The following is a 57671-nucleotide window of genomic DNA, read 5'->3' as shown; positions in this document are numbered from 1 at the left end:
CATCGCCGCGGTCGCGCTGCTGGACTGATGCGACGGCCCGCCGGTCAACGTGGCTGTCCGGATCCACGGCGCGAAATCCCAGAAGATCGCGGCCGTCGCGGATTCTCGCAGGCTGGCCGGGTGCGCGGACTCCGGGTAGCCCCGCCCGCGCCGTCACCGCGGTCATGGCACGAGTCGACGGAAGCCAAGAATCCAAGGGTCGGCGCCGTACCGGTTCGTTGAGCGTTTCCTTGACAGTGGCGGCAAAACACTCAAACCACCGCGGGCTCTGTCGCGGTACGGTCAGGTGGTCGTTGTCGGTATCTGCGGGAAAGTCGGAGAGAGAGGAAGGCCGTGTCCAACGGAATTTCACACCTGTTCATCCCAGGTCCGACGAATGTCCCGGATGTCGTCCGGCGTGCGATGAACGTGCCGATGCGGGATCACCGCGCGCCGGACTTCCCGGAGTTGACGCTGCCGCTGTTCGAAGACCTGAAAGAGATATTCGCGAACGAGACCGGTCAGGTGTTCCTGTTCGCGTCCTCTGGTACCGGAGCGTGGGAGGCGGCGATCAGCAACACGCTGAACCGGGGCGATCGCGTGCTCATGTCGCGGTTCGGTCAGTTCTCTCATCTGTGGGTGGACATGGCGGAACGCCTGGGACTCGACGTGGCGTGCGTGGATGTGGAGTGGGGGAAGGGCGTTCCGGTTGAGGACTACGAACGGCACCTGGCCGAGGACCCGTCCATCAGGGCGGTGTTCGCGACCCACAACGAGACGGCGACCGGCGTCACCTCGGACATCGCCGCCGTGCGCCGGGCCATGGATGCGCAGGGGAGCGACGCTTTGCTGTTCGTGGACGGCGTGTCCTCGATCGCGTCGGTGGATTTCCAGCAGGAGGCATGGGGTGTCGACCTTGCCGTCACCGGGTCACAGAAGGGCCTCATGCTACCTGCCGGGCTGTCGATTCTCGGGGTCAGCGCGAAGGCATTGGAAGCTTCGGCGCGAGCGGGAATGGAGCGCTGCTACTTCGACTTCGCCGACATGGTCGCTACGAACAAGAGTGGCTATTTCCCCTACACTCCACCAGTTCCGCTACTGGCCGGGCTGCGGGTCGCCCTTGACCTGCTGTTCGCGGAGGGCCTGCCGCAGGTGTTCGCGCGCCACCACCGTCTCGCCGAGGGGATCCGCCGCGGTGTGGAGGCACTCGGCCTGAAGCTGTGCGCCATGGGCCCGCAATGGTATTCGGACACGGTCTCGGCGATCAGGGTGCCCGACGACATCGACAGTGCGGAGGTGTGCCGCATCGGGTTCCAGCGGTACCGGACGTCCTTCGGTGCGGGGCTGTCGAAGGTGGCCGGCAAGGTGTTCAGGATCGGGCATCTCGGGGATCTCAACGAGGTGATGTGCCTATCGGCGCTCGCGAGCGCCGAGATGTCGCTCGCCGACGCGGGCGCCAAGGTCGAGCTCGGTGCGGGCGTCGCCGCCGCTCAGGCGTACTACCGGGCCGCACTGTCCGAACGGGAATCGGCGGTCGCGCTGGAGGAGGTGGCATCATGAGCCACACCCTGTACCCGGCGCGCCAGGCGCGGCTGCAGCGCAGCGAGCCGGCGGTGCCGGGCTCCAACCCGGTCGTCATCGAGAAGGCGGCGGAGTCTCCTGGACCTAGAGGACGCCGTCGCACCCGGAGACAAGGAAGCCGCTCGCAAGAACGTGATCGCGGCTCTGCACGACGTCGACTGGGCGACCAGGGGAAAGACGGTGTCGGTGCGGATCAACGGCCTCGATACGCAGTACATGTACCGTGACGTCGTCGAGGTGATGGAACTCGCGGGAGACCGGCTGCATACCGCGTCCAGGTGCCCAAAGTCGGATACCTGCTCGACCCGGCCGCGGTTCGATCGGCGCTCCGGCCAGGTACGAACTGAGAACGCTTTCCGGGTGGTCGCCGGCAGTCGTTTCAAGACGTTCGTGGCTTGGAGTTCGGCGACGTGCTGGGCGACGCGGCGCGCATCTTGGAGCAAGTAGTCGTTGGAGTCCATACGAACGTAATGATCACGCGGCAGCCGCGGGGCCAACCCGGAACCGGTCGCCCACACCATCCTGCATGTCACCACCGCCGCCGATGCCGCGGCCGTCAGCGCACAACCGACCGCAGCAGCAAATGGGCTTGTTTGAGCCGGATGCATGGAAACCGTAGTTCCGCGCGGCGTGCCGGGTTGCCTCGACGGCATCGCCATGGCAAACGGGCCGGAGGATCGGGCCAGCCGCCGCGGGGCTGTGGTTGCCGTCCGGGTGTGCCGTGCTGTGTCCGGCACGCTTGCCGTCGTTGCCGCTCAATGCGACTGGGCGACCTGCGGCACGGTCTCAGCGGGAACGTTGGACATCAGATGGACCGGCCCTCGGCCAGTCCGAACACGGGGCTCAGTGGGCGGGGAGTCTGGGCCAGGCGTCGGTGGCGAGTGTGGTCGCGGTCGAGCATCCGTCGGGGTTCGTGGGCAGGTATGTGGTCAGAGTGGCGAGTTCGTGCTCGCCTGCGATCGGAGCCGGGCCGAGGTCTGTTCTGATCACACAGGACGATGCGTCGGTCTGCACGGAGAGGGACGGGCGGCCGCCGATCATCGTGTTGATGTTGCCGGGCAGTACTCCGTATTCGAGGAGGAGCTCGATCTGGCTGCCGTTCGTCCGGTCGAGCCACGTGCATCGGTGGTGCGCGGGGACCGGGACGGACTCGAACGCTCCGGACAGCGGCAGCAACGGGCGGGGATTCTGGAGGATGGTGCAGGGATCCAGCGCCCCGAACGAGCCCGCTGGGTAGGTGACGTGGGTGGCCTTGTTGTGCTGGACGGCGCTGATCAGGCCGTCCAATACCGCCGAATCCACCACGCACAACCGGGCGAGCTGGTCCGGGGTGCCGGTGATCTGCGGCGAGAAGTCCGTTGCCGCCATGAGGTGGGTCCCGTCGGCGAAGGTCAGGTAGCGGATGCACGAGTAGTCCCAGGTCTTGCCCGGCCTTTCCACGCGCAAACCCTGGTCGAGGATTTTCGCGGGATCGCGCACGCGTCCTGGATCGGCGCTCCCGCTGGCGAGCGAGCCGACGATCAGATCGATCCCGTGGCCATCCAGCATCGCGTGCGCACCGCAATAGCCGAGCGACTCGATGCGCGAGCCGAGCTCGGTGGCGCCGGCTTTGCGTGCTGCGTCGAGATCGAGCAGGCTGCAGTAGTCGATGTTCGTCAGATTGCCGAGCGCTTGTTCTGCGGTGAGCGGCGCCGGTGCGGGCGGTGGTGCTGGTGCCGTTTGCTGCGGCAGCGTCGGGCTCACGGTGGCCGTGCATGCGGTGAGCAGCACCGCGAGAAGCGCTACCAGAGGTAACCGGGACACGGGTAGTGAATCTCCGGTATCCGCTCGACCGTTTCGCCTCGTAACCGAATCGTCACGCGGTTCAGATCGGCACGTGGCGGCTAGCACTCTGTTCGCCGGCTGTCCTGGCCGGTCGTGCAGCCGGGCAGACCAGCGCCGGGCGACTGGTGTCGACTATGATCGTCGCGCCTGTGACCGGGTGACCGCCTCGGTCCTACCGGAACCGAGGTGGCTCGTGATCGCCGCATGGGGCGGTATCGACGGATCAGCTTCGGCCGACCTTCTTGGCATGGTCGGGCTGGTGCTCCTGGCGGCCGTGATCCCGGTGCACACCTGGCGGCAGAGGCGGCGGCGACTCCGGCACGCCGTCCTGTATGTCGAGCTCACCGATGCGTGGCGATTGCTGGGACAGGGACGCTACACCGAGGCCGAGCGAGGTTTGGTGGCGGTGCAGGCCCGGTGCCGGCCGAAGCGGCGCGGTGACCAGGTGATCATGTTGCTGTCGATGACTCGGCAGACGTCCTGGGGTGGGCCCGGCACAACCTGGCCGAGGCGAACCTCCTCCTCGGTCAGCTCGATGAGGCCGAACAGGAGCTATGCGCGGTGCTGGCCGAGTACGAAGAGCGCGCGGAGAACTGGGCCAACACCGTGGGCGCACGATTCGGCCTGGCGAAAATCGCCGCCTTGCGTGGGCAGCGCCGAGAGGCAACAGACGGGTTTACCGAGGTGCTGGCGGAGTTACGCGCCACACTTGGCGAGGACGGGCCATGGACGCTGGCGACGCGTTTCGAACTGGCGAATCTCAAAGCACGCTTCGGTAACCCGGCCGAGGCGCTCGCCGAACACGAAGCCGTGCTGGCTGCCAGAACCCGCGTGCTTGGTCACGGCCACCCCGACACAGCAACAAGTCGAACCGCCCCGACCGAGTGCGGACGCTGAGAAGGCGACGATCACGCGGGTCCGGTACCGGCACCTTCGTGGTGAGGCCGGTCGAACGGCGGCTCATCGTCCCTTCCCGAGCCCGGCAGCGGGGAGACCGCCGGGGCGGTCCCAACCCTTGCCGCCGGGCAAGCGGTAGGCCGAATCACCAGCGTTCCGTGGGTGACGCTGACGGCCAACGGTGTGCCCGCCACCCCACCTCGATCCCCGCCGGAGGGAAACGCATTGTCTGCGGGTTGACCGTGATTCCGTGTGCTCGGTGCCGGGTCGTTTCGTCCGTCGCTCGCGCTGGCTTAGAGCCGGGCGGTGGCGGCTTCGAGTACTGGGCTGAGCGTGTTCATCCGCTCTGCCAGCACGTTTTCGATCTTGGCGTGGTTCTTGTCGAACATGGTGAAGTCGATCACCTGCTATCCGGCGCTGTTGCGATGCAACGACGAAAAACAGCAGTTCAGAACGTCAGCGTTATGCCGCTGACGTTGAAAATGTCAGAAGCGACGTCCGCTCCCGCATGAGCGGACAGTCTCGGTGCCAGGTTGGGATCAGCTGCGATGGGCGCATCGGGCGCGTTCCCAGGGTGCTTACGGCCGCCAGATGTCGCGAGCAGGTCAACGTGGAGCGCCCGCACGCGAAGCGTGGACCTACGACGTTGACGGGCGACGAGCGGCGGCCATGCCCGGCGACGAGGTTGGGGCCAGAAGTCACCCGTAGTCGACGGGGCGCGCCCGGGATCAGCTGCACATGAGGAGCCCGCATCCCGAGCAGCGTCACGCCCGCAGGTCTACTTCTCCAGCTTTTCGAAAGGGAATTCCTCGATTCGCATCCATTTGCCATCAAGTTCGCCCGTGTCAATGACCCAGACGGCGTCCGGATTGCTTTCCACGAATTCACGTTCGTCTGGGGTGAGGCCCGGGTCTTGTTCTTGTCTGGGCTTGATCCGGAGGCCATGCCGCTTGATTCGCTGCACGGCTTCGGCTCGGCTGCTGGCCGCTACTGCAACGCGGACAACTGTGCAGACGCCGTAGGGATTCGGCACCCAGAAGCTGAAGACCTTCACGGTGGTCACCTCCTCCTTCGGGCCTTGTAGTAGAAATGCCGCACATGGATTTTTTGATTATTATACCGGATGTCTACGTGTACGTGTGTGCGGGCGCTGCAGTTCCCGCGGACGATAGCTTTGCCTGGGCCGCGGTAGTTTTCGGCGTACCGCTTCGCCGCGCGCGTCGCCGTCGTGATGTTCCTGAATTTGCGGACGTCGCGGGAGTAGGAGACTAGTTTCTCGACGTTCTTGGCGTAGCGTAGGTATTTGACCCCGGGCACGATGGCCGCGGCGGCCCATGCGGCTTCTTTCCAGTTGCCTTGGATCATGTAGCCGACGGCGGCGACGCCGGAGGCGATGCTGCCGATGGGGCCGGGGATGTTCGAGACGACGTCGGCGACGGCGGTGACGACGTGGACGACGGAGTTGAAGACGCTGCAGAACCAGCAGTTGCCGTCGAGGTCGGTGTTGTTGATGGGGTCGCCGTTGGCGTAGTCGTAGTCGTTGGCGCTGCCGCCCTCGACGGGGTCGACTTGGAGGAAGCGGCCGAGCAGGGGGCTGTAGGTGCGGGCGCCCATTTCGACGATGGAGAGGGCTCCGGCGTGTTCGTAGGGGCGTTCGTGCTGGCCGAGCCAGCCGTAGTCGTTGCTGCCGGGCGTGTTGTCGGGGACGGCTTGGTTGTTGACCGCGCCGGTCGCGGGGTCGAGAGGATTGCCGTAGGGGTCGTACTGGTGCAGGTCACCGACCTGGTCGCCGCTGTTGTTGGTGGTGAGGACGAGGTCGCCGCGGACGGAGGGGGCGTCGTAGGTGTCGGGGTCGGCGCTGTTGTGGATGGATTCGACGACGCCGCCGGGGAGGTTGAGGGTCCAGGTCAGGATGTTGTGGCTGGCGTCGGTGGTGAGGTCGGCGGTGTCGCCCTCGCCGGTGTAGCCGTAGAGGACGGCGGTGGGGGTGTCGCCGGTGGCGTCGCGGCGGATGATGCGGTCGGTGGCGTCGCGGGTGTAGGCGATGGTGGCGTTCTGGGCGCCGGTTCCGCCGGTGGTGGAGAGTTGGATGTTGCGGTCGGCGCCGTCGTAGGCGAGGTGGGTGGTGATGCCGCCGGTGGTGTAGGCGGTGGTGTTGCCGTGGGTGTCGTAGCTGATGCCGCTGGTGGCGTTGGTACCGAGGGTGGCGAGCAGCCGGTCTGCGTTGTCGTAGCAGTAGTCGGTTTCCGCGGTGCCGGCCGAGGTTTGGTCGAGCAGTCGCATGCGGTTGGTGTTGATCCCGGCGTTGGTCGTGGTGCCCGTCGGGCAGCCTGCGGCAGCTGCGGAGGTGAAGTCGTAGGTGAAGTGGTGGCCGGCGATGTAGGCCTCGGTGAGGCGTCCGGCGGTGTCGTAGGTGTAGTCGTTGCCGCCCGGGTTGGGGTTGGATCCGTTGAGCGACTCGCCGATGATGGTCCCGGCTCGGGTCCGGGAGACCTCGGACACAACCTGGTTGTTGGTGCTGTTTTGCCAGGTCAGGGAGGTGACGCGGCCTGCGGGGTCTTTGCCGATGGCGGCGAGGCTGGTGCCGTTGCCGTAGGCGACGCTGGCCATTTCGCCGTTGGTGTCGTAGGTGACGGTGGCCTGTAGGGCCCCGTCCCAGGTTTCGGTGAGAAGGCGTCCGGCGTCGTCGTAGGTGTAGGTGGTGGTTTTGGCGGGGGCGGTGCCGAGGGTTTCGTCGACCGTGGTTTGGGTGACGCGCCCGGCCTGGTCGTAGAGCGTGTCGGTTTTGACGCCGTTGGCGTCGGTGTAGGAGACGACGCGGCCGAGCAGATCGACAGTGGTGGTGACGGTGCCGTTGCTGTCGGACACGGACCTGGTGAGCGGGTCACCGCCGACGGCATAGTTGTAGGTGACCGTGCGTGGACCGGTGGTGGCGTTGGCGGGGAAGGTTTTTTGCGTCGTGCGGTCGCGGTCGTCGTAGGTAGTGCAGGTCCAGTCGCCTGCGGTGGCGTCAGCGACCACGCGCCCGGAGGCGTCGTAGACGAGCTCGTCGGTGCGGGCGCTGCCGGTGGCGGGCGCCGGTGAGGTGGTGATCTTCGCGAGGCCGCCTTGGTTGATCGCGGGGCTGCCCGTCACGCACGGGTTGGTGCGGGTTTCGGTGTCGCCATAGTAGGCGTAGGTGGTCGTGGCCCCGGTGGGTTTCACTGTGCCGGTCTTGCGCAGGTACCCGCTGCCGGGGGTTTCGTAGGTGGTGGACTCGGTGAGGTTAAGACCGCCTGGGTCGGTGGTGGCGGTGGTGGCGAGCCCGTATCCGGGGTCGATCCCGGTGGGGGCGTAGCTGGTCGCGGTGATCTTGTCCGGCACCCCGCCGGATTCATCCTGGATGGTGGAGGTAGCCAGGCCATAGCGTGGGCGGAGCTGTGTGCCGGGCACGACCTGTTGGGTCCCGCCGGGTGGAATCCAGTCTAGTTCGAGTTGGGAGTCGAACTGGCCTTGGAAGTACTCGAGGCGGATGCGGTGCACGTCGCCGGCGGTGTTGGAGTGCACGGTCGCGGATGTCCACGTAGCGCCCTGGACCTGCCAGTCGTCGATGACCAGGGCGTCATCGATCCACACCCTGACCCCATCGTCGGAAAGCGTTTTCAGGGTGTAGTCGCCGGCGGCAGGAAATACGATCTCGCCAGTGGCGCGCAGGGAGAAGTTGTCGGCGGGGATACCGGCGGTGGGCGCGGTGTCGTGCCAGGGATGGTTGATGGAGCCGTCGGGGTTGCCCGTGCCGGTAGTCAGGGATTTGGGTGCACCGGCGAGGTTGGTGTTGTCGAACCATTGGGCGGCCAGGCCCTGGAGGTTCTCGTCGTAGTTGGTGCGGGTGTGGGGCACCGTGTCCGCACACGCGGCGGTGGGTTGCTGTCCGGTGAAGCAGGAGGTCGGCGCCGGGCCGTAGGAGTCAGTCGGCCGTTGCGCGTAGTCATAGACCGTGGTGCTTTCCCGCCCCGCTGGGTCGGTGGAGGTCAGCGGCAGGTCCCGAGCGTCCCAGGTGTTGGTTTTCGTTTTTCCGGTGGCGTCGGCGGTGGACAGCGTGCGATACGCGGTGTCGTAGGTGACCTTGCTGGCGAAACCCGTGGCCGGCGTCAGGCCGGCGATGTCGGTGAAGGTCTGCGAGTTCGCCGGGTCGTATCGGTAGGAGTGTTGTGGCCTGGCCGCCCCTGGGGTCGGCGCGGGGGCGGTCACCGAGGTGACCTTTCCGGCGGTGTAGGCGATCGCAAATCGGGAAGCATTGTTGTCGCGGGTGGCCGGGTCGGCCGCGACCCAATCGGCCGCCAGCGAGTCCCGCAGCGAATTCAGCAGACCGGTCGTGGTGTCGTAACCGAAATCGGTGACGGTACCGCCCGGGTCTTCGAAACGGGACAGTTGCGTGTTGGTGTACCACAGCACCGACTGCTTGCCGTCCCAGTAGGCCACGCGGCACAGCATTTGCGACGGGGCGTTGGCGTCAGCACCGGCTGGCGGCGTCAGGCCTGTATAGCAGGTGTCGCCGGGTCGGTTGTAGTACAAGGTCATCGAGCGGCCGGAGACCGGATCGTTGATCGTCTTCAGCCGGACCGGGGATGCGGAATCGTCGTAGATGTACTGCAGCGCGGCGGAATGTTTCACGTCCAGCGCGTTCGTCACCGTGTCGGGCAGCCCGTCGGACCGGAAACTGTAGATCATGTCGTTTTCGGTCAGCGTGATCCGGCCCGTGGTGTCCATCGCCAGCACGGCGTCCTCCCCAGCGGGCGGGGTGTAGCTCGCGGGGCCGGTGGCGGTCTTCTTCGTCCAGGTGTGCTGGGCCCCGGTGGAGTCAGTCAGAACGATGTTCTGGTCAGTGACCAACGCTCGGGTGTAGGCCTGCCCGCTCCCGTCGAGATCGGTCGACATCGACCAGCCCTGCGGCAGCGCGGGCAGCGCGGATTTGAACAGCCATGCGGCCGGCACGATCTGTGACGGCACCGTGGTGCCGTCGGTGGTGCGCACGAACAACTGCAGGTGCGCCGCGCCGATGCCCTGGGCGAGTTCAACCTTGATCGGCACCCGCTGCCCGGCGGTCAACGCCACGGATCCGGTGGCCTGCCCCGACGCCCAGCTCACATCCGACGGCGTGGCATAGCTGTAGATCTGCGTGTTGTTCAACGTGACGGTCAGACCGTCGTCATGGACCCCGGCGAACTGGTACGTACCGGTGGCCGGGGCTTGGAAGAAACCGTCCCACCGCACGACATACCAGCCGGCACCGATCGCGGGCGAGTACGGCGACTGGTTCCCGAAGTCGACGTTGACCTGAGGTTCCGTGCGCACCAGCGAGGGCTGGATGCCATCGTCGATCAGCCCGTTGCGGTTCGGATCGTTGTAGTACGACGCGGTCAAACCGTGCTCGTCGGTGGCCTGCGAGTTGTAGGTGAACGACAGCGACTGCGTACCGCCCACCGCGTTGTACGACATCGACGAGGTCGACACGCTCGCATTGCCGTTGGCCAAATTCACCGTCAGCGGACCGATGGTGTCGGTCGGCGCGGGCCCGTGCGCCCCGATGCGTTTGTCCACCTTGAGATGGCCGATCGCGCCGGTGGTCGTGGTTAAGCCACTGAAGGCGTCGGCCTTCCATGTATAGGTCACGCCGTCCTGCAGCACTCCGGCCGGGACAGTCCACGACGTGCTCGACTGGCAGCCGGACTGGGCCACCACGCCGGAGGCGGCGTCCGGACCGGTGGCGATCGCGAAACAATAGGTCACCGCCGTGCCGTCCGCGTCCGTGGAGGGGTTCACCGTCAACGTCGGCGTGGGCGTGGTCAGCACCGACCCGTCGGCCGGGCTCTTGATCGTTGCCTGCGTCGGGGCCGACCCAACGTCGACCAGCAGCGACGCGGTCACTCGCTTGTAGGTGTATTTGCCCGCGGTCTCCTGCCCGACGAACCCGAACAGCGCACCCCAGTTGCTCGCCGACACCACCCCGCGCAGGAAGTTCGTCAGCGCATCCGGTGTGTTCGCGGTCGTGGCCGGTATCCCAGACAGGGAACCGAAATCACCGATGACCCCATGCGCAAGGTACTCCGCGCCGGGAGCGCCGTTGAAGGACTGGTCGGTGGCGTGGAATAGGTCAATGTTGTAGCTGGTGTGCGACTGCGGCGCCGAATTCTCCCAGTTCACATCCACCCGTGACCCGACGACGTTCTGACCAGCCAGAGTGGACAGTGGGAACTGGGTAACCGTACGCAGGTACGTGTCGCCACCGTTGGTGCCGCTCTGGGAGTTGCCGACCTTGACCACCGTGTCGGTCCCGGAGGCGCCGTCGGACTTGTACCAGTTCAACGTGGACGGGCTGTAGGTCATCGTCGGGTCCACCGTCACCGGATAGACCCGCTTGGCGTCATGCAGCCAGCCCTCGTCGACCGACACCGTCAGCGTCCAGCCCGCTGGTGTGGGGGTGAGAGTGTAGGTGCCGGTGGTCTGTCCGGGTGCGGTCTGGCCGTTGTTCCCGGCCGAGTCCCACGCCTGCGGCGCGGGGATCACGATCTCGGTCTGCTTCGCGGCGTTGAGCAGTTGGACCGAGCCGTCCTTGGCGAGCACCGGAGTCAGGCCGTGCGTGGCGAGAGCGAAGCTCCACTGTCCCGTGGCCGGCGCGGTGGCCAGGGTCAACGCTTCCTTCACCTCGCCGGCGGACGTGGTGTAGGTCAGGTCGGTCTTCGGCAAGGCACCGGCGTAGCTGACCGTGGACCCATTGGTCTTGGCCGGCGCGGCGCCGGCACCCTGCAACGCCAGACTCGCCTGGTCGGCACCGACCTGAACGGACACGAGTGCAGGATCATTGGCCGTGGGACCGAAACTCGGCGCGAGCGGGTGCCATCCCGTCCTCGCGCGCTTGCTAGCCGGATCAACGCTCACCGTCGGGTCGACCGGATGCCACACACCTTGGGCGTCCTGAACGTTCAACGGCTCGTTCGACAACTTCCGGGTGTGCGTGCCGTCCGGGTTGACGTACTCCTCGCTGTACTGTGCCTGCGATCCCGCCACCAGCCGGGACTGCCCCGCCCGGAAATGCGAGTCACCGCGTCCCTGACCACCGCGTGTCGACAAGGGAGCGAAGTCACCCGCAGGCTTCGCCGGTGCGCTGGCCGGATCAACCGCCCGGCCCGCAGGCAGCAGCGGCAACGTACGCACGTCCACGTGATGATCCGCAGCCGGTGCGGCGACCGCAGGCGGCGGCTGCACGACCTCCGCGGACCCGGCGGCCACTGCCGCCGTCAGCAGCACCGCAGCGGCACGCCACCGCCACGACGACACATTCCGGAACAAGGACGAACGGGACCACCGCGGAAACGACGCCACAGCAACCTCTGGGAGAGCCAGGCGCGCTCCCCGCGGCGCGCACCAACACAAACGCCATAAAGATGCAGAATCACGAGCAACAACTCAATACGCCTGTTGGCGTAACGTCAGCAGCAACATTCACAAAACAGACAAAAAGCACAGAAATCGAGGCCGGCGAATTCGCGGAGAGTCACAAAGAGGGCCGTTCCACATCGGACATTGCGCGTGTCGATCTCCCGGCTCCGTACGGACTGTGACAACCTGCTCCTTTTGGGGGCTTTTTCCACCACATGCAGCCCCTGTGGACTTGTTTGAGATTTTCCGACTTAGCGAAATAATGACAACATTCCTGAATAACACGAGGCTCCCATTCATAATCACCACGCACGGTTATTGTTCCGAGCGCCGAGCCATTCCCTTCCGCGGACGTGCCGGGTCGGAATATCATCGGGCTGAACGGGGAACGCACTCATCTGCCGCTGATCGATCACTCCTCTTTGATGTGAGGCGCCTCGGGCTACGATCTGTCGGCCAACTGGCGCCGGAGCAGTAGTAGTTCACCCTGGGCTGCCTCCAGCGCTCGGCGGAGTTCGGTGACCTCCTCCCGGTGTCTGCGGCGGGCGTTGGCGAGTTGCTGGCTGAGCCGACGAACTAGGGTGCTGTCTGCCGCGGCGATGTCCGGGTCGGGCGCAGCTGCTGCGTCCGAGGGTGACGAGCGTGCCCGTCGTAGGGCCTCGACTTGGGGACGTAGTTCGCGGTGGCGGTAGATGAAGTCGGTGGACATGCCGGCCGCCGCTGCAATGCTGGTCACGGTGACCGGCGTGGTGGTCTTCCGGGCCTCACGGAGTGCCCGTTTCACGGCGTTCTCGGCGTTCTCCCGCCGGCGGCGGGTGGCGTCGGCCCAGGGCCTGAGTGCTGGGGTTCACTGCGTCTCTCCCCCGTCCTGTGGGTCGATCCGTTGTTGTGGTGCGCCAGCGCCGCGCAGGGGAACGATCTTGCCGTCCTCACCACGGACACCTTGGATGGACAGCAGGATGCTGTTGATCGCGGCCCGTTCTTCCTGCCGGCCGTGCAACCAGATGTTGTCACCAGTCATCGGCTCGCCGAACCGCTGGACATGGACAACTTGGCGCTGTTCGATCAGCTGTAGGGTGTCGTCGCGCTGCTTCTCCAAGGATTCGGTGAAGCTGGCGTCGGTGACGAACTTTGTGCAGGACAAGCACGAGTTGCCTTTGTCGCAGCTTTGGCGGGGCGGGAGGGTGCAGTAGCCGTTGGGTAGGATGCGATCGGTGCGCTTGTCCAGGGCGAGGGCCTCGAACATTTCAGCGGGATCGCGCGGGTAGTCGCGGCCGTCGGCGGTGATTTTCTTGTAGCGCAGGAATTCGTTCTCGGCGACGGTGGCCAGGGTCTTGGCGTAGTGCATGAACATGGCTGGTGTCTTGTGTCCCATGTAGCGCATGGCCACGTGGATCGGTACTCCGGCGTTGAGCAGGCTGGTGGCGCGGGTGCGCCGGAAGGTGTGTGTCTTGGACACCTGGATCCGGTGGCCTTGCTCGTCGCGCAGGTCGATGCGATCGGAGAACTCCGCGAATCGCAGATGGACCTTGGACAGCGGGTAGTGCCGATCGCCGTTGCGGTTGTTGACGCGGCCCAGGACCAGGTACTTCGGCCGCACGCCCGGTTTGCCCTGCTCGGCCATGAAGGCCAGCGCGTAGCGCTGCTGCTCGTGGATCAGGTCGACCACTTCCTGGTCAATCACGATGGTGTCGTCATCAGTGATGATCTCCGTCTGCTGGTAGCGCAACCGGGCGACGTGTCCGTTCGGGTCGGGAAACGGGATCGCCACCAGCGGATCGAAGTCCAGCATGGTGATCTCGCTGATCCGCCGACCTGTCTTGATCAGCAAGCCGAGGACGCGAACCAGCTGTTCCTCACCGAACCCGCCCTCGGCCTTGGGGACGGCCAGCAGTCCGCTGTGCTCGGCGATACGGCTGATCACCGCGTCAGACAGCACCAACTCCGGGGGCGGCGCCTTCGGCCCGGTCGGTTTGTCCCCGAACCGGAACAGCATGGCGTGCTGCAACCCAAGCCGCAGCCACCGGGGCTCACCCAGCTCGGCGGCAGCGGCCTCCTGTTCCTGGAACAGGAACCGGTAGAGCTGTTCTGGGGAGGTCATCGCCGCCCGACGCTGGACGGCACCCAGGGTGGAACCCTTGTTCGGGCCGGTGGCCGCCTTCTGCTTGCCCATCCACTGTCGAAAGCCCTGCACCCACCGGCCGAGCGCGTGCTGGTCATCGCGAATGTGCGGGCCGTCGCAGCCGGTGAGGTCCAGGTAACGCTGGAACCACACGAGGCTGTGCTGGCGGGCCAGGGCGGTGCTCCACGTGTACACGCCCCGTTCGAGCTGCCGCGACAGCCACCACTTGGCCGCTTCCCGCAGCCACGGCGTGGTCAGGTGGCTGAAGTAGATGAGGTTGTTGCGTTGCGGCTCGTGCTCCCGCAGCGGTATGCGGTTGTCCAGCAGCGGGTTCCAGACGTTCAGTTCCCACCACTCGCCCTGGTGATAGACATGCACGAGCACATCGAGGAACCGGCCCAGCAAGTGCTCAAGAGCGACGAGCTGTCCGGGGGCCAGCGGATCACCGCGTCGAGTCCGGACCTTGCGGATCGCACGCATCCAGTCCTCGCGAGGCAGGTCAACCAGACTCGCAATATGCGCGTACTGAGCGTCCGCGACCACCAAGGCGATCTGCCGGGTCAGCTTCGACGTGTACTGGGCCTGGATGCGCATCCCGAGCTGGACTTGCCGCTCGACCGCCCACGCGAACTCGACGGCCATGCTGTCCGGCAGATCCCGAAAGTCCAACGCGACGCACTTCTCGCGTTCCCGATAGGCAGGCTGGTTCTCCAGGATCGCGCCCAGCCAGTGTTCCGGCATGCTCGCCCGCGTGAAGTAGCGGCCGTGTGCTTCGGCGGGCAGCCCCTGAGCGAGCGTCCGGTTGATCTGCGGGCTGAACAGGCTCTGCTGACCCAATCGGGGGTCGGACTTCGCAGTCCGGCGGGCGGTATAGATGACTGGCTCGCTCACGCGGCGGCTCCCCACCGAGCGGTCAGGCTCTTCCAGTCGGCCGCGGCTCGCATCGCGGCGTCTTCGGTGACATGCGCATAGGTGGTCAGGAGCGTATGGATGTCGCTGTGTCCGAGCCGCCGCTGCACCACATGCTCCGGCACCCCAGCCAACAGCAGCGCCGTGGCATGGCTATGGCGGAACCAGTGCGGTGTCCACCCGGTCGGCAGCAGCGGATGCCGCCGCTTGAACCCATTGATCCAGTCGTAGATCGTCTCCGGCCGCAACGGTCGACCGAACTCGCCACGGAACAGGTTGACGAAGATCGGATCCCTCGTCCTGAACATCCACGCCCAACTCGACCAGCAGGAACAGGTACTCGCCGTAGAGGTCGTCCAGCCCGTCGGACAGGTAGACCCGCCGGTACTGCTGGTTCTTCACCCGTAGCCGGCGTCGCTGATCTTGCCGCGGCTGCACGTCCAGAAACGCTGTCGTGCCGGTGCCTGGCTGCCAGTCCCGGTGCCGCAGTAGTAGCGCCTCGCTCAGTCGAGCCCGGTTTCCTCCAGCAGCGTCCAAAACAGACGCACCCGCAGGTCGCCCGACCAGCGGCCACCGTCGCGGTCCCATCGCGCGGCATCGTCCTTGATCACCGCGATCTGCGCCGGGGTCAAGAACGGTGGCGGTGTCCTCGGGTCACGGCGCCGACCGATCACCCGGCGGTCCTGGCGGCCGCCGAGGTGCCCGAGGAAGGAGGCGTACTTGGCGCGAGACTGCACACCACCCTTGACATGCTCGTAGAACCGGCGGGCCGCCGGCACGTCGGCGACGATCGCCTGGTAGCGGTAGAAGCCCAGCACAGCCGTCAGCGCCACATCCACCGTGCTGGCAGCCGCTGGTTTGTCCGGCCGCAGCGCGATCACGGTGGGATCCGTGCCCCGGTTCTCCAGGCGCCGCTTGAACCGGGCCAGGTCCTGGACATCCACCCGACGCCAGTCCAGCTCCCGGCCTTCCAACATTGACCACCACAGTGCCAAGCCCTGCGCGTAGGCGCGCACGGTGTTCGGCGAGTACCGCTCCTGCCGCAGATGCTCCAAGTACTCCTCGGCTGGCCCGACCACCCGCCAGCACCGATCCAGCACGACACAGGTGACCTCGTCACCAAGCACCACCGGCTGCCGCACGGCCACCTGACCACCTCCGGCGCGCACCCTAGGAGATCAACAGCCGGAAGCACCCCCATGTCACCAGATCGACGGCGAGTCGTGAACGACGTCAACGGCGTCAGCGTCCAACGCCGGACAACGACCCCAACGCTCGGCGAGGCCGATGAACGACGCGTCGACAGGCGTCGTCAGCGGCACTCAATCCCAACGCCGGACAGCATTGTGGCCCGCTCACCGAGCGCGGCGACCAGATAGCAGTCGCGCATGGTCAGGTCGACGTCATCCTCGCAGTAGGCGACCTGCGCCTGTACTCCTGGCGCCTGCGCGACCTGCCGCTGCCCAGCGAAGCGCACCGGCGGCCCACCCTCGACCTGGGGCTTGCAGGGCAGCGTCCGCGCGACCGCGGCCACGATGGTCGTGGTGTCCAGGCCGGGGTAGTCGGCGATGATCTGGTGCATGTTGACGTGCTCGGTGCGGTCGGTGGCGAACCAGCGGCCTTGCACCGCACTGCCCATCTTGACGTCGGATGACAATGTCTTCCCGCAGGGTTCGAGCAGAGCGAACCGGGTGTTCTCGGCGTGCAGGACCGGCGCGGGTTGTCCCATCGGGCTGAGACCGGCGCGCTCGGCTTCGGCCCGATTCAGCATGGCCTGGAGCAGCCGCTGCTGTTCCGGCACGAACTGGTCCCCCGGGGTGGACGGTGCTGCTGCCGGCGCGGACTCAGGCTGCTGTCGGCCCACGACAGGGCTCGAGCAGGCCGCCAACATCCTGACGGTGAGCAACGCCAGTAGTTTTCGCACGCTTCAAGATCGCGAACCGCCGTCCCCGCGTTACGGCTCCCAGTCGGGGCCGGAGCCGTGTCGCCGTCCGGAAACCGTCGGCTTCGATTTGGCGATGAACGCCCCGACCACATCGCGATGATCGACGCGCTCGGGGACGTGGGCGCGGCATTGAAACATGCAGATCCGGATGACCTGGAGCATCTCGACGAGAAGCTGAACGTGCAGCTCCAATACGAACCAAAGGGGCGCACCGTGATTGCTTCTGTGCGGCCCCGTGTGGTTAGCGCGTGTGACGTGCGGAGTGGACCCCCTCCGCACCCAGGTGCCAAAATGCCGGTCTGCGACGTGATCAAGTGAGCGGACGTCCTGATAGGGGAGGGAGGGTGTCCATGCAGTGCCGTCCGCCGTGCGCGGCTCGACGGCGGCGCCGGGGGCAGCACCTGACCTGTCACTGTGCTGACCGACGAGCCCGGTGGGATTCGGCCCTCGTCAACGCGTCTCGAATTCGTTGTTGCTCGCTGCTTCCTGCGGGTCGTCCACGAAGGGCAGTCCGGTACGGCCGCGCCAGGTCTCGTCCAGGACGGTGGTCAGGATGACCACCTGCTTCTGACGCCCCTGGAAGCGGTGGATGGTGTCGGCTTCGAGCTGGTCGAGCACGTCACTGGTCTTTGTCGGTCTGCAGGCGGTACGGAGTGGTGACACCGACGTAGCCGTCGGCGATGCCCCGGCAGTGATCGCGGATCACCTCCTGGGCAACAATGACGACAGAAGATTGTGCTGTCGGCAGTCGTAGGCCGGTATCGGCGGCGTGAGGTCGGCCGCCGCCTCGACGGGGATGGGCGGGAGTTGCTTCTGGTCGCCGACCACGATGACACTGCGGGCGAGGTCGAAAGCACCCCGGACGCGGGTGAGATCGGTTTCCTTCATACGCAAGATCAGCAAAACCGGATGCGGTGGCTCCTCGGCGCCAAGACCCACCGTGATCGGGTTGAGGCCACTTCCTGGTTTGACCGGCAGGCCCGGACGCTGGACCGGTTGGGGCGCTTTTGTATCCACAGTCGCACGCTAAAGTGCCTCCGTGTATGAACCCCCGAGAGCGCCACGGTTTCCGCGTCGTCTGCTGTTGATCGTGCTCGCGTTTGTCGGGCTCTTCGCCGTGGCAGGCACCACCGTTATGCTGTTGTGGCACGGCGGGGAGCCCGCGGCCGGTCGGCAGCTGCCCGCGCCCATCGTTCCGCTCGCCGATCACGACGTGTGCGCCGACCACCTCGCCGTTTACGTGGACACCGATGCTGAGATGCGCCGGATCGCCGATGTTGTGCACATGGATCGGCGGGCCCGCAAGGTCTACACCGAAACCAAGGATGAGGCGTACCAGCGGTTCAAGGTGATGTTTCAGGACAGCCCCGCCCTGGTCGCCAGCGCCCGGCCCGACGCGCTGCCCGCGTCGGTGACCATCGTGGGGACGGGCCAGGTCGATCTGCGGGCGTGGGGCGCTGAACTGAAAGCGACCTTCCCCGAGGTGACCGACGTCAAGCCGGTGATCATGTCCGAGATCCTGCCCAGCCTGACGGCGCGCTACGGTACGGCGGACCTGAAGTCCCCATGCCCGCCAAGCGGCGAGCGCTAGTAAACCTCGGGAGCGCCGCGCTGCGTAGGGCGTTTAATCCTGGACGCCCAAGACCACGGGACGGACCGGAGCCCGGAGCGCCCGCCGCGGACCCGTTTGGCTACTGAAATCCTGTCAGAAACACGGCGTCCGGACCCTTCATTCCTTCGGGCCTATCTCGTCCGTAAGGGCCGGCGCATCCTGCGACCGGATGGTGACTGGAATGCCGGGGCCGGATTCCTTCACGGTCACGTGTGGACGGACCCCGCCGGGTTGTTACCCGGTCGGGAGTGCCTCGTCGGCGAGGCCGTCCGCTGGCCAGGCGCGCACCGGGAGGCGGGCGGCGAGTGTGTCGAAGTATCGTTGGTGCTGCCAGAGGGTCCGGTTGCCGATGACGTAGAGCCGCCGCTTGGCGCGGGACACCGCCACATTGAGCAGGTTCGGGGTTTCCGCCGCCCACTCGCGGGCCCGGATCTTGCGCGGCGCGCTGCCCAGTACGAGGATGATCACGTTCGACTCCTGGCCCTGCACGGTGTGCACGGTGCCGACGTTGCCCTTGGCGAACGACCAACCGAGCCGGTGACGGGCTACTTCCTCGGCGCCCCGGACGGCGTCGCGGAACGGGCTGATCACGCGGATCTCCTCGGGAGCGACACCGTCTCGCTTTAGCTCCTCCATAAGGTAGGAAAGTGCTTTGCCTTCTTCCGGCACCCAGTTGTCATTCGATGAGCCGCGGACGTCGATCCAGGCATTGCGCCCCGGATAGTTGCCGTTGTCCGGGGTACCGTAGATCATCAAGTCGCCACCGTAGGCGATGTCGTTCGAGATGCCGAACATCAATCGGTCGCAGCGCCGGTGCACCCGAAGTGGCGCACCGACCCAAACTCGATCGTTGCCGTCGGGTTCCGGCAGCGACGTCCCGAAGCGCGCCGACCGGTCGGCGATCCGCTGCGCCGAGGTGTTCTCCGGCGTCCAGTGCTCGTTGACCTGGTTGTTGCGCCGCAGTGCGTGCTGCGCGGAAAGCGGCAACGACACAATCGGCTCGAGCTGCTGCGGGTCACCGACGATCACGCTGCGCCTGGCACGCCAGATCCCGCCAAGCGCCTGTTGTGGCGTTGCCTGGTCGGCCTCGTCGATGAACAGCCACCCAAACGCTTCCCGTCCGAGGCCGCGAAACAGACGCGGTAACGAGGCGAACGTAGTGGACACGACCGGAACGACGAGGAAGAACGACTGCCACGCCGTACGCAGCGTCGCCGCTGGCAGGCGCAGGCCTTCGCGCAGCACCGCCATGGCAACGTCGAGGTTGTCCCTCAACCGGGGTTCCGCGCCGAGGATGAACGTCTTGTGCAGGCGGAGCGCTTCGAGGAACAGGCGGTTGCGTGCGTCGGTATATACGGCGTCGGCCCATGGCGCGCACAATTGGAACTCGTCCTCGGTCGCGAAATCCGGCCGGTACGGTAGGCGTTCCGGCCATTGTGCGCGAGCCTGCGCGAGCTGGCTCTCCAACGCGGCGATTTCGCGAGTCGCGTCGTCCAGGGCGACCTCATGCCGTCGTTGCACCGTGCTGACGCGATCGACCGCTGCCTTGTGGCGGCCGATCGCCGACCTTAACCTGTGGGCAACACCCTTCGCGTTGTCGAGCGCCCTGCCGAGTTTGTCTGCTTTCTTGTGCCACTCGCGTCCGGCGCGGAAGACGGTGGACAGGCACACCCAGAAGTTGGGTTGGCGTTTTGCGTGCTCGTCGCACTCGATGGTGGCCCGGTTGACCCCCTCCTCGGCGTCGGCCAACCGGGCCTGCGCCGCGGAGAGATCCGCGGTAAGGCGTGCGGTCTCGGCACGCGCCGCATCGGCGGCGGCCCGAAGGCCAGTCAGTTCCGCGCAACGTTGAGTGATCCGGGCGATCGCTTCGGCGGCCTGCTGCCGCTCGACAGTCAACCGGTCGACCTCGGCGCGCACCTCCTTGAACCGGCGCACGGCTTCGGCCCAGATGTCGGCGGTCAGCGGCTGCGCGGCCGCGTCGTCGAGGATCTCTCTCATACCCTTGATCGGCTCCGGCTGTTCCCGGTCAGGCTCGTTGTCCCTGCCGGCCGGGTCGCCCCACCAGAAATGCTTGACGAACGCGGTGCGGTTGCTGCGTTTGCCGAGCTTGGCCGCGATCAACCCCCAGGCGTCCGCGCCGAGCACATTGCTGGCCAACTCGGTGAAGTAGTCGGCGTCGCAGGCAGCTTCCTCGGCTCCGCGCACCGCGCCGATGCCCGGAATCTCCGCGGTGATGTTGGCTGCCGCCTTGTTGCCCGCGGTTGCCACCACGATTTCGGAACCGGTCAGCTCCGGCCGGAGCCAACGCACGGTCGCGGTGTACTTCGGCCTCACCGCGACTCGGTCGGTCGTCTCGGTGAACGCGTCGGTCGGGTGGGCCAACCGCAGGTCGACGATGCGCTGGGCACGGTCGACGACAATGGCGGCGAGCACATCGCGCAACATGGTGGTCTTGCCGGTGCCGGGCGGCCCGTTCACCGCGAACACGCCCGACGCCGAGCCGAACTCGCCCATGATTTCATTGACCGCGAACTGCTGGCTGGTGACCAACGGCCGGTCGATACTGGTCGGCCAACGTCCGCCGGGAATGCGGTTCGGCGCGACCCTGGCTACGACTTCTCCTGGAAACGCGCGAACATCGACCCGATTGCCGACGGGGCTGGAGACCTTGTCGGCGAGGTAGGAGTCGATGCCGGCGCCCACGTCGCCGCCGCGCACCGCGTCCTCGATGCGGAGCAGGTCGTCGGTGATGAAGCTGTTCAGAAAGTTCTGCTCTGACGCCTCGTCCGCGGCGCGTTTGTGGATCTGCACGCATTTCACTCGTACCCCGTCGATCTTGAGCAGCTCGGTCACGCCGAACGCCTGCCCGAGCCGCGTCACGAACGCGTGCACGAGTTGCGGCGTCATCCGAGGTGGTCCGGATGACGGTTGCTCGGGTTTCTGCTGGTCCCGGGCGGTGGCCGCAGCCTCGGGTTTCGATTCGGACTTCGATGGCGGCGGGGTGAGCAGCTTCTCCACGAACGTGCCGGCCGCTGCGCCCGCGATGCCTCCGATGATCGGGCCGGCCACGGTGGTGAGCGCGGCTCGTGTTGTCACCTCGACCGCGTCGCCAGCCGCCTTCGCGCCGGTCGACACCGCGTCGATTGCCGCGCCCTTGACCTGGCCGAGCACTGTATTACCGGCCGTTGCCGCACGACCGTTGCCCGCCGAGCCGAGACGGTCCGGCTTCGGTGGGACCAGCCGATTGAGCGCGGTGATGAACGACTCCTCCTCGCTCCTGAACCGTTCCAGCCAGCCCGGCGCCTCCGGTCCGGGGTCCTGGAGCCTGCTGATCGCCCATGCACACGCGGACAAAGCAGCCGAGTCCTCAACCAGGTAGCCCTCGGAGTCGAGAGTGAACGCGAACATCGCCGTCTGCGAATCGTCGCTTTCCACGAATTCTTTATCGTCGCGACCGAAAACCGAGGTCAGTGCCTCTCGAATCGCGGCAACACCATAAACTCCGCCGTAGACGCCCGTCAGCGGACGACGATGACATGTTCGCCGCGCGGGATGAGCTCGCCGACCACAGGCATACCGGGAAGCTCACCGGCTACCAGCAGACCGCCCGAGGTCTGCGCGTCCGCGAGCAAGAGGGCCTCGTTCTCGTTCACCGCCGAGAAGTCGGCGTGCGGCGACACCCACTGGAGGTTTCGCCGGGTTCCACCGCTGACGTAGCCATCGCGAAGTGCGGCTCGGGCGGGCTCGAGGTAGGGGACTGCGGCCGAGTCCACGATCGCGCTGACCCCGCTTGCCTGCGCGAGTTTGAAGAGGTGTCCCAGCAGGCCGAAGCCGGTGACGTCGGTGGCGCACCGGATCCCGGCGCGGACGGCGGCTTGCGCGGCGTCGCGGTTGAGGCGGGTCATGAGGGCGACCGCGTCGGGGAAGACCTCGCCGGTCGCCTTGTGCCGGGAGTTCAACACCCCGATGCCGAGCGGTTTGGTCAAGGTGAGTGGCTGTCCGGCCTGCCCAAAATCGTTGCGCAGCAATGTGCCGGGGTCGCCGATCCCGGTCACCGCCAGGCCGTACTTCGGTTCGGGGTCGTCGATGCTGTGACCACCGGCGAGGTAGCAGCCAGCCTCGCCGGCGACGGACAGCCCCCCGCGCAGTACCTCGCCGGCAAGCTCGAAGGGCAGCACGTCGCGCGGCCAACCGAGCAGGTTGACCGCCACCACCGGCCGGCCACCCATGGCGTACACATCGGACAGTGCGTTCGCCGCGGCGATCCGCCCCCAGTCATAGGGGTCGTCGACAACCGGCGTGAAGAAGTCGGTCGTCGCCACCAGCGCCAGACCATCCTGGATCCGCACCACGGCCGCGTCGTCCCCGGTGTCGAGCCCCACCACCAGTTCGCCGAACGGCTCGCCGGCCAGCTCGCAACCGGTCAGACCGCGCACCATCTCCTCCAGCTCACCGGGAGGGATCTTGCAGGCACAGCCACCACCGTGTGCGTACTGGGTGAGGCGGATCGATTCCGTGGCGGTCATCGTCGTATCCTCCGCCGATCGTCGGGTAGCCGCAGGGTCAGGCCGTTTCGGTCAAGAATCTCTAGGAGCGGCACGGCGACGCGGCGGGTCGTGCCGAGCGCCTGGCGCGCCTGGCTCACGGTGAACGGCTGCGGTAGGGCACTGAGCAGTGTCGCCGCATCCTCGATGCTGCCCGGTAGCAGCACGACGCCGTCGGCGATGCGCAGAAGGGCGCCCGCACGCACGGCGGCGCCGAGTTCACGCGGTCCCAGCCCGAGCTGGGTGAGTCGTTCCGTGGCCGGTGCGGCAAACGGATTCGCCGTGAGTTCAGCGCAGATTTTCTCGAGGGCTCGGGCGATCGGTGCCGGGAGCGCCGCCTGGCCGGCTCGGACAACACGTCCTGTTTGGACGGTCAGCGGGGGTGACACGAGGGCGTGCACCAGCGATCGGTCCGGCAAGCGCAGCGCCTGTCGGACCACATCGACCGGCGGGCCTGCCTCGAGCGGACGTTCTCTGTGCCAATCGGACACCAGCCGCGGCAGCTTCTCGCGCAGGCGCGCCCACAGCCGATCGTCGACCAGCCAGTCGTCCTGCACCGGATCGATCGTGCTGAGCACGCCCATCCGTCGCAGCTCCCGCTGCCGCACGATGCCGCGGCGGCGCAGTTCCGAACGCTCGTCGGCGTGCCCGTCGAGTTCGTCGAGGATTCTCGCTCGGGCCACGGCCGCACCTCGCCGGGCCAGCGCGGGCGGGGCTACGTCAAGCACGGTCAGGCCGCCGCCGATGTGGTGTGCGCCGGGATTGCGGAGCAGGCCACGGTCACCGATCCGAAGCGGTAGCTGGTGGGCGAGGGACAGGCGTGCGGTATCGGCGCCGATCGGCCGCACGCGCGCGGGAACCGCCGCCGAGCCGAAATGCAGCATCACGCTCCTGGGCAAGTCAGCCGCCGGATCACCGTGGACCCGGACGTCGATCGTGTCGCTCAGGTGGAATTGATCCGGGGTCAGCAAGGCGTCACCGCGGCGCAGTTCGTGTCGCTCGATGCCGCGCAGGTTCACGGCGACCCGGGCCATGGCGTCCACTTCGGACACCGGCTCGTGCAGCGCTTGCAGGGCCCGGACCCTGGCGGTGCGCGCCAGGGACACGACTTCGAGTTCGTCGCCGACGCGTAGCCGGCCGGCGGCGAGCGTGCCGGTCACGACAGTGCCACTGCCCCGGACGGAGAAGGACCGGTCGACCCAGAGCCGGACCGGCGCATCGACGTCGGGCCGGGGTAGGCCGGTCACCAGCCGGTCGAGGGCCGCGCGCAACTCGGCCATCCCGGTTCCGGCTGGCGCGCTCACCGCCACTGTCTCCACGTCGCCGAGCGAGGTGCGGGCGATCTCGGTGCGCGCCTGCTCGATGGCGGGCCCGGGGTCGGCGAGGTCGCTGCGGGTGATCACGCAGAGCCCGTGGCGAACGTCGAGGGCGTGCAGCGCGGCCAGATGCTCCGCCGACTGCGGCATCCAGCCCTCGTCCGCGGCCACGACGAAGAGCGCTGCCGGGACCGGGCCGATGCCCGCGAGCATGTTCGGCACGAACCGCTCGTGCCCAGGGACGTCGACGAACGCCACCGTCACGCCGGGCCGCAGTTGCGTCCAGGCGAACCCGAGGTCGATCGTCAACCCACGGCGCCTCTCCTCGGCCCAGCGGTCCGGCTCCATCCCGGTCAGCGTTCGGACCAGAGTGGACTTTCCGTGATCGACGTGCCCGGCGGTAGCGACGACGTACATGTCAAGCCTCCCGCACCGCTGCGTATACCTCGCCGTCCCGGTCCGGGGGCACACAACGGAGGTCGAGCAGCAGCCGCCCGCGCTCCACCCGGCCGACAACTGCCTTGGCGCGCAACGGTTCCGCGAGTCCGGCAGTGAGAGCGACGGCCCAGGACGGCAATTCGACCCCGGGTGCGCCGCCCCCGCCGACCACCGCGGCGGTGGGGACGGCCTCGGCGGCGATCCCGGCTTCGACGAGCCGTTTCGCCAGTGTCTCCGCCCGCTCCCGCAACTCGCCCGGAACGCGGCGCAGCGCCCGCCGGGTGGGGGACTCCGGCCCGCGCAACGTCGCCTCCAGTGCGGCGAGGGTCAGCTTGTCCACCCGGAGCGCGCGGGCCAGCGGGTGCCGGCGTAGCCGCTCGACGATGTCGGCACGCCCGAGGAGCAGGCCCGCCTGCGGCCCGCCGAGTAGCTTGTCGCCGCTGGCGGTGACCAGGGCGGCGCCGTCGCGCAGCGCCGTGGTCGCGTCCGGCTCGTCCGGCAGCGACGGCTCGGAGGTGAGCAGCCCGGAGCCGATGTCGACGACAACCGGGACGCCGAGCCGGGCCAGCTCCCGGGTCGCCACCGCAGAGGTGAACCCCCGCACGACGAAGTTGGACGGGTGCACCTTGAGCAGGAACGCGGTTTCCGGGCCGATCGCGCACTCGTAGTCGTCCAGGGCGGCGCGGTTGGTGGTGCCGACCTCGCGCAGCCGCGCGCCGGTGGACTGCATCAGGTCCGGCAGCCGGAACCCGTCGCCGATCTCGATCAGCTCCCCACGGCTGACCACGATCTCCCGGCCACCGGCCAGCGCGGTGGCCGCCAGCACCAGCGCGGCCGCGCCATTGTTGACCACATGCATCGCCTCGGCGTCCGGCACCGCGGCGGCCAGTGCCTCGAGCGTGCCCCGCCCACGCCGGGCCCGGTGCCCGGTTACCAGATCGAACTCCACGTCGGTGTGCCCCGCGGCGGCGCTGATCGCCTCCACCGCGGCCCCCGACAGCGGAGCCCGGCCGAGGTTGGTGTGCAGCACGACGCCGGTCGCGTTGATCACGGGGGTGAGCGTGGTGGCCCGCCGTGGTAATGCGGCCACGGCCGCGTCGGCCACCGATTCCGGTGCGATCTCGCCACGCCTGGCACGCTCTTGCGATCCCGCGACCACGCCCTTCACCGTTGCCCGGCCCAGCACTGCCATGGCCGAGACCAGCCGGGGATCGGTGAGCACGGCATCGGTGCGGGGCACCTTGCGACGCTGGTCCATGTCGCCTCCACGTTGCCGGTGGTGGCGGAGGCGGACGGGAATCGAACCCGCCTGACCCGGATGCCGGGCCACTCCGGTTTTGAAGACCGGGAGGGGCACCAGCCCCTGAACGCCTCCATCGACAACACTCTCCGCCGAGAGCGATCTGTCAAGTCTAGGCCGCGGGCCCGGCTATCGCAGGCGGGGGATCACTGGGCGCTGAAGATCACGGCCGCGCGCAATGCCAGCACGCCGAGCAGGACAACACCGGACATCGCCGCTGTCCGCGTCGCCGACTGGACCGCCACCGTCGCCCCTTCGGAGGTGACCGCGAGCCGGGAGGTGATCAGGCCTCCGACCCCGGGCGCCAGCCCGGCCAGCGCCACCAGCCAGAGCAGGAACCAGGGGAAGCCGAAGGAAAGGCCGAGTGCCCCGGCCGGGATCAGGGTGAAAACGAAGATCACGATCAGGGCCAGCTCGAGGACCGCGTAGAGGCGTTCGGAGACGATCAGCGGACCGCCGCTGGCATCGGCCGACATGCGGTACCGCGAGAGGAACAGCAGCAGTGCGGCCGACGCGGACAGGCCGGAGGCGAGGAAGAGCCCGCCGAGTGTCCAGGTGTCGCTCCACACCGGCTGGTTCGACACGGCCAGCAGCACGCCGGTGTAGCCGGCGACGAACAGGCCGAGGACGGTGCCCACGATCATGACCACTTTGCCGAACACACCACCGAGCACCCGGGCCACCCACCGCCACGGGAGCCGGCGGTCGCGTACCAGAGCGTCCACGAAGGACACAGTGGCGAACGCGCCGAACAGCAGTAGCGCCCATGCCCCGACGGACATCGGCGACCACCACCTGAAGACCAGGCCCGCCGCATCCGGCGTCGTGTTCCACAACATGTGCCAGAACCGCAGCGGGGTGCCGAGGTCCAGGATCAGCATGATCGGGCACGGGATCAGCGCCCCGAACGAGGCGTAGTAGCCGAGCCGGGCGGCCGGCTCGTCCGACGGATCGCCGCGCAGCCGGAACAGCGACGCGATGACGTAGGACCCGCCGGCGATCCCGGCGAAGAAGAAGTAGAACATGATGTACCAGGTCCAGGCGGGCGGCCCCGCGAAGTGCTGGACGGCGGCGACCGTCATCGCTCCTCGCCTCCCTCGGGTCCGGCCTCGGGCTTGGTCTCGTTCTCGGGGGCGGGTGGCGGCGGTCCGGCGTCCGGTCCTGGACCCTTCGGCGGTGCCGCGGCGGTGGGCTCCCGGCGGCGGCGCAATGCGACCAGGCCGCCGAACACGGCCAGAATGGCGGTGCCCAACGCGCCGAGGTAGCCACCAAGGTTGTTGCGGCGGGGCAGCACGGCGTTCTCCGCGTTCGGCAGCTTGTACTTCTCCGGTTCGTCCATGAGCAGGAAGAACGCGTTGAGTCCGCCGTAGACCTTGTCGTCCTCACCGTACAGGCGCGCCTCGGTGATCCCTTGGTCGTGCAGGTCGCTCACCCGCCGGCGCGCGGTCGCCCGGAGCTCCTCCACGGTGCCGAACATGATGGACTCGGTCGGGCACGCCTTGGCGCAGGCGGGTTCCAGGCCACCCTGCAGCCGGTCGTAGCAAAGCGTGCACTTCTGCACGACGCCGCGGTTGTCGTCTATTCCGATCACGTCGTACGGGCAGGCGGCGATGCAGTCGCGGCAGCCGTTGCACACGTCGGGCTGGATGTAGACGGTGTCGAACTCGGTCCGGATGATCGCTCCGGTCGGGCAGACCTCCAGGCAGCTCGCCTCCTTGCAGTGCTTGCACACGTCCGACATCATCAGCCAGGCCTTGCCCTGGCCGGTGCCCATCGTCTCGTCCGGGACGTTGTCGATGAACTTGACGTGCCGCCAGTTCTGGGCGTCGAGGCTCCCGGTGTTGTCGAACCCGTCACGGAACACCGGCTCGTTGCCCGCCAGCAGGTTCCACTCCTTACAGGCCACCTCACAGGCCTTGCATCCGATGCACACGCTGGTGTCGGTGAAGAACCCGTAGGCCGTACCGGGCTTGATGTCCACCATCGCCTACCACCCCATCAGATTGGGTGTGATCTTGGAGAAGCCTTGCTCAGCCGCGTAGAGGTCGAGCGGCAGCGCCGCGAGTTCGTCGACTTCCGGCACGGCATGGGGGTCGCGCCCCAGGTCGACGTCGATCAGGTACCGCCGGCAGCCCGCACAGGCCTCGACCCGCAGGTGCGGGAACGTCGCGTGCCCGTTCTCGCCCCTGCCGACTTGAGGTGCCTTGCCGCGTTCGGCGAAAACGGTCCGGCGCGCACCCTCGGTTTCGCCGCAGTAGGCGCAGGCGCTGGCGGAGAAGCTCCAACTCGCGGCGCACCGCGCACACTGCAGCCTGCGGCGCCCGCTGACGAGGCGGTCGCCGGTGTCCGAGCGGAAGCTTAGCTGCGGCTGCCCACCGCAGTGCGGGCAGCGCCCGTCGCCCCTGGGTGCGGGGTCGGCGGTTCCGGCGGCCCCGAAGCCCAGGGCCGCCAGCGGCCCCCGGAGTGTGGCGCGGGCCAGGTACCGTTCCACCGGGACGAGTTCCTCCCCAGCCAGCCAAGCCGTCAGGAGTTCTTCCGCCGCACCGAGATCGCCCGTGAGCAGACTGTCGGCGAGCCGCTCCGGGCCGGACGCCGCCGTCGCCGCGACGACATCGGGTAGCACGTGCCTTCCCGCCCAGCCGGCGAGCGACGCCGGCTGCTCTGACCGTGCCGCCGCCCACGACTGTTCCCACACCTCAAGCAGGGCAAGGTAGAGCGTCAGCGCCTCCGTGGCGAAGTCGTGCCGGTCGCGCAGAACCTCCGCCCGCCGGCGGGGTGCCGCCCACGGGGTCGATCCGACACGGTGCACCATCACATCTTCTCGATGTTGACGAGGAACGCCTTGAACTCGGGCGTGCGCGCGCTGGCGTCGCCGACAAACGGGGTGAGGGCGTTGGCCAGCCAGTGCTGGCCGGTGTTGATGCCCACGAAACCCCAGTGGATGGGGATGCCGATCTGGTAGACCTTCTTCCCATCGACCTGGAGCGGGCCCAGGCGCTTGGTCACGACGGCGCGCACCTCCAGCTTGCCCCGCTTGGACGAGACTCGCACCATATCCCCGTTCTCGATCCCCTTTTCCGCGGCAAGCCCGGCGGGTACCTCGACGAACGCCTCCGGTTGCAGCTGCACCAGGTGCTCGACGTTCTGCGTGACGTAGTGCTCGTGCTCGGTGAGCCGGTACGACGTTGCCACGTAAGGGAAATCCGCCGCGGTGCCGAAGCGGTTCGGCCGGCCCGCCTTCTGGTCGTACAGGAAGGCTGCGGGCGTCGCGGACACCTGCGGGTGCAGGGGGTTCTGCACCGGGGACTCGACCGGTTCGTAGTGCTCCGGGAACGGGCCGTCCGCGACGCCGTTGCTGAACAGCCGTCCGGTGCCCTCGCCGGTCATGATGAACGGCAGCGGGGCGTCCGGGCCGGGCGCGCTGGTCGGCGGGTAGTCCGGCACGTCGCCAACCCACTTGCCCGCGGCGGCATCCCATTTGATCCCGGGCCGCTTGGGATCCCACGGGTTGCCCGCGGTGTCGGCCGACGCGCGGTTGTAGAGCACTCGCCGGTTGAGCGGCCAGGCCCAGGCCCAGTTGGGGTAGAAACCCATGCCGGTCGGGTCGTTCTTGGCGGGATTCTGCACGCCCTCGCGGCGCTTCATCAGGTTGCCGCTCTGCGGGTACGAGCCGGTGTAGATCCAGTCGCCCGCGGTCGTCGTGCCGTCGTCTTTGAGGTCGGCGAAGGTCGCGAGCCGCTGGCCCGTGGCCAGGCTCTTACCGTTGATCTCCTGGGCGAGCTCGTCCAGCGCGGGCCTGGCCGGATCCTGGTAGGGGAGGGTGAGCTTGAGGACCGGGTCGGGGAGCTTTCCGCCCTGCTGCTGGTAAAGGTTCTTCACCCGGCTGTAGAGGTCCGCGAGGACCCAGTGGTCGTGCCGGGCCTCACCCTCCGGCGGCAGGACCTGCTCCTTCCACTGTGACCACCGGCCGCTGTTGACGAACGACCCGTCCTTCTCGATCCAGTGCGTGCACGGCAGCATGAACACCTCGGTCTGGATCTTGGCGGGATCCATGCCGGGCGCAGTCCAGAACTCCGAGCTGGTCGTGCGGAACGGGTCCATGACGCACAGCCACTTCAGGTTGGACAGTGCCTGCAGCACCTGGTTGGAGTCAGGGCCGATGCTCGTGGCCGTCATCCCGGAGAGGATGACCCCCTCCATCTTGCCGCGCAGTGCCTGGTCGAAGATCGACATCCAGGACGCGTTCGCCGCCGGCTTGGGCAGGTAGTCGAAAGCGAACTCGTTGGCCGCGGTCGCAGCGTCGCCGTACCACGTCTTGAGCAGGCTGACCATGAACTTGCGGTAGTTCTCGCCAAAGAAGTTGACCGAGTTCGGGCGCAGCTTCTTGCTCGCGCTCTGCTGCAGGTAGTCGGCCAGGTTCTGCTGTCCCGGCGCGGGGACCCGCAGATAACCGGGCAGGATGTCCCACGAGATGGCGTGGTCGGTGTTGCCCTGAATGTTGGCGTGGCCGCGTTCGGCGTTCATGCCGCCGCCCGGCCGCCCCATGTTCCCCAGCAGCAACTGGAGGAGCGCGCCCGAGCGGATGAGCTGCACGCCCGTGGTGTGGTGGGTGAGCCCGACCGCGTAGACGATCGTCATCACCTTGTCCGGCCGGCCCATCTCGCCGACCATCTTGGCCACCTCGAGGAACTCGGCGCGCGGGATGCCGGTGATGCGCTCGACCATCTCCGGGGTGTAGCGCTTGTAGTGCTCCCGCAACAGGTTCAGCACCGAGCGCGGGTGGTTGACGTCTACTTTGGCCTGGCCATTCTCCATTTCGTAGGCCCAGGCCGCGGTGTTGTAGGCACCGGTCTGCTGGTTGAAGCCGTTGAACATCCCGTTCTCGAACTTGTAGTCCGGACTGACCACCAGTCCGGCGTTCGTCGCGAACTCCACGTATTCCCTGTGGTACAGGTTGTTCTCCAGCACATAGTTGATCAACCCGCCGAAGTAGGCGACGTCGGTCCCGGTGCGGATGCGCACGTGCCGGTCGGCGACCGCGGAAGTCCGGGTGAACCGCGGATCGGCGTGGATGATCTTGGCGCCCCGGTCGAGCTTGGCCCGCATGACCCACCGGAAGCCGACCGGATGCGCCTCGGCCGGGTTGGCGCCGTTGATCAGGATCAGATCGGCATGCCGGATGTCACGCCAGTGGTTGGTCATAGCCCCCCGGCCGAACGAGGCGGCCAAACTGACCACCGTCGGACCGTGTCAAACACGCGCCTGTTGTTCCAGGTGGACGACTCCCAGACCACGCATGACCTTGGTGGCGAAGTAACCTTCCTCGGAGCTGAACGCGGCGCCGCCGGCGAAGGCGATGCCCTCACAGCGGTTCACCGTGTTGCCATCGGCATCCGTCGTGACGAACGTCCGGTCGCGGGACGCCTTGATGTTCTGCGCCAGCTTGTCCAGGGTGAAGTCCCAGGAGACCTGCTTCCACTCGCCCGAGCCCGGAGCCCGGTACAGCGGGCTCGCCACCCGCCGGCTCGAAATGGCGAGCTGCAGCGAGGTCGCCCCTTTGGGGCACAGGGTTCCCTCGTTCACCGGGCTGTCCGGGTCACCCTCGATCTGAAGCAGCTCGACCTTGCCGTTCGTTTCCTTCTTCGTGTACGCGAGCAGCGAGCAGCCCACCGCGCAGTAAGGGCAGACCGAGTGCGAGACGGTCGCTCCCTCGATCCGCAGCTTCTGCTTGACCCCCGCGGCCTTCGTCAGGTCGAAGCCGAGCGCCGACACACCCAGCACTCCGGTGCCCGCCGCGCTCAATCCCAGGAACTGTCGCCGGGTGACGTCCTCCACCGCCGGTCTCCCTTCCTCCGGCCCTGCTGGGTGCAATGCCCAGTAGCCCGCGGTGCGGGCCACGGTCGACCGTGCCGCACTATCGCGTCCGTAGTTATTCTCGTTCTACGGCGCGGCCAGCGCAATGGTTCAACCTTGAGCAAGCTGAAGATCGCGCCGATCACCGGGGTCGTCGGGGTTACGCAGCATGTCCAGCAGCTGGGGATCCGCCGGCACCACCAGGCCGGTGAACCCGCGCCCGGCCACGTCGGCGCGGGTCTCCCGCCAGGACTGCCGGCCCTGGGGGACCGGGACCGCCACCCAGCGTTCGCCCTCGTCCGCGCACTCGAAGGCGTTTGGCTCACCGGGAACCCGCCGGAAAACCGCCACGCCGACCTCGAGCGCGCCGGGGCCCGCGATGAGCGCGAGGCGACCGCGGCTCAGCCGCACGATCGTGTCGATCGTGCCGGCCAACCCCGGTGCGGCTGCCGTCTCGTCGGGAAGTGCGACGACGAGACGCACCCGGTACGTGACGACGGCGAGCGCTGCCGCCAGCGCCGGGACGTCGAGCCGCGGATCCGGCCCGCAGTCGACCCACAGGGCGTCGGCGCCGCCGGCGTCGAAAGCCGCCGCGTCCGCCAGCCACTCGGTCAGCTTGTCAGGCGCCTGATCGAGGAGGACGCCAACCTTGACCGGGCGCGGATCGTCCGTGCCCTCCTGAGACGGGATGTCCACCACCGGACCAGCCTACTGCGGCAGCCCCGCACCTATGGACCGTTTCAGAATGGTGATCTGCCCCGGATTTGACGGAGACTGGTCTGCCCCGGGTTTCGTGGAGTCCGGTCGATGGATTTTCATGCCACGACGGTCCGTTATCGGCCGGGGGCGATACGGGGTCCGACTCGCCTATTTGAGGGCTAGACACTGAGCATTTCCGCGTAACTGCCTGTGACGCTGGGTAGTGGCGGGCGGCGACACGCCGAACTGTTGCCTGACAAGATAAAGACGCAGAACCCCGATATGAAGTGGTCCTCCTACAGATCAACTTCATAGAGGTTCTGCGCCTGATGAGTGTGACATACACGGCCGGCCTGCCGGTGCGGGAACGCACCGTCGTGTTCGTGGCCAGCCTGCTGGATGCGGAACGTGCCCGCCGCGGCACCCGCGCCGGCCGGCGAGCGTTGACCACCGTGCGACAGGCAGTCCTGGTACTGCGCTGGTTCCTCGACGCTACGCGTGTGGCCCAGTTGGCCAGCGACAACGGGATCAGCCGCTCCACCGCCTATTCCTGCCTGCATGAGGGCATCGACGTGCTGGCGTCGCGGTCGCCGAAGCTGGAGCCGGCGCTGCTGGCAGCGAAGATGGCCGGGCACAGCCATGTCAGCATTGACGGCACGCTGATCGAGACCGACCGCTGCCGCACCCCTGGTCCCACGAAAGGCGTGGACCTGTGGTGGTCGGGCAAACACGGTAACCACGGCGGGAACATCCAGGTCCTCACGGCCCCGGATGGCTGGCCACTGTGGACTTCCGAAGTGCGTCCGGGCCGCGAACACGACACCACGGCGCTGCGGGAACATGCCGAGATCCTCCCAGCGCTGGCCGCCTGGATCGCCGAGAACCGGCCCGCGCACGGCGACCTGGGCTACGAAGGCGAAGCCAGCACGATCACCGTGGCGTTCAAGAAACCCAAAGGCGGCCAGCTCACCGAGGAGCAGAAGAAACACAACAAAGCTCACAACGGCAAACGCGCGGTCGGCGAACGCGGCAACTCGCGGCTGAAGATGACCTTCAAGGCACTGCGCAACGTCAGCCTCTGTCCACGGCGCATCGGCAAGATCGTCGCTGCTGCGCTCATGCTCCTGCACATCGACCACAACCGCACCACATGATCACACAGAGCAATAAGCCGTTACTCGGAAACGCTCACTGAGGGCTCGATGTGGGTGCGAGTGCGCGGTGAGTCGGAGGCGGACTCCTTCGTCATTGCTGGCGACAACGTCGACGTGTACGAGAACCTCACCGGTATCGATGGCAACGGCCTTATGATCCCAGGCGGTTGGGGAGCGGGGAGTCCGTTGAAGATCATTCTCGCGATGGATCAGATGCTCGAGACGGTCGACCGGGATCCCTACCGCATCGTTCCGATGCATGACACCAACCTCCCCGACAAGTTCCCGTCGCGCCGCACTGCTGCGGGCAACGCCGTCACCCAGATCCGGCTGGCGACAGGCGCCACTAGCTACGTTTGAGGAGACGTCGATGTTCAGGGTGACCGCCGGACCGCTCAGCGACGTCCTAGCCATCCGCCCTGGTGGAGGCCTCACCGTGGGCGTGACCTCCGGCAGCGAGGAGTGGGCGGTCGAGATCGGCTCGTTCGGCTACAAGTCCCGCCGGGGCCGTCCGGAAGTTGCACACCTCCGGTTCTCCGCGGCGGCGGAGACGTGGGCGGGTTACTTCCGGCCCGTGCCCCAGCGCGGTTACGGAACGATCGCCGGCCTGCATCGCCTTGGCGTGATGACGGTCGAAGGCGACCTCGTCGTCTTCTTCCGGGACCAGCTCCTGATTGAGTACGCCTTCACGGCGCTTCGTCAACCGTGCTCCGTTGAGAGCCCTTCACCGGACCACGATGGCGTCGTATTCGAGCCCGTCCATGGACGATACATTCGGATGTCTATCGCTGGTCGTCGTCACCGTCTCTACGTTGAGGAGGCGGGCACCGGCATCCCACTGCTGTGCTTGCACACTGCCGGATCGGACAGCCGACAGTACCGAGCCCTGCTCAACGACGCCGAGATCACCGACCGATTCCGGGTGGTCGCGTTCGACCTGCCGTGGCACGGCAAGTCCTCCCCGCCGGCGGGCTACCAGGACGAAGCGTATTCGCTCACCGTGGACCAGTACGGGGCCGTGATCATTGCCGTCTGCGACGCCCTCCGTTTGGACTAGCCGGTGGTGATCGGCTGCTCCATCGGGGGGCGGATGGTTCTCGAGCTCGGTCTGCGGTGGCCGGGGCGCTTCCGCGCCGCAGTCGGCCTGCAGTCGGCGCCCGCTGCCGAGAAGGGCCAAGCCGACTCCTTCCGAACGCTCGGTGTCGCCCGGCGCTCAGACGTGAACGGGCCCGAGGCCGCCGCTGGCCGGGTCCGCCCGCTGATCGGCCCAACGGTCCCGGAAGAACACCGCTGGGAGACATTATGGCATTACATGCAGTCCGGGCCGGGAGTATTCGAGGGAGATACCGACTACTACTTCGACTCGGGCAACCTCACCGACGAGCAGGTCGACAAGCTCAAGAATTCTAAGTTCCCGCTATTCCTGTTGGCTGGTGACTACGACTTGGGGGTGACTCCGGACATGAGCCGGAGATTTGCCGAGCGGGCCGGAGCGCGTCACTACGCTTTGATTCCGGGGCTCGGGACATTTTCCGATGTCCGAGGATCCGTCTCGTTCTCGGCAGTACCTCCTGCCCGTGTTGGACGAGATTGCTCAGCTGTCCTGACAGGGCAGGGCACAACTGGTCCCGAGAAGGGCTGCAGGTCCGGTACTCCTCAGCGGCGCGCCCCGGGAAGCTCGCTGCTCAGAACCTGTGTCAGTGCCGACGCGCCGCCGTCTACGAGGTGCACCCCGCCGGTCATCCAGGCCGACCGGGCGTCGGCCAGTAGCAGCGCGAGGTCCGTGACCTCGGAGGGCTGTCCCCAGCGCCGCGCGGGGATCGAGTTCTCCCAGGCGGCGACCGCCGCCTCCGGGCGCGGGGCCGTGCCGCCGATGTTGGTCACCACCGGACCGGGCGCGATGGCGTTGACGCGCACGCCGTAACCCGCCAGCTCGAGCGACGCCTGCTTCACCAGCCCCACCACCGCGTGCTTGGACGCGACGTACGGGTAGCTCACGCGCGGCTCCGGCCGCAGGCCCGCCGTCGACGCCGTCACGACGATGCTGCCCCGCTGCTGCCGCTTCATGATCCGCGCCGACTCCTGCAAGCAGCAGAACAGCCCGTCGAGGTTCACCGTCAGCACGCGGCGCCAGGCCTCGAACGGCAGCTCGTCCAGCGCGCCGCCGTCCTGCAGCATCGACGGGACACCGTTGACTCCGGCGTTGAGGAACGCCGCGTCCACCGACTCCAGCCCGCCGAACACCGCTCGCACCGCGCCGGGATCACTGACGTCGCAGACGTGCGCCACACCGCCGAGCTCATCCGCGACCTCGCGCACCGACTCGTTCACGTCCACCAGGTGCACCTGCGCGCCCTCGGCGGCGCAGCCGCGCGCCAGCTCGCGGCCGATGCCGCTGCCCGCTCCGGTCACGACCGCCACCTGTCCCGCGAACCGCTCCATCTTCTCAACCCTCCTGTGGCGCAACGAAACTCACTGTGCCCGCGTCGCCGTCGACCTCGATCCAGTCGCCCGTGTCGATCGAGCCGAAGGGGTCGAGGCCCAGCACGGCGGGCACGTTCAGCACGACCAGCCCGAGCGCCAGCTTGCTGTTCATCCGCGTGAACACGATCGCCACCGGGGCGGTGCCCAGCAGCTTGGCGAGGTGGAACTGCCCGGACCACCCCGACGAGCCCTTGGCGCCGGGGACGACGAGCACGCCCCCGGCGAAGCTCGCTCCGTGCTGGGGATGCCGGTTCTCCACGATCGTGCCGGTCTTGGGATCGATCCCGCCCCAGCCGGAGATCGGCGCGGTGCACACGAGCGCCGGCCCGTTCGCACACCCGCCGACGACACCTTTCCCGTGCAGTACCTCAGGCATCCGCCCACCGCCCGCTCACCGCGGCGTCCACGCACGCTTCGACGCTGCCGAACCAGCCCTGCACACCGGTGATCGCGGGCAGGTAGTGCGCCTGCTTGGCCGAGTCCGTTGCGAACACGCGTGTGCCGGGTGGCAGGAACTGGCCGATCGCCGGGCAGGTGTCGGACAGGACCCGGCCGCCGGCGCGTTCGATGGTCTCGACGTAGCCGCTGCGTTCGGCGATCGTGCGCAGCGCGCTGGGCGTGAACACCCATAGCGCCGTCGACGGCGCGACGCGGCGGCCTTCCAGCAGCCGTGCGACCGTTCGTACCTGTTCGAGTGCCGCGTGCGGGCAGCCGATCATGACGAAGTCCACGTCGCGGTTGGAAGCCGTGCGGCACAACGACTCGATCGTCGCCGCACGCGCGGCCGCATCGAACACCGATGTCGCCTCGGGGACGCGTCCGCCGAGGGCCTGCTCGACGGTGGCCGCTTCCGGTGTCACACCGGGCAGATGGTACATCTCGACGTCGCCGGAGGATGCCGCGGCGGCGCCGAACTGCTTTAGCCGCACCGGGTTCGGTGTGAGTCCGTCGCCGGTGAGCACTGGGACCGCGTCCTGGACCTGCTCGCCGACCCAGTAGCCGAGGATGTTCCAGTCCTCGGTGGTCACCACTGGGTGCCGTACCTCGATCAGGTGCGTGGCGCGGCGGTGCTGGTCGAGGTGGTAGCCGCAGTAGGGGGTGCGGCCGGTGAGCATCGACGCGGCCGCGGACTCGCGGCCCTCGGTGTTGGTGCGCGCGCCGAGCACCGAGTTGATGTAGACGACGGCGGAGGATTCCATCCACGCGCAGTGCTCGCCGTACCGGGGAACGTTGCCCACCTGGTAGGGCGTGCACGTCGAGTGCAGGTCCACGCCTTTCTCCGCGAGGTAGCGCTCGCTCTCGGTCATCGCGTCGGCGTCGGACCGGGAGATGCCCTGCACGTCCCAGTGCTCGCGGTCGCGGGGGCCGATCAGCTGGCAGCTGTGTGCGCGGAACGATGGCACGTCGACGGTTTCGTCGAGGTCGAGCGAGAACCGTGAGAACAGCGCGGCCGGGTCGGTGGTGCCGAGGACGCGGGCGTGGCGGGGGCCGAAGATGTTCGCGCCGCACACGTTGTCGGTGTCGATGAGCCGTTCGGCGCCCATGAGGTCGCCGTAGCGCACGAGCAGTTCCAGTGCTGCCTGCACTGCCCGGCCCTCTTCGCCGGCGAGCATCCGTTCGTCGGCGGGGCTCAGCAGCACGACGGCCTCACACGCTCAGCCATGCGCCCTCGCTCTCGAGTTCGGTGCGCAGCCGTGGGACATCGACGTTCGCGACGACCGCATCGCCTTTGAGCGCCAGGTGCGCCGCGGTGCCGGCGGCCTGCCCCATCGCGAAGCAGGGGCCCGCGACGCGGGCCGCGGACTGACCGCCGTGCGTCATCGACGCGCACCGGCCGGCGACCAGCAGGTTCGATGGCCCGTCGGCGGGCACGAGCATCCGGTAGGGGAGCTGGTTGCAGCCGACCGGGTCGTCGCCGTAGGGCCAGCGGATGTCGAGGTCGCCGTCCACGTGCGCTTCGACGGGCCAGCCGTTGAGGCCGATCGAGTCGTCGAAGGTCGCGCACGAGCGGACGTCGTCCTCGGTCAGCACGTACTTCCCGAGCAGACGGCGGGTTTCGCGGATCCCGATCTCCGGTCCGATGTCGACGATGTAGGCGCGCTCGAACCCGGGCACGTTGCCGCGGATGAACTCGAACACCTCCTGCGCCTGCTCACGGCCCTGCACCTCGCCGCGGGTCAGCTGCCACACGTCGGTGCCGTCGATGGCGGTGCCGTCGGGATTGCGCAGCTGGGTGGCGTTGGCGCGCCATTCGAGGTCGTCGCGCTGCGGGCGGACGATCGCGCCACGGCGGGGGAATTTCGGGCGTCCGGCGGCGACGGCCTCGTCCATCATGCGAGGCAGGATCTTCCACGCCGGTCCGGCGCGTTCACCGTCGACGGCGTTGATGCGGAACATGGTGGACGGGAACAGCATCTCGCCGTGCGGGTCGGCCTTCTCGTGCGAGGTCTTAGTCCAGGCGAGCAGATCGCCGTCGCCGGAGCAGTCGATGACCACCTTCGCGCGCAGAATCCCACGCCCAGACTTGGATTCCACCACTATTCCGTCCACTGTGGACTCATCGCTGCTGGCGCCGACCGCGAACGCGTGGTACAGCAGTTGCGCGCCCGCGGCGAGCACGTGCTCGTCCGCGGCGCGGCGGTAGGCGGGGATGTCGTAGGCCTGCGCCTGGATGCGGTCGGCGAACGACCGGTGCGGTGCGCGCAGCCCGCCGAGCCGGTCGATGCGCTCCAGCAGCTCGGTCGCGTGCCCGCGTACGGTGAGCACGTGCTCGCCGTGGACGTTGGAGTACATGCCGCAGAACGTGGACAGCCCGCCGCCGGTGCCGGCGCCGCCGAGGTAGCCGTTCTTCTCGACCAGCAGCGTGCTGCGCCCGGCGCGGGCGGCGGCAGTCGCGGCGGCGAGCCCGGATGGGCCGCCGCCCAGGACGACTACCTCCCACTCGCCGAGGACCGGCGTCTCGTGGGCGGGCTCAGTGACGAAGGCGCTCATGATGTGACCCCCTGGTGGTTCCAGTGCCCGGTGAGCAGTTCGTGTAGCTCGTCGGGTCCTTCCTGCGTCAGCAGATGGCCGGCGCCGGGCAGGCGTACGCGGCGCGCGCCGGGCACGGTGGCGGCGATCAGTTCGGCGTGGTGCGCGGGCACGACGGCGTCGGCGAGCCCGTCGACGACGAGCACGGGACAGCGCACCTCGCCGATCCGGTCGCGCAGGTCGGTGCCCGCGATGGCTTCGCAGCAGCCCGCGTAGCCCTCGGGGTCGAGCCGGTCCACACCGGACACCGTGCTCGCGACGAGCATCGACGGCGTGGCGGCGGCGGCGGGGGAGTACCAGCGGCTGAGCAAACCGTTGCTGGCGACGGTCATCCCGTCCCGGCGGACCGCAATGGCGCGGCGTCGCCAGAACTCGGGTTCGTCCGCGAAGACCGGTGAGTTGATTGTCACCAGGCTTCGCACCCGGTCGGGGTGATCCGCCGCGAGTGCGAGCCCGACGGTGCCGCCGAGGCTGACCCCGACGACATCGACGGACTCGACGCTGAGGGAATCCAGCAGTGTCACCGTGTCTGTGACCAGGTCGGCTAGTGTGTACGGCCCTGCGGGACTCGGTGACTCGCCGTGGCCGCGGTGGTCGAAGCTGATCACCCGGCGCTCCTCGCGGATCCTGGACCGCTGGGGCTCCCACATAGCGCGCGTGGTGCCAAGCGACGCCGCGAGCAGCACCGCCGGGCCCGATCCCTCGTCGCTGTAGGCGAGTGCGGTCATGCGACCGCTCCGGTGGCGGGGCGGCCGGCCTTGGCGTCCTGGATTCCGCGGTGCACCCGTGCGCGCAGCTCGGCGAAATCGGGCGTCGCGCGTGTCGTCACCTGGTTCCGTTCGGTGGGCAGGTCGATCCGGACGTCGTCGAGCACGTGCGTGGGCGAGGCCGACAGCACGATCACGCGCTCGCCGAGGTACACGGACTCGTCGATGTCGTGCGTGACGAACAGCGTCGTGATGCCGAGGTCGCGCCACAGCGTGCGCACGAGGTCCTCCAGATCGGCGCGGGTCTGCGCGTCGACGGCGGCGAACGGCTCGTCCATCAGCAGTACGTGCGGTTCATACGCCACCGCTCGCGCGATCGCGACGCGCTGCTGCATCCCGCCCGACAGTTGCCACGGGTACGCGCGCCCGGCGTCGCCGAGGTCCACCGCCGTGAGCGCCTCCGACACCAGCCGGTCCCGCTTTTCGCGCGGCAAGCCCTTCTGCCGCAAGGGAAGGTCGATGTTCTGGCGCACGGTCTTCCAGGGGAACAGGCTGCGCCCGTACTCCTGAAACACCACGGCCATTCCGAGCGGGGGCCCGGTCACCGGGGAGCCTTCCAGCACCACCTCGCCTGCGGTCGGCTTCAGCAGCCCCGCAAGGCACTTGAGCAGGGTCGTCTTGCCGGCGCCGGACGGGCCGACGATGCAGGCGAACTCGCCGCGGGCAACGGTGAACGTGATATCGCGGATCGCCTCGATGCGCCTGCCCTGGGACTCGTAGACCTTCTTGAGGTTTCGCACCTCGACCATATCGGTCATCAGCGGTTCCTCTTCTGCGCTTCGCGCAGGCCCAGGTACCAGCCCAGGGCCCGCTTCTCGATCAGGGTAAACAGCGCCGAGAGCACGAACCCGATGAGGCCGAGCAGGATGATGCCGCTCCACATCTGGGGGATCGCGAACGTGCGCTGGAACTGCACGATGGAAAAGCCGAGTCCGTTGGTGGCAGCGAACATCTCGCCGATCACCATCAGGATCAGGCCGATGGACAGCCCCTGGCGCAGCCCGGCGGCGATCTGCGGGCTCGCGGCGGGCAGCACGAGGTGCCGCAGCCGCGCCGCTCGCGTGAGGCCGAAGCTGCGCGCGGTGTCGACCATGACCTCGTCCGCGGCCCGGACGCCCTCGACCGTGTTGAGCAGCACCGGCCACACGCAGCCGGAGACGATGACGAGGATCTTCGACCCGTCGCCGATCCCCGCCACGAGCGCGATGACCGGTACCAGCACTGTCGGCGGGATGGCGCGCAGGAACTCCAGCACGGGTTCCGCGCCGCGGCGCAGCGCGTCGGTGAGGCCAAGCGCGACGCCCAGCGCCACTCCGATCACCGCCGACAGCGCGAAGCCGACGAGCAGCCGCACCAGGCTCGGCACGACATCGTCGCCGAATCGCGCCGAGAGCCACAGTTTCCCAAACCAGTCGAGGATCTTCGACAGCGGCGGGAAGTAGTAGTTGGTGCTGTTCGCGCTGGTGACCCACCACAGGGCCACGAGCAGGACCGGCAGTCCGAGCGCGAGCAGCACGCGGTTGACGATCTTCATCGGGCACCTCCCGCGCGCCGGATCGACGGGTGCCAGCGCAGCGTGAGCCGCTCGCCGAGCCGGAACAGCACGTTGACCAGCACTCCGAGCACGCCGGCCACCAGCACGAGCGCGAACATCTCGGTCGTCGCGCCGCTGCTCTGCGCCACCGAGATCAGCTGCCCCAGGCCCGGGGTGCCGATCACCAGCTCCGCGGTGATCGCCAGTACAAGGGCGACCGACGCCGCGAGCCGGATGCCGGTGAACACGAACGGCAGGGCCGTCGGCCACACGACGTGCCGCAGCACCGCCCACGCCGAGAAACGGTAGGAGCGGGCGGTCTCCCGTGCGACCGGGTCGATGTCCTGCACGCCGTAGAGCACTTGCACGAGCACCTGCCAGAACCCGGCGTAGACGATGAGCGTCACCCCGGACTGGAAACCGGTGCCGAAGATCAGGATGACCGCCGGGATCAGCGCGACCGAAGGGATCGGCCGCAGGAACTCCACAGTGGACGCTGTCGCGGCGCGCAGCCACGGCACCAGGCCGATGACGAAGCCGACGACGACGCCGGCGGCGACCGCGAGCACCAAGCCGATCAGCCAGGTGCGCACGGTCCGGCCGATTGCCTCCCACAGTTCCGCATGCCCGGCGTCGCGTGCGAGTTCGGCGAGCACGGACGACAGCGGCGGCAACGCGTCCCCAGCGATCAGCCCGCTTCGCGGGATCAGCTCGGCCAGCACGGCGGCGATCAGGATGCCCACGACAGGCGCGACCGGGCGCCGTTTCCGGCGGGCCGGCGCTGGCGCCGCGGCCCCGGCGCGCCGCGACGGCGGGGCTTCGAGGACCTCCATCAAGCACCTCCTTTCCCCGACCGGCACCGCGCCCCGCTCGCCCGCCCGCCCAGCACCGCGCCGCACGCAAGCGGGGTGACGGTGCGGTCGTAGGTGGCGAGCCAGCCAGGGGAGCGGTCGGTCTCGGCGGGCGCGATCTCGCGCGCTGCCAGCACTTCGGGGTCGACCTCGAGATCGACCGTGCGCGTGGTCAGGTCGATGGAGATCATGTCGCCATCGACCACCCGGCCGAGCGGACCGCCGATCGCGGCCTCGGGGCTGACCTCACCGACCACGATGCCCTTGTTGACCAGACCAGACAGCTGCCCGTCGGTGACGACCGCGACCTTCTCGCCGAGGCCGGCGCCGTCGAGCGCGAACACGAATGCCGACACCATCGCCATCCCGGGCCCGCCGTGCAGGCCCATGCCGCGCAGCACGACGACCTCGCCGGCCTGCACCTTGCCCGCCGCGAGCCCCGCGATCGCGGTCTCGCGTGAGGAGTAGCAGCGCGCCGGGCCGCGGAAGGTCGCCGGGCGCTCCTCGTCGACGGGCAGCTTGACGATCGCGCCGTCTGCGGCAAGCGAGCCCCGCACGATCACGATCGACGGCCGCCTTGTGAACGGGTCCGCGAGTGGGCGGACGATCTCGCGATCGGGTTCGGGCGTCCCGGCGAGGACCTCGCCCAGCGGACGCCCCGAGACGCCGACCGTGCCGAGGTCCAGTAGGGGAGCCAGCGTGGACAGAACCGCGTGCGCGCCGCCGATGTCATCGAGCTGCTCGATGAGGTGTGGGCCGTTGGGCCGCACCGCTGTGAGCACTGGGACGCGGTCGGCGAGCTCCTCGTACAGGCGCCACACGTCGGTGTCCAGCCCAGCCTCCACCGCGATCGCCTGCAGGTGCTTGACCGAGTTGATCGAGCCGCCGACGGCGAGCATGAGCGTCACCGCGTTGCGGATCGCCCCCGGGGTCAGGATCGTGCGCGCCGACTGTCCGGTGTGGACCATCTCGACGATGCGCTTCCCGGCGTCCCGCACGGCTTTCCACATCGTGTCGCCGTTGGCGCGGGTCGGGGTGGTGCCCGGCAGCGCCATCCCCAGTGCTTCCGCGGCCATGTGCATGGTGTTCGCGGTGCCCATCCCGGCGCACACCCCAGGGCCGCGGATCGCGCCCTCGGACATCTCACGCAGATCCTCAGCGGAGCCCCGGCCGAGCGCGGTGCGCCCGGCGCGGAGGAACACCTCCTCGATGTCCGGTCCGCCGTCGGCGGCAAGCGCGCTGTGCTGATAGCCGCAGGCGACTAGCACAGCGGGCACGTTCATCCGGCCCGCCGCCATCATGTGCGCGGGCGCGGTCTTGTCGCACGAGCTCAGACACACCATGCCGTCGAGCAGTGCGCCTTCCACGACGACCTCGATGTCGTTGACGATCAGGTCGCGGCTGGGCAGTACGTACCGGCCGCCGGAGCCGGCGCTGGTCACGAAGTCCGCGGGCGCGGCGGTGCGGATCTCGAAGGGGAGTCCGCCCGCTGCCCGGATCGCGTCCTTGAGGACCGGGACGATGCCGTCCAGGTGCGCGAAGCAGGCCGCGAGGTCCGACGAGGAGTTGACGATGGCGATCTTGGGCCGCGCCATCTCCTCGTCGGTGATGCCCAGCGAGCGCCATTCCGCTCGCCGCACGGCCCAGCGGGAGGTGCCGGCGGCCAGGTCGCTGCGTAGCTGGTCGGTCATGTCAGCTGGCCGCGCCCGACCACACGAGGTCGTCGTAGGAGACGTCGGCGGTGACCATGTTGTACCGCTTGGCCGCCTTGACGAACGCGTCCACGGAGTCCTTCGAGATACCGGGGGCGTACGTCGGCAGCGTGACCTGGCCGACGACGGCCGGGTCGATCTTCATGAACGACGGCAGCTGCGCCCGGACCTGGTCCGGGTGCGCATTGGCGTAGGTCAGCGACTCGTCGATCGCGGCCTTCAGAGCGGTGAACAACTTCGGGTTCTGCTGCAGCTGTTGCTCGGAGGTGAAGTACACCGAGGTGGTCAGGCTGGTCTTGGCCATGTCCAGGTACGGAGACGCGATCACCCGCGTGCCCTTGCTAGCGATGGTGTCGAACGGCTCGGCCGTGACCATCGCGTCGACGTTGCCGTTGCCCAGCGCGGTGACCGCGTCCGGGAAAGGCAGCTCCACGAACTTCACCGAGGCCGGGTCGCCACCGGCCGCCGACACCGCGACGTCGCCGAGCATCTGCAGCAGGTTGTTGAGGGTGTTGACACTGACCTTCTTGCCCGCGAGATCTGCCGGCGACTTGATCGTGCTGTTCTCGGGAACGCGGATCATTGACACGTCCTTGCCGGCGACGGCCGTCGAGTTCGAGCCCGAGGCGATCACCTTCAGCGGCAGGCCCTGCGCCCGGGCCGACAGCACCGAGACAATGTTGCTGAACGCGAACTGGTACTGGCCGCTGACCACCGGCGGCACCAGCGCGGCGCCGCCCTGGGCGGTGTTGACGTTGAGTTTGATGCCTCGGCTGGTGAAGAAGCCCTGCTTGTCGCCGAGGTAGAGGGCCGCCACGTCGATGACGGGGATGAACCCCGCTTGGACGGTCACCGGCGTCTGCGGCGTCGGGTCCAGGCCCGCAGCGCTGCTGCCGCCGCCTCCGCAGGCGGTGACGCTGAGGGCGAGCGCGGCCGCCGCGGCCAGTGCCGTTCGCCGGCGCATCGTGCGGAACTTCATCGTTCCTCCTGGTTATCGGCCCGTCGTCGGGGTCGGAACTGTTGGCTGGGCGGTACGATACCTTTTTGAACGCATGTGCGCTAGACGCACGCACACGCGTTCGCTATGCGGACATCGTTGGCGCGGCGCGTGGCGCAGGTATCCGGATGGGTGTGCGAGAGTGAGCGCTACTAGAGGGCATAGGACAGGAGACGCAGGCATGGACCTTGGCGACGAGGGATCGGGCGAGGCCGACTTCGTCCAGGCGCTGGCGCGCGGGCTCGAGGTCATCAGGGCCTTCGACGCCGAGCGGCCGGCGCAGTCGCTCTCCGACGTCGCGCGGGTGACGGGACTGTCCCGCGCCGCCGTCCGGCGGTCGCTGCTGACCTTCCAGAAGCTCGGCTACGTACGCAGCGAGGGCACCCTGTTCCAGTTGACTCCCAAGGTACTCGAACTCGGCCACGCGTACCTGCGCGGGCTGACCACGCCGCAGATCGCGCAACCCCACCTGAAGGACCTCATGTGCGAGGTGCAGGAGACGACCGCGCTGTCGGTGCTCGACGGTGACGACGTCGTGCACATCGCCCGGATCCCCACAACCGGCGTCATCACGGTGTCGATCAACGTCGGCTCACGCTTCCCGGCCTATGCCACGGCGATGGGCCGCGTCCTGCTGGCGGGACTGGACGCGGACGCGTTCACCGAGTACCTCGGCCGCGTCTCGCTGGAGGCCTTGACCAACCGCACGGTGCGTGACGCCGAGCAGCTGCGGCAGATCGTCGAAGCTGTGGCGGAGAACGGGTTCTGCCTCGCCGACCAGGAGCTCAACCGTGGGCTGCGCGCGGTCGCCGTCCCGGTCCGCGACCGCGCGGGCAAGGTCATCGCCGCGGCCAACATCGCAGTCAGCGCCGGCATGCGCAGCCTGGAAGAGATCCGCGCGATGGTGCCGCGCCTGAAGCACTGCGCGGCCGCCATTGAGCGGGACCTGCACCTGGTCGAGGGCCCATGAGGCCCCAGCCGAACGGGGTGCGCCCAGCTCAACCTGCTGACCGACGATCGGGTTCGTGATGCCGGCCGTTGCATCCGCTCGGGCCGCCGCTTCTCCCTCGCCCTTCCGTTCGACGAGCACGGGCCGCAGTCGGGGCTGGGCGGGCGGTTCAACCCGATCCACCTGATGATCCGCGACGGTGGAGACGTCAGCACGAACAGCATGGTGCGGGACTTCTCCGGAGGCGTGGACCGGCATATCCGGTCAACCGATGACCTGGTGATCATGCCGTTGCAGTCCGGCACCCAGTGGGACGCGCTGGCCCATGTCTTCCTCGACGGCGCGATGTATAACGGACATCCGCCGGCGGCGGTGAGTAGCCGCGGCGCGCAACGACATCACCCACGGCAGTGACCGGCTCGCTGGCCGCGGAGTCCTGCTCGACCTGGCCCGTCATCTGGGATTGCCGCAGCTGCCGGGCGGTCATGCCATCGACGCGGCCGAACTCGCCGAGTGCGCCGCCGCTCAACATCAACGGTCAGCTGCAGACGAACCCCTTCAAGTAGTGACGGAAGAGAGAGATGCCCAAGATCGCGTTTCCGCTCGGGTTCGGCGACCGGAGGTTCCAGCTCTGGCGTTTCGGGGTGAGTCACGGCGTGCTGCTGCTGCGCAGTGCGCACACGAAGGAGTACCCGACTAGGATCGACATCATGTTCCGGGCGGTCTCGGAGATGAGGCTGCGCAGGGGGCTTGATGACCTGTCGATCGACCTGCTCGCCGAGCACGATCCACGGCTGGCCGAGCTGGCGGTCTCCGTTCCACCGAACAGGCACGTGTTCGCCTTGTCGGCCCGCGGTTTCCCGCACGGTTATGTCGCCGCCGCCAGCATGTCCACCGCCGAGGGCGATCTGTCCTTGGCCGGCGACATAACCGGGACGAAAGCGAGGCGGAAAAGTACCTGCTGCGAAAGACCTACCCGTAGCCCTGAACAATCGGTTGCCTGGCGTAGGCGTGGGAAACCTTCGCCAGCCAGGCAATCTCCGTCGGCAGGTCGTGGCCGCCGCGGCCGGCGTCGTCCAGTTTGGGGGCTCGGTTTCGAGGGCAGGCCGGCGTTCTTGGCGGCTCCGGGCACTTCCTGCTCGGCATCTTCCATCGGCTGATCGCGAAGTGGCGCGAATCAGGGCCCGGCACCGACGACTGGGAGTTGATCCGGCGCTCGCTGGACTCGGTGCACGGCTGCACAAGAACCCGTACGCGGTGTCCATCGCCCGGTTCCGGCTGCTGGTAGCGGCGCTGCGCGCCGCCGGTGAGAAGCGCCTCGCGTCTGCTCCCACGTTCCCGATCAACGTCGCGGTCGGTGCCTCCCTGATGCCGTCCACGAGCACGATCTCGTACAGGTCGCGCCGCCGGCAGGGATCGGCGAGATCCCACCGGACGGTCCGCGGATTGGGGTCCTGACCAGAACAAGCGCGCCGGGAATACCACTATGCCGTGTACCGGTCCGTAGAGCTCGTGGAGAGCGCGTGGCACCGACGCGTTCCGGCGCCAGCCAGGACGCACAGCGACCCCACGCGCTCGCACAATCTGCCGGGGTGGCCGGTGGTCGTCTGCGGGTGGTCAGGTCTGCCAGGGGTTGAGGATGTCGATACCGGCGGGTTGGAAGTGGGTGACGTTGCGGGTGACGACCTGGAGGTGGTGGGTTGAGGCGGTGGCGGCGATGAGGGCGTCGGTGCCGTGGATCGGTGTCCCGGCGGTTTCGGTGCGTGCGAGCAGTTGCCCCCATGCGTCGGCGACGGCGGTGTCGACGGGGAGGATGCGGTTGCCGAAGCGGTCGGGGAGTTCGGTGGTGAGCCAGTGGTCGAGGCGGTCGCGGCGCCGGCTGACAGCGAGGCGGTTGACGCCTTTGCGGAGTTCGCCGAGGGTGATGACGCTGAGGTAGGTGCGGTCTTCGTCGACCTGGTCGAACCAGCGGACGACACCGGGGTCGGGGCGGGGTTTGACCCATTCGGAGATGGCGTTGGTGTCGAGCAGAAAGCTCATAGCGCGATATCGCGGGCGGGGATCTCGACGCGGTCGATCTCCAGGTCGGAGTCGCGCAGGGGCGAGCCAGCGAGGAACTCGGCGAGGCTGCCGGAGCGGTTGGTCTTGCGGTGCCACTCCTCGATGGACACCACGACGGCAACCTCCTCGCCGCGGCGCGTGATGGCCCGGGGTCCGTCGTGGATCACCTGGTCGATCAGCTCGCTGAGCCGGGCTTTGGCGTCGGCGACACTCCAGGCGTGATCAGGGGTTGCATCGGTCATTCCCACCACCTCCGATGACCACTATAGTCATTATGACCATCTCGGTCCAGGTTGGCGGCTGCTCGTCTTGTTGGTGTTCCGGTCGCGCTCCGTCCAATGCGGGCGCGACATCGGTCTGCGGATGGCGTCAGGCACGTCGCATGGTGCCGAACAGCGGGTGGCGGCCCTGGCCGCTTGCGCTGGCGCGGATCTGTCGGTGTCGGTCGGTACCCTGCCGGTCATGGTGTTGGAGGCTGCGCGACCAGATGGCGATGCCGTGTCGCGCGCAGAGGAGACCGCGCGGGCGGAGACCGCCGGGCGGGTGTTGAGCCATGCCGACAAGCTGCGTCTGGAGTCGCTGAAATACGCGACGCGCCCCGAGGCCGAGACGTACGTGGCGATCATGCGCACGTTCACCGGCGGGATCAGTGGTCTGCTGTCCGATCAGTCCGCGGCGGAAGTGCGTCAGCGACTCATCGCGGAGCACGGTATCGAACTGGATCTGGACACGGTCGACATCCGCCTTTCCACCCTGGTTGAGTTGGGCAATCTGGCGCGCAGCCCGCGTGAGTCCGAGGCCCGGTCGATCAAGGAGTACCTGCAGCACCGGGCCCGCTATCAACTTACGCAGCGCGGCGAGGCCGTGCATCGCATGGTCGAGGACCTGCTCCAGCGCACCGAGGCGGCGCAGGAGGTGTCCAGCGAGATGCTGGGCGGAATTCTGGCGGGTCTGCGTGAACTGGGCCGGATCGACCCGGCCACGTTGGTGGACGTGGCGCCGGACGACTTGGCGCGCCGGATCGCGACGATGTTCGCCCAGTTCGAGCGGCTGGTGGACTCGACGCGCGACTTCTACACCTACCTGTCGGAGGTGTTGCGGCGGTTCGACCTCAACCCGGACGAGTTCAAGGCCTACAAGAACCTCCTGATCGACTACCTGCATCGTTTCGTCGAAGAGGTCGGGTTGCACATGCCCCAGATCGGCGACGAGATCCGTTCCCTGCAGCCGAAGGTGGCCGCTATGGTCGACCGGGCCAATGCCGGGCAGCGGCTGGTTGGCCTCGACGGGACGCGTGCCCGGCGCGATCGCGGCCTCGACGTCGCCGACTGGCCGAGCCTGGCGGCATGGTTCCTCGGTGAGCCGGGCCGGGAGGCCGACGCCGTTCAGGTGCGCGGGCTGGCCACCCAGGCGATGAATGCGCTGCTGTCGAATCTGCGGCGCATCGTGGCCGACGGTGCCGGCGAACGCAGCCGTCACCGGGAACTGATCACCCTGGCACGTTGGTTTGCCGAGGCCGATGACGCCACGGCGCACGCGTTGTGGGCGGCCGCGTTCGGCCTCTACCCGGCCCGGCATCTGAGCTTCCGCGCGGACCGCGAGGGCGTGCCGGTTCCGCCCACCACCTCGTGGTGGCGCGGCCCCGCCGCCGACGTTCCGGTGACCTTGCGTAACCATGGGGACCGTGCCGTTCGCGGTCGGGTTGCTAAGCCGCCCGACTACTCGGTCGCCAAGAGGCGCAGGCTGGAGGAACGGGCCGCGTCCGAGCGCCGTCGACTGGCGGCCTTGGCGGAGTTGGCGCGATGGGATGGCGGGAGGCTGTCCGACGACGCCCGTGGCGCGCTGCTCGGGCTGTACGGCAATGCCCTGCTGGCTGCGGGTGGCCCACTCGCGGACGGCGGGGAGACCTCGGCGAGGGCCGAGAACGGTCTTCGTGTCGTGGTCCGTCGCGCACCGGGGCGACACACGGTGATCAGCAGCCCGCAGGGCACACTCGAACTCGTCGACCTCGATCTCTGGGTTGAGGCGGCGGACGCCGACGTCGGCGAGGACACATCGGGGGAGATCCGGGCGGAGGGCGACCGGTGAGCGACGCGTACGACCACGACGAGGGACGGCGCGCCGCGCGCTTGCTGCTGCGCAGGCCGATGCTCACCGCGGAACGAGATGGCGAAGACTTCCGGCTGGTCCGCAAACATGCGCGTGAGCTGACTCGACGGTTTGCCGAAAACCTCGGCTACCGCCTGGTGGTGCAACCGAGAGTGGCGCGGCTGTACAAGGCGGGGCTGGGGCGGGACGCGACTCGTCCGCTGCTGCGGCGTGGCGGTGATCGGCCGTTCGAGCCGCGCGCGTATGCGTTGTTGTGCCTCACGATGGCGGCACTCGCCCGGTGTCGGGACCAGTTGATGATGGACGAACTCGTTGGGGAGGTCCGGGCCGCGATCGCCGAGGCCGGGGTGGACGTCGACCTGGATTACCCGCCCGACCGCCGGGCGCTCTACGCCGCGTTGATCGCGCTGGTCGAGTATGGCGTGCTGCACGAGCGGGACCACGACGGCGGCGGGCTCGAGCGGTGGGTTTCGGACAGCCGCGCCCGGTCGTTGCTCGATGTGGACCGGGACCGGCTTCGGCTGATGCTCGCGACGGGCGTCGGCGATGCGGTGTCCCCGGCGGCACTATTGGATTCGGCCGCATTGCCGTCCGCGGCAGGCGGCGCGCGAGTCGCGGTCCGCCGCAGGCTGCTGGAGTCGCCGCTGCTGACGACGGCAGAGCTGACCGAGGAGCAGGCCGACTGGTGGCGGCGGGGTCGCAACAGGGAGCAGGAGCGGTTCGAGGAGTTGTTCGGGGTCGAACTGGAACTGCGGGCCGAGGGCGCGCTGGTGATCGACCCCGAGGACGAACTGTCCGATGTGGCCTTTCCCGGTCGGGGCACGGCCAAGCAGTTCGCGTTGCTGCTGCTCGAGAAGCTGGCGGATCGGCGCACTCGGCCGGTCGACGGCGCGTGGCGGCGGGTTCCCGTCGACGTGGTGACGGTGGAACTCGACACCCTGGCGCAGGAGTACGGCACATACCTGAACAAGGCGCACCGCGAGGATCGGAGTGCGTTGTTGTCGGAGGTGCGTGGCATGCTGACCGCGTTCGGCCTGGTGCGTCTCGAACAGTCCACAGGGGACGGTTCGAGTGGTGGCGAGGGAGCGTGGCTGGTCCACGCGGCAGCGTCCCGGTACCGGGTGGAGGTCACGACGGTCGCTTCGAAGAGCGCCCAGGTGTCGCTGTTCGATGACCCGGACGCCCCAGAGGACGGCGCACCACAAGACGCAGCCGAGGCAGACGAGGAGGAGGACTGATGGGCGACAATCGCGCAGCCGCGCATCAGATCCGACCGGGTGAGGGTGTCCCGCAGGCTACGGAGGGCTGAGGATGTCTCGGTTGATGGCAGTCGCGGACGAGGTCGCGGCCGACCCGCATCGGTTCCGCCTGTCGCGGGCGGGCGTGCTCAATGTGTGGCAGTACGACGAGCAGGTCTTCGAGTTGGCCGATGGGCGCATGCTGTTGCGCGGCGCGAACGGCACCGGGAAGTCGAAGACGCTGGAGATCCTGCTGCCGTTCGTGCTCGACGCGGACAAGCGCAGGCTGAGCGCCACGGGGTCGCAGCAGCACACCAGTCTGCTGTGGTTGATGCTGGAAAACGGATCGTTCGGATCCTCGATCCGGATCGGGTATGTGTGGGTCGAGTTCGCGCGCATCGACGAGGACGGGCGTCGGGAGGTGTTCACCTGCGGTGTCGGTATTCGAGCGTCGGATTCGGCGAAGACGGCCACGACCTGGTGCTTCACCTCGCCGCGGGCTGTGGGAGACGGGTTGGAACTCGTCGACGCCGCGGGCCCGCTGCCGCCCGAGCGGTGCCGAGATGCCGTGGAGCCCGACGGCCTGTTCTTCGATCAGCATTCCGTCCGCGCCTACCGGGAGCAGGTCGGTCACAGCCTGTTCGGGCTCGAACCGGAGCGGTACGACGAGCTGCTGCGGATGCTGTACTGGCTGCGGCGGCCACAGGTGGGTGAGGACATCGACCCGCGTTCGCTCGCCGAAACGTTGTCGATCGCGCTGCCCCAGCTGGATGCGAACCTGTTGCGGTCGACCGGTGAGAGCATGGACCAGCTCGCGGACTTCGGCGACCAGATCGACGGCCTGGCGCGCGCGACGAAGGCCGTGCAGTCGTTCGCCGAGACCTATCGCCGTTATGCCGCAACGGTTGTGGCCGAACGCGCGGCCGCCGCGCACTCGGTGATCGCGGAGCACCGAAAGCTGCAGCGCGCGGTGCAGGATCGCGAGAAGGAACTCGACGACGCGACGATCGAGTTGGGTGCGGCCGAGGACGGCCAGGAAGATGCGCGGCGGCGGCGGCGCGCGGCGGAGATCGACCGGAAGCAGTTGGAGGGCGGGCCGGAGGCGCGCAGCCGGCAGCGGCTGTCGGACGCTGAACGCCGTGCCCGGGAACTGAAGGGCGTGGCGGAGCGGGACGCGTCGAGGGCAGCCGAACTGGGTGTGGACGCGCGTCGAGCAGACGAGGACGTCGTCGCAGATGGGGTTGTCCTTGGCGGCGAACTGTCCGGAATCCACCGCAACGCAACGGAATTGACCGGTGGGCTCGTCGATTTGCGGGTCGGTGCGACACTCGTGATCCCGACACTCGGGGACCCGCCGGCCGCGCTGACCGACGCGGACCGCTTGCAGTCCACTGTGGAGCGTCACGCGACACAGGTCGGGGAGTGTCACCCGGCGATCGGCACGGCGCGCGCAGCGGTGCGGGCAGTGGGTGAGGCGTTGACCGCCGCCGAGCGGGCCGAGCGGAAGCGCGTGTTCGCCGAGGAACGCGCGGCCGATGCCGAACGGGCGGCCGAGGAGTCGGGCCAGCGGCTGGAAACCGCCGAGGAACGAGCCGACATCGCGGAGGCGGCCTTTACCGACGCCCTGCACGGGTGGCGGTCCGACCCACGCGCGGTCCCGGTCGAGCTGTCCGACGAGTTGGACGAGACGGTGCTGCATGAGTTGGGCGACCGGGCACGGGCGGCGGCCCGGCCGGCCCTCGATGCCCTGCGGGAGCGCCAGTCCGCGGCGAAGGTGGAACTCGGGGGCGCGCAACGTCTGCTGGCCGACCTTCGCGACCGGCGTGCGGCGATCGAGGCGGAGCGGGATCCGGCGCCCGCGCCGCCGCCGTTGCCGCGCACTCCACGCGATCCGGCGGAGGGTGACCCGTTGTGGCGGCTGGTCGACTTCGCCGACGGCGTGGACGGCGACGAGGCAGCCGGCTTGGAGGCCGCGCTGGAATCGGCCGGGCTGCTGGACGCATGGGTCCGGTCCGACGGTGCGGTCCTGGACACGGAGACGCACGACGTGGTGCTGGCGGTCGGGCCCGCGGCGCCTGGCACGACGTTGCTGGCCGCACTAGCGCCCGCGCCGATGCAGGACTCACCCGTCACGGCCGAAACCGTGCGTGCCGTGCTCGGGCGGGTCGGCCTGGGCGACAGTGGTGGTGGGTCGGGCGCCCTGACACGGGTGGGTTTCGACGGAAGCTGGCGGTCGGGCCCGGTTGACGGGCGCGCGAGCAAGCCGGCCGCGCAGTACATCGGGGCGCGGGCGCGTGTGGCCGAACGCGCGCGGCGCCTCGCCGCCGTCGACGACCAGATCGCCGAGGCGGATGCGAGACTCGCTGCGGCAGGCGCGGACCTTGCTGGGGCAGAGCAGCGGATCGCCCAGCTCGACGCCTGGTTGTCGGCGGCGCCGAAGACGGCGGACCTGCTCAACTCGTGGTCGCGGGTCGCGTCCGAACGCACGGTCCACGATCGTGACCTGGCGGAGCTGCGGCGCCGCGCCGAAGAGGCGGAGCGGTTGCGCCACGAAGCAGCGCAGGCGCGGCAGGTGTTGACCGACCTGGCGGACCGGCACGCGCTGCCCGCCGACCGGTCCGGATTGGACGTACGCGACAGTGCGCTCGCCGCGCTCGATCGGCAGCTGGCAGCCCAGGAAGAACGGTGCGGGCGTGCTCGAGGTTCGTTGGCGCGCTGGGCGCGAGACCGGGAACGGGCGGACGCCGCCCAGGCCAAGGCCCAGGCGGCGGGCGAGCAAGCCGCCGAGGCCGCCGAGCTCGCCGCGGAGGCGGCGATCGAGTACGAGTCCGTGCGCAGCTCGGTCGGTGCTGCCGTGCAGGAGTTGGAACGCAAGTTGAGTGCCGTTCGGGAGCGGGGAGAACAGGCCGAGCGCGACCTACGCGAGGCGGACGACGCGGTCAAACAGTGGACCGGTGAACGTGGCGCGTATCGCGAACAGGTGGCGAACGCGAAACGGGTACTGGCGGAGCACCAACCCGTCCACGCGGCGACGATCCGCGCGCTCGGCACGCTGCACGCGGTGGAGGGTCTGCTGGACGCGACGCTCGACCGAGCGAGCGGCTCGCCCCCACCCGCGAACGCCGAGGGACGCGCCGCGATCGCGCACGCCGCCGCCGTCGTCGAGAGCGCTGGCGAGGGCTGGGCCGGTCCCGCCGATTCGGAGCGGGACGGCACTGAAGCGGTCGCCGTCCTGGCCGCCGCGTCGGAGTATCGCGACGGCGATCCGGTGCCGACAGCGTGGCAGCGTCTCGCCAAGGAGTACGCGGACCTGCGCCCCGAGTCCCCGGTGAGTTCGACGACGGTGATGGGGCGGTGGACCGAGCTCTCGAGCGGGGACGCGGGCAGCGCGGACCCACGTTGGTTCGAGCAACACGATGTCGTGGTGGTGGTCGGGCGCGATCAGGCCGGGGAGCATCCGATCGGCGTGCTGGCCCGTCGGATGGCTGCGAAACTCGCCGCGGATCGGGAGTTGTTCACCGAACGGGAGGGGCGGATCTTCACGCAGCACCTGCTGGGCGATCTCGGCGATGCGTTGCGTGCGCGCAGGCGGGAGGCCGACGACCTGGTGGCCGCGATGAACCGGCTGCTCAGCAACGTCAGCACGTCGCAGGGCATCAAGGTGGGGCTGGACTGGCGCTTGAAGGACGACGCGGCGCGGGAGGTGAAGGAGGCCGCCGAGCTGCTGACGAAGCCGATGGGCGCGTTGCTGTCCGAGGAGCGGCAGCGGCTCAAGGACGCGCTGCACCGGCTGATCGAGACGTCTCGTGAGGACAATCCGGAGCTGGACTACACTGCGCACCTAAACGCGGCCCTGGACTACCGCACGTGGTCGGAGTTTCGGATCCGGATCAGTCGCCCGGACGCGCCGAACGACTGGAAGGCGTTGACGCGGCGGACCCCGCTGTCGCAGGGCGAGCAGAAGGTCGTGTGCTACCTGCCGTTGTTCGCGGCGGCGTCCGCGCACTTCACCAGCGTGGCGGGGGCGTCAGCGTCGGCGCCGCGGTTCATTCTCCTGGACGACGCCTTCCCGAAGATCGACATGAAGACACACCCGAAGTTGTTCGGCCTGCTGGTGGATTTCGATCTGGACTTCGTGGTGACCAGCGAGCGGCTGTGGGGCGACTATGAGACGGTGCCGAAGCTGGCGATATACGAGGCGCTGAGGTCGCCCACCGAGCGGGGGATCGCACAGTACAAGCACCTGTGGGACGGGCGGCGACTGCACGCGGTGGGACAGTCGTGAGCCCGGCCGTCCCCGCTTGGCTGGCCGACCCCGCGCTGGAGCCGGTGTGGCGTCGGCTGGCGGAAGCGCTGGAAAAACGGGGGCTGACGCCCACCGGGATAGTCGAGGTTACCGGTCTCGACCGGGCGGGGAGGCACGCCGTGTCCGGGCTCGTCGGGAAGCCCGTGCACAAGGACCGGGTCCGGATCGATCTGACCACAGTGGACATATTCCTGCGGGAGCGGTCGGGGATCGGCGGGCTCCGGAGCGTGGTGGAGGCGGTGCGGGGGGCGCCGCTGGTGGACCGGCCGGCGCTGCGGTCCGCCAGAAGCGCATCGCGGGAGGCGCCCTACGTCACCGCTCGGGCCTGGTTGGCTGCGCACCCCGACGCGAACCTGGCGTGGGCCGACGAATGGCTCGCCGGCCTGCGTCGCACCGGGTACCTGCGCAGGCGGCCGAATGCCGTCGCTCTCGTGGAACGGGCTCTGGAAGTCCTCGCCGACCGTTTCACCGCCGGCGGCACGGGAAACGCCGGTGTCGTGGGCGTTGACGCCGAACCCTCCCCGGTTGCCGATGGCCGGTCCGCCGACGTCGTGTCGCGGGTCGAACTCGCTGCGCGGGTCTGCGGTGACGCCCATGCCCTTGACGCCGACCGGCCGCTGGCGCACCTGGTCTTACGCGGGATCGCCGCGGCGCACGGCATCGACGTGTCGGCGTCGGCAGCCGGACGGCGGAACCTGTGGGAACGGGCGGGGGTGCGGTCGGATTCGGTGTCGTCCACGTGCCTGACGTTCGGGGTGCGCGACGGCGTCCGGCACCTCACCCCGTGGGACCTGGCCCGGACGCCGGTCCGGCCGGTGCCCGGCGCGGACGTGCTGGTGTGCGAGAACCCCCGCGTCCTGGAGGCTTTCGCGGAGCGGCGGCGCGAGGTGATCGTGGTGTGTACGGCGGGGGAACCGAACCTGGTCACTCTCGACGTCCTGCGGGCACTTCGTGGGACAGTGACGTTGCGCTACCACGGGGACTTCGACTGGCCGGGTATCGCGATCGCGAACCGACTGGTGCATACGCTCGACGTCCAGCCGTGGCTGATGACCGCCGCCGATTACCGCGATGCCGTGGATGCCCTGCGGGACCGCCTCGACCTCGGCGGCGCGCCGGTCATCCCGGCGTGGGATCCCGACCTCGGCGAGGCGATGACGTCGGCAGGCGTCGCCGTCCACGAAGAGTCCGTCCTCGACACGCTAGTCGCCACGTTTTGACCGACGCGCGCCCTGTCACGGGGGTGGACCCGAGCCACTGACCGGTGCGATGCTCACCGAACGCGAAGGTCAACGCTGGTAGCGGTGGCCTGTACTACCTGGACACCAGTGTGGCGTTCAAGCTCTTGGCGGCCGAGGAGCGTGCACATGGCCGTGGCATCGTGATTTGGCCCCGGTTCGGCACTGTTAGCAAGCCCCACCGATCGGGCGAATTCCTGCTCGTGGTGTGCGAGTCGGCGGGTCGAGTTGAGGGTTCTGGGTGGACAGTGCCGGTGAGGGGCCGTCCGCGTGGGAGCCGGAATGGTGTCCAGGGTGGAGTTGTTCGCGCTGATCCGGCGGGATGCCCGGGTAGAGGGGCTTTCGGTCCGGGCCCTGGCTGAGCGGCATGGGGTGCATCGCCGGACGGTGCGTCAGGCTCTCGGCTCGGCTGTGCCGCCGCCGCGGAAGACACCGGCCCGGTCCTCGCCAGTGACGGGGCCGCTGCGTGGGGCGATGGATGAGATGCTGCGGGCGGATCTGGATGCGCCGCGCAAGCAGCGGCATACCGCGCACCGGATCTGGGAGCGGCTGGTCGACGAGCACGACGCGACGATCGCCTACCGCACGGTGTCGAAATATGTGGCTCTCCTGTCGTACTCGTGGGTGGTTATCGGCCTGGGAGTGGGGGTCGGTGGCCGCCGAGGGCGAGCAGGGCTAGGGAGATGAGGGTGGCGGGGTCTTCGAATCCGAACGCGATTCTGGTGATGAACCGCCCCGGGTCTGATGGAGGCTCACTCGTTGAGTGAGGATGTGGATCATGGCTCGGAGGACGAAGTACTCGC

48 protein-coding genes, 1 tRNA gene and 2 pseudogenes (1 of these 51 running past the window's edge) are annotated in these 57671 nt (G+C 68.4%); 18 read left to right on the top strand and 33 right to left on the bottom strand.

What is annotated here, in order from left to right; translation table 11 throughout:
- The 3 genes from FG385_RS15740 to FG385_RS35610 all read left to right on the top strand — a co-directional run.
- Window positions 1–28, top strand: the 3' portion of a protein-coding gene (locus tag FG385_RS15740) for a formate dehydrogenase subunit delta (protein ID WP_139097486.1). Its footprint begins 176 nt before the window's first position; only the last 28 of its 204 coding nucleotides appear in the window; the start codon falls outside the window, past its left edge; it ends in the stop codon at window positions 26–28.
- A gap of 305 nt (window positions 29–333) precedes the next feature.
- Window positions 334–1539, top strand: a complete 1206-nt coding sequence (locus FG385_RS15735) for a pyridoxal-phosphate-dependent aminotransferase family protein (RefSeq protein ID WP_139097485.1) — start codon at window positions 334–336, stop codon at window positions 1537–1539.
- A gap of 99 nt (window positions 1540–1638) precedes the next feature.
- Window positions 1639–2007 carry an aldolase/citrate lyase family protein gene (locus FG385_RS35610; RefSeq protein ID WP_200834487.1) on the top strand — a complete coding sequence of 123 codons (369 nt, stop codon included), beginning with the start codon at window positions 1639–1641 and terminating at the stop codon, window positions 2005–2007.
- Between the two features lie 396 nt (window positions 2008–2403).
- Here the strand turns inward: FG385_RS35610 and FG385_RS15725 are convergent, their stop codons facing one another.
- Window positions 2404–3363, bottom strand: coding sequence for a hypothetical protein (locus tag FG385_RS15725; protein ID WP_139097484.1), 960 nt, complete (start codon window positions 3361–3363; stop codon window positions 2404–2406).
- A 582-nt stretch (window positions 3364–3945) separates the two neighbouring features.
- Between FG385_RS15725 and FG385_RS15720 the strand changes: the two genes are divergently transcribed.
- Window positions 3946–4281, top strand: coding sequence for a tetratricopeptide repeat protein (locus FG385_RS15720; RefSeq protein ID WP_160148817.1), 336 nt, complete (start codon window positions 3946–3948; stop codon window positions 4279–4281).
- Between the two features lie 778 nt (window positions 4282–5059).
- Here the strand turns inward: FG385_RS15720 and FG385_RS15715 are convergent.
- From FG385_RS15715 to FG385_RS15690, 7 genes and pseudogenes are all read right to left on the bottom strand, one after another.
- Entirely contained in the window at window positions 5060–5344 is a 285-nt protein-coding gene (locus FG385_RS15715) for a hypothetical protein (RefSeq protein WP_139097482.1), read from the bottom strand.
- A complete protein-coding gene (locus FG385_RS15710) occupies window positions 5341–11568 on the bottom strand; it encodes a PA14 domain-containing protein (RefSeq protein WP_139097481.1) in 6228 nt (2075 codons plus the stop codon). The genes FG385_RS15715 and FG385_RS15710 overlap by 4 nt, the downstream gene beginning before the upstream one ends.
- Before the next feature lie 574 nt (window positions 11569–12142).
- Window positions 12143–12508 (bottom strand): annotated as a pseudogene (locus FG385_RS35605) (DUF6262 family protein); the annotation flags it as partial.
- Between the two features lie 39 nt (window positions 12509–12547).
- Window positions 12548–14713, bottom strand: a complete 2166-nt coding sequence (locus FG385_RS15705; RefSeq protein ID WP_139097480.1) for a tyrosine-type recombinase/integrase — start codon at window positions 14711–14713, stop codon at window positions 12548–12550.
- Complete coding sequence (locus FG385_RS15700; protein ID WP_139097479.1) at window positions 14710–15039, bottom strand: tyrosine-type recombinase/integrase; 330 nt, start codon at window positions 15037–15039, stop codon at window positions 14710–14712. Before FG385_RS15700 ends, FG385_RS15705 begins: the two co-directional genes overlap by 4 nt.
- A 195-nt stretch (window positions 15040–15234) precedes the next feature.
- Entirely contained in the window at window positions 15235–15879 is a 645-nt protein-coding gene (locus FG385_RS15695; RefSeq protein ID WP_160148816.1) for a site-specific integrase, read from the bottom strand.
- A gap of 164 nt (window positions 15880–16043) precedes the next feature.
- Complete coding sequence (locus FG385_RS15690) at window positions 16044–16532, bottom strand: hypothetical protein (protein WP_139097477.1); 489 nt, start codon at window positions 16530–16532, stop codon at window positions 16044–16046.
- Between the two features lie 240 nt (window positions 16533–16772).
- Here FG385_RS15690 and FG385_RS15685 point away from each other — a divergent pair, with 240 nt between their 5' ends.
- Window positions 16773–16994: a hypothetical protein gene (locus FG385_RS15685; protein ID WP_139097476.1), complete on the top strand. Its 222-nt coding sequence runs from the start codon at window positions 16773–16775 to the stop codon at window positions 16992–16994.
- Between the two features lie 132 nt (window positions 16995–17126).
- Here FG385_RS15685 and FG385_RS33940 read toward each other — a convergent pair whose 3' ends face one another.
- Both FG385_RS33940 and FG385_RS15680 read right to left on the bottom strand, forming a co-directional pair.
- Window positions 17127–17294, bottom strand: a complete 168-nt coding sequence (locus FG385_RS33940; RefSeq protein ID WP_160148815.1) for a P-loop NTPase family protein — start codon at window positions 17292–17294, stop codon at window positions 17127–17129.
- 84 nt (window positions 17295–17378) lie between these two features.
- On the bottom strand, window positions 17379–17693 hold the full coding sequence (locus FG385_RS15680; RefSeq protein WP_139097475.1) for a hypothetical protein: 315 nt from the start codon (window positions 17691–17693) through the stop codon (window positions 17379–17381).
- A gap of 73 nt (window positions 17694–17766) precedes the next feature.
- Between FG385_RS15680 and FG385_RS15675 the strand changes: the two genes are divergently transcribed.
- Window positions 17767–18267: a permease-like cell division protein FtsX gene (locus FG385_RS15675; RefSeq protein WP_235022597.1), complete on the top strand. Its 501-nt coding sequence runs from the start codon at window positions 17767–17769 to the stop codon at window positions 18265–18267.
- Window positions 18268–18522: 255 nt separating this feature from the next.
- On the opposite strand, the gene FG385_RS15670 is transcribed toward FG385_RS15675, so the two are convergent.
- From FG385_RS15670 to FG385_RS15620, 11 genes are all read right to left on the bottom strand, one after another.
- On the bottom strand, window positions 18523–21723 hold the full coding sequence (locus FG385_RS15670) for a DEAD/DEAH box helicase (RefSeq protein ID WP_139097473.1): 3201 nt from the start codon (window positions 21721–21723) through the stop codon (window positions 18523–18525).
- 83 nt (window positions 21724–21806) lie between these two features.
- Window positions 21807–22814: a selenide, water dikinase SelD gene (gene selD / locus FG385_RS15665; protein ID WP_139097472.1), complete on the bottom strand. Its 1008-nt coding sequence runs from the start codon at window positions 22812–22814 to the stop codon at window positions 21807–21809.
- Entirely contained in the window at window positions 22811–24565 is a 1755-nt protein-coding gene (gene selB / locus FG385_RS15660) for a selenocysteine-specific translation elongation factor (RefSeq protein ID WP_139097471.1), read from the bottom strand. The genes selD and selB overlap by 4 nt, the downstream gene beginning before the upstream one ends.
- Window position 24566: 1 nt before the next feature.
- The gene (gene selA, locus FG385_RS15655; protein ID WP_139097470.1) at window positions 24567–25844 is read right to left on the bottom strand and encodes an L-seryl-tRNA(Sec) selenium transferase; all 1278 of its coding nucleotides are present in this window, start codon (window positions 25842–25844) and stop codon (window positions 24567–24569) included.
- A gap of 22 nt (window positions 25845–25866) precedes the next feature.
- Window positions 25867–25961, bottom strand: a tRNA-Sec gene (locus FG385_RS15650).
- A gap of 71 nt (window positions 25962–26032) precedes the next feature.
- A complete protein-coding gene (gene nrfD / locus FG385_RS15645; protein ID WP_139097469.1) occupies window positions 26033–26968 on the bottom strand; it encodes an NrfD/PsrC family molybdoenzyme membrane anchor subunit in 936 nt (311 codons plus the stop codon).
- On the bottom strand, window positions 26965–27870 hold the full coding sequence (locus FG385_RS15640) for a 4Fe-4S dicluster domain-containing protein (protein WP_139097468.1): 906 nt from the start codon (window positions 27868–27870) through the stop codon (window positions 26965–26967). Before FG385_RS15640 ends, nrfD begins: the two co-directional genes overlap by 4 nt.
- 3 nt (window positions 27871–27873) lie before the next feature.
- Complete coding sequence (locus FG385_RS15635; protein ID WP_139097467.1) at window positions 27874–28698, bottom strand: formate dehydrogenase accessory protein FdhE domain-containing protein; 825 nt, start codon at window positions 28696–28698, stop codon at window positions 27874–27876.
- A complete protein-coding gene (gene fdnG / locus FG385_RS15630; RefSeq protein WP_160148814.1) occupies window positions 28698–31124 on the bottom strand; it encodes a formate dehydrogenase-N subunit alpha in 2427 nt (808 codons plus the stop codon). The genes FG385_RS15635 and fdnG overlap by 1 nt, the downstream gene beginning before the upstream one ends.
- A gap of 12 nt (window positions 31125–31136) precedes the next feature.
- Entirely contained in the window at window positions 31137–31721 is a 585-nt protein-coding gene (locus FG385_RS15625) for a twin-arginine translocation signal domain-containing protein (protein ID WP_160148813.1), read from the bottom strand.
- A 129-nt stretch (window positions 31722–31850) separates the two neighbouring features.
- Entirely contained in the window at window positions 31851–32438 is a 588-nt protein-coding gene (locus FG385_RS15620) for an LLM class flavin-dependent oxidoreductase (protein WP_139097464.1), read from the bottom strand.
- A gap of 329 nt (window positions 32439–32767) precedes the next feature.
- Between FG385_RS15620 and FG385_RS15615 the strand changes: the two genes are divergently transcribed.
- Genes FG385_RS15615 through FG385_RS34370 form a run of 3 tightly spaced genes read left to right on the top strand, consistent with a single transcriptional unit; the run spans window position 32768 to window position 34649 of the window.
- The gene (locus tag FG385_RS15615; RefSeq protein WP_139097581.1) at window positions 32768–33592 is read left to right on the top strand and encodes an HARBI1 family protein; all 825 of its coding nucleotides are present in this window, start codon (window positions 32768–32770) and stop codon (window positions 33590–33592) included.
- 60 nt (window positions 33593–33652) lie between these two features.
- The gene (locus FG385_RS15610) at window positions 33653–33952 is read left to right on the top strand and encodes an MBL fold metallo-hydrolase (RefSeq protein ID WP_139097463.1); all 300 of its coding nucleotides are present in this window, start codon (window positions 33653–33655) and stop codon (window positions 33950–33952) included.
- Window positions 33953–33962: 10 nt separating this feature from the next.
- Window positions 33963–34649, top strand: a complete 687-nt coding sequence (locus FG385_RS34370; protein ID WP_200834478.1) for an alpha/beta fold hydrolase — start codon at window positions 33963–33965, stop codon at window positions 34647–34649.
- A gap of 599 nt (window positions 34650–35248) precedes the next feature.
- On the opposite strand, the gene FG385_RS15600 is transcribed toward FG385_RS34370, so the two are convergent.
- The 10 genes from FG385_RS15600 to FG385_RS15555 are packed head-to-tail and all read right to left on the bottom strand — an operon-like array spanning window position 35249 to window position 44949.
- Entirely contained in the window at window positions 35249–36034 is a 786-nt protein-coding gene (locus tag FG385_RS15600) for an SDR family NAD(P)-dependent oxidoreductase (RefSeq protein WP_139097462.1), read from the bottom strand.
- Between the two features lie 4 nt (window positions 36035–36038).
- Window positions 36039–36452 (bottom strand): aconitase X swivel domain-containing protein, encoded by a 414-nt coding sequence (locus tag FG385_RS15595; protein ID WP_139097461.1) that lies wholly within the window; start codon window positions 36450–36452, stop codon window positions 36039–36041.
- Window positions 36445–37716 carry an aconitase X gene (locus tag FG385_RS15590; protein ID WP_139097460.1) on the bottom strand — a complete coding sequence of 424 codons (1272 nt, stop codon included), beginning with the start codon at window positions 37714–37716 and terminating at the stop codon, window positions 36445–36447. Before FG385_RS15590 ends, FG385_RS15595 begins: the two co-directional genes overlap by 8 nt.
- Window positions 37717–37723: 7 nt before the next feature.
- Complete coding sequence (locus FG385_RS15585) at window positions 37724–39067, bottom strand: FAD-dependent oxidoreductase (RefSeq protein WP_139097459.1); 1344 nt, start codon at window positions 39065–39067, stop codon at window positions 37724–37726.
- Window positions 39064–39834, bottom strand: coding sequence for an alpha/beta fold hydrolase (locus FG385_RS15580; protein ID WP_139097458.1), 771 nt, complete (start codon window positions 39832–39834; stop codon window positions 39064–39066). Before FG385_RS15580 ends, FG385_RS15585 begins: the two co-directional genes overlap by 4 nt.
- Window positions 39831–40622 carry an ABC transporter ATP-binding protein gene (locus FG385_RS15575; protein WP_407645499.1) on the bottom strand — a complete coding sequence of 264 codons (792 nt, stop codon included), beginning with the start codon at window positions 40620–40622 and terminating at the stop codon, window positions 39831–39833. The genes FG385_RS15580 and FG385_RS15575 overlap by 4 nt, the downstream gene beginning before the upstream one ends.
- An 8-nt stretch (window positions 40623–40630) precedes the next feature.
- Window positions 40631–41407 (bottom strand): ABC transporter permease, encoded by a 777-nt coding sequence (locus FG385_RS15570; protein WP_139097456.1) that lies wholly within the window; start codon window positions 41405–41407, stop codon window positions 40631–40633.
- Window positions 41404–42240 carry an ABC transporter permease gene (locus tag FG385_RS15565; RefSeq protein WP_139097455.1) on the bottom strand — a complete coding sequence of 279 codons (837 nt, stop codon included), beginning with the start codon at window positions 42238–42240 and terminating at the stop codon, window positions 41404–41406. Before FG385_RS15565 ends, FG385_RS15570 begins: the two co-directional genes overlap by 4 nt.
- Complete coding sequence (locus tag FG385_RS15560; RefSeq protein WP_139097454.1) at window positions 42240–43949, bottom strand: dihydroxy-acid dehydratase; 1710 nt, start codon at window positions 43947–43949, stop codon at window positions 42240–42242. The genes FG385_RS15565 and FG385_RS15560 overlap by 1 nt, the downstream gene beginning before the upstream one ends.
- A gap of 1 nt (window position 43950) precedes the next feature.
- Window positions 43951–44949: an ABC transporter substrate-binding protein gene (locus FG385_RS15555; protein WP_139097453.1), complete on the bottom strand. Its 999-nt coding sequence runs from the start codon at window positions 44947–44949 to the stop codon at window positions 43951–43953.
- Between the two features lie 199 nt (window positions 44950–45148).
- Between FG385_RS15555 and FG385_RS15550 the strand changes: the two genes are divergently transcribed.
- The 4 genes and pseudogenes from FG385_RS15550 to FG385_RS34860 form a co-directional block, all read left to right on the top strand.
- Window positions 45149–45937, top strand: coding sequence for an IclR family transcriptional regulator domain-containing protein (locus FG385_RS15550; protein ID WP_139097452.1), 789 nt, complete (start codon window positions 45149–45151; stop codon window positions 45935–45937).
- Window positions 45938–46102: 165 nt separating this feature from the next.
- Window positions 46103–46330, top strand: a complete 228-nt coding sequence (locus FG385_RS15545) for a hypothetical protein (protein ID WP_139097451.1) — start codon at window positions 46103–46105, stop codon at window positions 46328–46330.
- Between the two features lie 167 nt (window positions 46331–46497).
- Window positions 46498–47076 (top strand): hypothetical protein, encoded by a 579-nt coding sequence (locus tag FG385_RS33935; RefSeq protein WP_160148812.1) that lies wholly within the window; start codon window positions 46498–46500, stop codon window positions 47074–47076.
- A pseudogene (locus tag FG385_RS34860) lies at window positions 47037–47287 on the top strand (hypothetical protein); the annotation flags it as partial. The gene FG385_RS33935 and the pseudogene FG385_RS34860, both read left to right, overlap by 40 nt.
- A 246-nt stretch (window positions 47288–47533) precedes the next feature.
- On the opposite strand, the gene FG385_RS15535 reads toward FG385_RS34860, so the two are convergent.
- A complete protein-coding gene (locus FG385_RS15535) occupies window positions 47534–47956 on the bottom strand; it encodes a type II toxin-antitoxin system VapC family toxin (protein WP_139097450.1) in 423 nt (140 codons plus the stop codon).
- On the bottom strand, window positions 47953–48219 hold the full coding sequence (locus FG385_RS15530; protein ID WP_139097449.1) for a type II toxin-antitoxin system Phd/YefM family antitoxin: 267 nt from the start codon (window positions 48217–48219) through the stop codon (window positions 47953–47955). The genes FG385_RS15535 and FG385_RS15530 overlap by 4 nt, the downstream gene beginning before the upstream one ends.
- 157 nt (window positions 48220–48376) lie before the next feature.
- On the opposite strand from FG385_RS15530, the gene FG385_RS15525 reads away from it, so the two are divergent.
- From FG385_RS15525 to FG385_RS15505, 5 genes are all read left to right on the top strand, one after another.
- Window positions 48377–50065, top strand: coding sequence for a TIGR02677 family protein (locus tag FG385_RS15525; protein WP_160148811.1), 1689 nt, complete (start codon window positions 48377–48379; stop codon window positions 50063–50065).
- A complete protein-coding gene (locus FG385_RS15520; protein ID WP_139097447.1) occupies window positions 50062–51324 on the top strand; it encodes a TIGR02678 family protein in 1263 nt (420 codons plus the stop codon). The genes FG385_RS15525 and FG385_RS15520 overlap by 4 nt, the downstream gene beginning before the upstream one ends.
- An 85-nt stretch (window positions 51325–51409) precedes the next feature.
- Window positions 51410–55609: a TIGR02680 family protein gene (locus tag FG385_RS15515; RefSeq protein ID WP_160148810.1), complete on the top strand. Its 4200-nt coding sequence runs from the start codon at window positions 51410–51412 to the stop codon at window positions 55607–55609.
- Complete coding sequence (locus FG385_RS15510) at window positions 55606–56850, top strand: TIGR02679 domain-containing protein (protein WP_139097445.1); 1245 nt, start codon at window positions 55606–55608, stop codon at window positions 56848–56850. The genes FG385_RS15515 and FG385_RS15510 overlap by 4 nt, the downstream gene beginning before the upstream one ends.
- 312 nt (window positions 56851–57162) lie before the next feature.
- Window positions 57163–57555: a hypothetical protein gene (locus FG385_RS15505; RefSeq protein WP_200834489.1), complete on the top strand. Its 393-nt coding sequence runs from the start codon at window positions 57163–57165 to the stop codon at window positions 57553–57555.
- Window positions 57556–57671 lie beyond the last annotated feature (116 nt).

It is taken from the genome of Amycolatopsis alkalitolerans, from assembly GCF_006152065.1.
GTDB classification, from domain to species: domain Bacteria; phylum Actinomycetota; class Actinomycetes; order Mycobacteriales; family Pseudonocardiaceae; genus Amycolatopsis_E; species Amycolatopsis_E alkalitolerans.
Note: the sequence above shows the minus strand (reverse complement) of the source record. Positions and strands in the feature narration are given on the sequence as shown.

Excerpts from the sequence above, each read along its gene's own strand:
- FG385_RS15700 (WP_139097479.1), bottom strand. The coding sequence starts at position 15,039 with ATGTTCAGGACGAGGGATCCGATCTTCGTCAACCTGTTCCGTGGCGAG.
- FG385_RS15685 (WP_139097476.1), top strand. The coding sequence starts at position 16,773 with ATGATCGACGCGCTCGGGGACGTGGGCGCGGCATTGAAACATGCAGAT.
- selD (WP_139097472.1), bottom strand. The coding sequence starts at position 22,814 with ATGACCGCCACGGAATCGATCCGCCTCACCCAGTACGCACACGGTGGT.
- selB (WP_139097471.1), bottom strand. The coding sequence starts at position 24,565 with ATGTACGTCGTCGCTACCGCCGGGCACGTCGATCACGGAAAGTCCACT.
- selA (WP_139097470.1), bottom strand. The coding sequence starts at position 25,844 with ATGGACCAGCGTCGCAAGGTGCCCCGCACCGATGCCGTGCTCACCGAT.
- nrfD (WP_139097469.1), bottom strand. The coding sequence starts at position 26,968 with ATGACGGTCGCCGCCGTCCAGCACTTCGCGGGGCCGCCCGCCTGGACC.
- FG385_RS15640 (WP_139097468.1), bottom strand. The coding sequence starts at position 27,870 with ATGGTGGACATCAAGCCCGGTACGGCCTACGGGTTCTTCACCGACACC.
- FG385_RS15635 (WP_139097467.1), bottom strand. The coding sequence starts at position 28,698 with ATGGTGCACCGTGTCGGATCGACCCCGTGGGCGGCACCCCGCCGGCGG.
- FG385_RS15615 (WP_139097581.1), top strand. The coding sequence starts at position 32,768 with ATGAGTGTGACATACACGGCCGGCCTGCCGGTGCGGGAACGCACCGTC.
- FG385_RS34370 (WP_200834478.1), top strand. The coding sequence starts at position 33,963 with ATGTTCAGGGTGACCGCCGGACCGCTCAGCGACGTCCTAGCCATCCGC.
- FG385_RS15600 (WP_139097462.1), bottom strand. The coding sequence starts at position 36,034 with ATGGAGCGGTTCGCGGGACAGGTGGCGGTCGTGACCGGAGCGGGCAGC.
- FG385_RS15595 (WP_139097461.1), bottom strand. The coding sequence starts at position 36,452 with ATGCCTGAGGTACTGCACGGGAAAGGTGTCGTCGGCGGGTGTGCGAAC.
- FG385_RS15585 (WP_139097459.1), bottom strand. The coding sequence starts at position 39,067 with ATGAGCGCCTTCGTCACTGAGCCCGCCCACGAGACGCCGGTCCTCGGC.
- FG385_RS15580 (WP_139097458.1), bottom strand. The coding sequence starts at position 39,834 with ATGACCGCACTCGCCTACAGCGACGAGGGATCGGGCCCGGCGGTGCTG.
- FG385_RS15575 (WP_407645499.1), bottom strand. The coding sequence starts at position 40,622 with ATGGTCGAGGTGCGAAACCTCAAGAAGGTCTACGAGTCCCAGGGCAGG.
- FG385_RS15570 (WP_139097456.1), bottom strand. The coding sequence starts at position 41,407 with ATGAAGATCGTCAACCGCGTGCTGCTCGCGCTCGGACTGCCGGTCCTG.
- FG385_RS15565 (WP_139097455.1), bottom strand. The coding sequence starts at position 42,240 with ATGGAGGTCCTCGAAGCCCCGCCGTCGCGGCGCGCCGGGGCCGCGGCG.
- FG385_RS15560 (WP_139097454.1), bottom strand. The coding sequence starts at position 43,949 with ATGACCGACCAGCTACGCAGCGACCTGGCCGCCGGCACCTCCCGCTGG.
- FG385_RS15555 (WP_139097453.1), bottom strand. The coding sequence starts at position 44,949 with ATGAAGTTCCGCACGATGCGCCGGCGAACGGCACTGGCCGCGGCGGCC.
- FG385_RS15550 (WP_139097452.1), top strand. The coding sequence starts at position 45,149 with ATGGACCTTGGCGACGAGGGATCGGGCGAGGCCGACTTCGTCCAGGCG.
- FG385_RS15545 (WP_139097451.1), top strand. The coding sequence starts at position 46,103 with ATGATCCGCGACGGTGGAGACGTCAGCACGAACAGCATGGTGCGGGAC.
- FG385_RS33935 (WP_160148812.1), top strand. The coding sequence starts at position 46,498 with ATGCCCAAGATCGCGTTTCCGCTCGGGTTCGGCGACCGGAGGTTCCAG.
- FG385_RS15535 (WP_139097450.1), bottom strand. The coding sequence starts at position 47,956 with ATGAGCTTTCTGCTCGACACCAACGCCATCTCCGAATGGGTCAAACCC.
- FG385_RS15530 (WP_139097449.1), bottom strand. The coding sequence starts at position 48,219 with ATGACCGATGCAACCCCTGATCACGCCTGGAGTGTCGCCGACGCCAAA.
- FG385_RS15515 (WP_160148810.1), top strand. The coding sequence starts at position 51,410 with ATGGCAGTCGCGGACGAGGTCGCGGCCGACCCGCATCGGTTCCGCCTG.